The organism is Methylophaga sp. OBS4, assembly GCF_026319305.1.
In the GTDB taxonomy this organism is placed as follows: domain Bacteria; phylum Pseudomonadota; class Gammaproteobacteria; order Nitrosococcales; family Methylophagaceae; genus Methylophaga.
Genome location: NZ_JAPDMV010000012.1, coordinates 1 through 56,953 on the forward strand (window position 1 = coordinate 1; position 56,953 = coordinate 56,953).

Genomic DNA, 56,953 nt, shown 5'->3' on the forward strand with positions numbered 1-56,953 from the left:
CCCCGACTGTCACGCACCATGCGCTTGAGTCCGGGCACACCTGTCAGTACCGCATCATAGGTCAGCTCCAATCCTTCCTGACCGATATCATCAATATTGGTGAAGCCGACAATATGGGAACTCACCTCACCCGCCGGATAATAACGCTTGTATTCACGTTGCAAGGCAACACCACGAATATTCAGTTGTTTAATCTGGTCGGCAAGTTCCGGCGTAATACGACGTTTCAAATACACAAACTCACGCTGCTGGTTGTCAGCAACTTTGTGGTGAATGGTTTTCGTGCCCAGACCCAGCAGTTTGGCAAGTTGCGGCAGTTTGTCATCCGCTACATCCACATCCTGCGGATTAAGCCATACAGAATGTACCGGTGTGCTGATCGCCAGCGGCTCACCATTACGATCCAGGATCATGCCGCGATGCGCGATTACCGGCACTTTACGCAGATGACGGGCATCGCCCTGATTACGCAGAAAATCAGGGTTCAGCACTTGAATATCGGTCAAGCGCAAGCCCAGACCAACAACCATAACGATAAACATCAGACGCACCAGGTTCAGGCGCCAGAGCCCGACCTGATTAATAGTCTTATGTCTTTTACTCATGGTTTGATCACCACTGTCATATCAGCCCGGGGCACGCTCATGTTCAAACGTAGTCTGGCCTGTTGCTCAACGCGGCTGGGACTGCCCCAGGTGCTTTGCTCCAGCAACAAACGCCCCCATTCCTCATTCAACAGGTCACGTTTTTTCTCCAGTTGCTGCAACTGCACAAATTCGCTGCGGCTCAGATGTTTGCTATAAACCACGGCTACAGAGGACACCATCACCAGCGCCATCACCACCAGCAATGGCGTATCAATACGAATATGCTCAAATAGCAGCTTCAGGTTCATGCCAGCTTCTCCGCGACACGAAGCACAGCACTGCGCGCCCGGGGGTTTGCCGCCACTTCAGCTTCTGTGGCTTTGACGGCTTTACCTATGACTTTCAAACGTGGATTGAGTTGATCGACGGTGACCGGAAAATGCGAGGGCAGATCATCCCCTCTTGCCTGATCACGGAAAAACCGTTTTACAATGCGGTCTTCTAACGAATGAAAACTGATAACTACCAGCCTGCCGCCAACAGCCAAAACATCAAGCGCCTGTTCCAGTGCGGCTGTTAGTTCACCCAGTTCATCATTGATAAAAATACGAATCGCCTGAAACGTGCGTGTAGCAGGGTGTTTATGTTTTTCACGTGAAGGGCTGGCTTTATCAACCAGGTCAGCCAGTTGTTTGGTTGTGGTAATCGGATGCTCGTCACGACTTTCGACAATGGCACGGGCAATACGTTTGCTGTAACGCTCTTCACCCAAAGTTTTCAGCACATCGGCAATTTCCGCCATATCCGCCTTCGCCAGCCACTCCGCAGCACTGATCCCCGCTTCGGGGTTCATGCGCATATCCAGCGGGCCATCTTTGAGGAAACTGAAACCGCGACTGGCATCATCCAGTTGCGGCGAAGACACGCCGATATCCATCAAAATACCTGAAATATCGCCCTGCCAGAGACGGGCATGCACAGCCGTTGCCAGTTCTGAGAATGCGCAATGTTCAATTGAAAAACGGGGATCGGCGGCGGCAAGCTGTTTACCGGTAGCAATCGCTTGCGGATCGCGGTCAAGGCCCAACAAACGTCCCTGGACCGATAACAAAGCCAGAATAGCCTGACTGTGACCGCCACGGCCGAAAGTGGCATCAACATATTTGCCGTCGGCGTTGATAGACAAGGCGGCTAGAGTCTCGTTTAGCAAGACTGGCAGATGTTCCGAGTGGCTCTCAGTCATAATTCCGCCTTATATCGACAGGCTTTCTAATTCAGCCGGTAAAATCTCGTCAAAATCTTCTTCCAGACATTCATCCATGAGTTCATTCCAAGTTTGCTCATTCCAAAGTTCAAACTTGTTACCTTGACCAATCATCACCATGCTTTTATCGAGACCTGCAAACTCACGCAATTTAGCCGGCAATAAAATCCGGCCATTGCCATCCATTTCACATTCGGTGGCATAGCCGAGCAGCATTCTTTTCAGGCGACGGACTTGCGGATTCAGACTGGGGAGTGCGGAAAGTTTTTCCTCGACCAGTTCCCATTCGGGTAGGGGATAAAGCTGCAGACAGTGATCAGAATGATCGATAGTGATAACCAGACGGCCCTCGCAGCAGACGTCCAGATGCTTGCGGAACTTGGCCGGGATAGCCATCCGTCCTTTCGCATCCAGATTGAATGTTGCCACGCCTCGAAACACTTGCCATCCTCAAATAATATGATCCACAAAGATCCACTTTTCCCCACTTGTCGACACTATAGGATTGCAAATACATGAAGTCAAGCATCTAAATCAACAAATTCCTCTTTTTATGACAATGACTTAGAGCCATTTCACAAAAGTGGGAGAAAAGTTTGAGGAGGTATCAGTAAGGACTACTTTTTTATCAAAAAAGTGGCATTGGAAGTTAAAGTAAATTCTAGATAAGAACACTGCATCGCAAAAAATTCAAATGCTGACCCGCATCACAAATGTGAATATCCGGCAAAAACAATTCGGAAAAACAGGAAACAAAATAATCAATACGGCAGGTTCAGTCGGGAAACATACTTCCTCTCTCACTCAGCATGCCGGGGGCTGAATTATACCCACTTTTGAACCAAGATGAGACGCCCCACTCACTTGTTAGCATCAACACCCAAACTAGGGGTCTGCATAAGCCTGGTACGTCCAATTATATAGAATGCTTGCTGAAAACCTTTAAATATTTTTTTAATTCCTGATCTGAATTAAAAATTGTCTTATACTCCTCGATAAGAGCTAATAGTTTATGCAAGATGTTGCTGAAGAAGGCACTATCAACAAAAGCAAAAGGAACTATTTATGCGCCGATTCCTGCATGTGTTCTGTATCGCTCTTGCGTTCTGTCCGGGTCAAGCATTTGCTGCCTGGGATTTCAATATGACCAGTGGTGTAACCAATACCAGTGAAGCGGTATATGGCTTACACATGACAATATTCTATATCTGTCTGGCCATCGCTTTTGTTGTCTTTGGCGTGATGTTCTGGTCCATTTTCCATCACCGCAAATCAAAAGGTGCTGAATCAGCACAATTTCATGAAAGTACTGTTGTAGAGATAATCTGGACTATCATTCCGTTTGTCATTCTTGTTGCAATGGCCGTTCCTGCCACCCTCACACTTATCGACATGTATGACCCCGCTGAATCAGATCTTGATATCCAGGTCACCGGTCATCAATGGAAGTGGCATTACAAATACATTGGGGAAGATATCGATTTTTTCAGTGTGTTAGCTACGCCCTGGGAAGAAGTAGAGAATAAAAAGCAGAAAAGCCCGCACTATCTGCGTGAAGTTGATAATGCGCTTGTGGTACCCATCAACAAAAAAATTCGATTTTTGTTTACTTCCAATGATGTGATCCACGCCTGGTGGGTGCCTGATCTTGCCGTTAAACAAGATGCCATTCCCGGTTTCATTAATGAATCGTGGACCCGTATCAATGAGCCCGGCATTTACCGTGGGCAATGTGCCGAGCTGTGCGGTAAGCATCACGCTTTTATGCCCATTGAAGTGAAAGCAGTCACCGAGCCCGAATATCTGGCATGGCTGCAACAACAAAAAGAAGAAAAAGTGGCGGCAGGGGCTGCAGCACAAAAAGAATGGACCATGGATGATCTGATGACCACCGGTGCGACAGTCTATGAGAAAAACTGTGCGGTATGTCATCAAGCTGACGGATCAGGTGTACCCCCTGCCTTTCCGCCGCTCAATGGCAGCCCTATCGCACAAGGTGACATAGCAGAACATATAAAAATAGTAATGGACGGCAAGCCAGGCACCGCCATGGCCGCATTCGGCAAACAACTGTCTGCTGTAGATATCGCCGCTGTCATTACTTATGAACGCAATAGCTGGGATAACCAAATGGGTGACAAAGTGACGCCTGCCGAAATTCAGGCTGTCATGGATAATCAGTGATCAGAGGTCTTTCTATGTACGCACACGCAGAGACAGCACATCACGGACCGGCCAAAGGATGGACGCGCTGGATTTTCACCACCAATCATAAAGATATTGGCACTTTGTATCTTGTGTTCAGCCTGATCATGTTGTTTATCGGCGGCACGATGGCATTTGTCATCAGGGCGGAATTATTTCAGCCCGGCTTGCAACTGGTTAATCCGGGCTTCTTTAATCAGATGACAACAATGCATGGTCTGATCATGGTGTTTGGCGCTGTGATGCCTGCTTTTGTCGGCTTGGCTAACTGGCAGGTACCTTTGATGATTGGCGCACCCGATATGGCCTTGCCAAGACTGAATAACTGGAGTTTCTGGATTCTGCCTTTTGCTTTCACAATATTGCTATCAACCTTGTTTATGGATGGTGGCGCACCGGACTTTGGCTGGACTTTTTATGCGCCGCTGTCCACTACCTATGCCCCACCAAGCGTGACCTTTTTCATCTTTGCCATCCATATGATGGGTATGTCATCAATCATGGGCGCGATGAATGTCATTGTCACAATATTCAATTTGAGAGCACCGGGCATGGGTTTAATGCAACTGCCCCTGTTTTGCTGGACTTGGCTTATCACCGCATTTTTGCTCATAGCGGTAATGCCGGTATTGGCCGCGGTTGTAACAATGATGTTAATGGATATTCATTTCGGCACCAGCTTCTTCAACGCGGCTGGCGGCGGTGACCCGGTATTATTTCAGCATGTATTCTGGTTTTTTGCCCACCCTGAAGTGTATATCATGGTTTTGCCGGCCTTTGGCGTGATCTCCCAGATTATCCCAACCTTTGCCCGCAAACCGCTTTTCGGTTATCACTCCATGGTCTATGCGACGTTAGCCATTGCCATCTTGTCTTTCGTTGTCTGGGCACACCATATGTTTACCGTTGGCATGCCGCTTGGCGGTGAGCTGTTTTTCATGTACACAACCATGTTAATCGCCGTGCCTACGGGTGTGAAAGTATTCAACTGGGTCAGTACGATGTTCAAAGGCGCCATGACATTTGAAACCCCGATGCTGTTTGCCATTGCTTTTATCGTTTTATTTACCATCGGCGGGTTGTCCGGTTTGATGCTGGCCATCGCACCGGCTGACTTCCAATATCAGGATACCTATTTTGTAGTGGCACATTTCCACTATGTGCTGGTACCGGGCTCTGTGTTCGGCATCATCGCGGGAGTCTATTACTGGCTGCCCAAGTGGTGCGGCAAAATGTATGACGAAACGCTAGGGCAGGTGCATTTCTGGTTATCTTTTATCGGCGTCAATCTGACCTTTTTCCCCATGCATTTTGTCGGTCTTGCGGGCATGCCGAGACGCATTCCGGACTACGCCCTGCAGTTTGCTGATTTTAATATGATGACCAGTATCGGGGCTTTCTTGTTCGGCACCACCCAGTTGCTGTTTGTCTACAACATCATCAAGACCATTCGCAACGGCAAAAAAGCAGAACAACTGCCTTGGGAAGGCGCAAAAGGTCTTGAGTGGACAGTGCCGACACCGGCGCCTTATCACACCTTCACCACGCCACCGACGATGAGTGAGAAATGAAACTGTCTTTGAAACCCACTTCACCGGCAGGTTTAATTGCCATTGTGTTGCTGATGTTTGCATTCGGTTTCATGCTGGTGCCGCTTTATGACGTGTTTTGTGAAGTGACCGGTTTGAATGGCAAAACCAGCGGGCCGTATCAAGGGGAAGTAACAGCAACGGCTGTTGGCGACAAGAACCGAACCATAAAAGTGCAATTTGTAGCCAACCGTAATGCCAACCTGCCTTGGCATTTTTCGCCACAACAGGAGGAAATCGAACTTGCTGTCGGCGAGAGAAAACAGACCTCGTTTCAGGTAATTAACACTTACGATACTGCCGTTGTCGCCCAGGCGATACCAAGTGTATCGCCCGCACTAGCGGCAGACTATTTACATAAAATTGAATGTTTCTGTTTTCAGCAACAGCCATTGAAGCCGGGTGAAGGAAAAAGTTTTCCGCTGGTATTTTTTATCGATCCGGAACTGCCGAAAAATATCAGCAAATTAACGTTATCTTATACCTTGTTTGATATTACCAACTCACAAACTGCCGGCAGGTAAATAATGCCAGAATAGAAACCATCTTAAACAGCGAGCACAGTATCGGCAAAACTAGCAGGAGTAGCGCAAGGATGCAGCGTTTACGAAGCTAAAGATGTAATTCCGAGATGGTTTGCAGGCGAGTAAGGGGGAACAAGTAATGGAGCATTCACCACAAGCGTATTACGTCCCGGCGCAAAGCCACTGGCCCATTATTGGCGCGGTCGGATTATTTTTCACATTCGGCGGGGCCGGCTTGTTCCTGCATAGTTTACAGCAAGGCCAGCCCAGTCTGTTCGGTCAAATCATACTCTTTTCAGGCGTGTTGATTATGGCGGGCATGTTGTTTGGCTGGTTCGCCACCGTTATTGCTGAAGGCCGTAAAGGCTTATATTCACCACAACTGGATCTGTCATTTCGTTTCGGCATGTCCTGGTTTATTTTTTCTGAAGTCATGTTCTTTTTTGCCTTTTTCGGCGCTTTGTTCTATGTCCGTGTTTTTGCCGTGCCCTGGCTGGGCGGCGAAGGCGATAAAGGACTATCCAACATGCTGTGGCCGGATTTCAACGCGGCCTGGCCATTGCTGCATGCACCCGATACCGGGCAATTCACACCCATTAAGGACATCATCGATCCCTGGCATGTACCGGTGATCAATACCGTCTTGCTGGTTACATCAAGTGTGACCTTGGTTATTGCGCATAAGGCGCTTAAACAAGGTAAACGCAACATGATAAAGCTATGGCTGGGTATTACTGTCGTGCTTGGCGTGAGCTTCCTCGGTCTACAGATGACTGAATATGCCGAGGCCTATAAACATCTTGATTTAAAACTAAGTTCAGGCATTTATGGCGCCACTTTTTTTCTGCTGACCGGCTTTCATGCGGCACATGTGACGATTGGCAGTATTATTTTATTTGTTTTGCTGTACAGGGTCTTCAAGGGCCATTTCACCCAAGAAAACCACTTTGCTTTTGAAGCAGGTTCCTGGTATTGGCACTTTGTAGATGTTGTCTGGATATTGTTATTTACACTGGTTTATCTGGTTTAATAAAACCCGGTAGTGAATATATTAATTTTTTAATGGAGTCAGCATCAGAGAGGATTGTGGTGACAAATAATCGCGTTATATGGTCATGTTTTGGTTGGAAAATATCAGTACATGTAGCCTATTTTGTGTTTGTTTGCTGCGCCATGGTTTTATGTCTCTCATTAGCCTACTGGCAGTGGCAGCGTGCCCAGGCTGCGGATTTACGTTACAGCCATTACCTAAAACAATCGTCACAGCCGGCTTCCCCATTATCAGATTCGCCACAGGACTACCAAAAGGTATCGATAGCCGGCGAGATCAAAAAACTTTTTTTCCTTGATAATCAAATATATCAAGGTTCCGCCGGACGGCATGTATTGGCGGCAGTACAAACTAATCAATCCCTGCTGTTGGTCAATTTGGGCTGGCAACCCAAACAAGCCCAATTCACTTTACAGGATGAACTTCCTCAATATATTGCAGTGCAAGGTTTAATAAAAAAACCGCAGCCCGGGTTTATGTTGCAGGCTGCCGACCAGGATCCAGTCTGGCCTCAAGTTATGCAGCAGGTTCAAATACCGTTATTAAATGACTATTACGGTTACCAGCTATCCCCTTTCGTTTTACATACTGAAGCACCCGTTGCCGGTTTAATACCGGTACCTTTAACAATGGAAAATAAATATCCCATGCATTTGGGTTATGCCATTCAGTGGTTGCTGATTGCTGGTGCCTGTCTTTTCGGTTTTATCTATGTTTGTCAACGAGAGCAAAAAGAAAATGAATAAGAAAGCGTGGTTGTTTAAAGCCATTTGGCTCATCACTCTACTGCCTTTAGTCATTGCCTGGCTAATGGCCTACTCTGGTATCGGCTTGCCGCCGTCCACCAAAAATAACGGTATGTTAATGCCTGCCGGCATCCAGGTTCCGACAAACTTAACTGATATACAACAGGGCAAATGGGGGTTGTTAGTGGTCAGTGATACCTGCGATGAGCAATGTCAGCAGCAAGTCTACCGTATGCAGCAATTACACAAGTCGATGGGCCAGCACTATGACCGGCTTCAGTCAATTTGGTTATCTGCTGAGGGCCAGTCTGAAATCAACGACTTGACTGTAGATATTGACTTTACGCAAGTGCACAAAATAAATAATAACGCACTATTCCGTTGGTTTAACCAGCAGGCATTAGCCTGGCAGGATCAGAGTATCTGGTTGATTGACCCCAATGGCATATTAGTGATGCGCTTCCAGCCGGAGTTAACAGGCAAACAGATGATGGCAGACATAAACTGGCTGCTAAAAGCATCAAGAATTGGATAAAACACTGTTTCAGGCACGCAGGCAAAAAATGACTAACAAGTTATGCAAACTGGCTCTGGTAATGGCGCTGATGGTGGTGACATTGGGGGCGTTAACACGTCTGCTTGATGCCGGCTTAGGCTGCCCTGACTGGCCGGGTTGTTATGGGCAGTTAACACCACCAAACAGTGAGCAATATTCAGGGACCGCTGTGGTCGACCAGGGCAAAGCTTGGATGGAAATGACGCATCGTTATATTGCGGGTGCCTTGGGGCTGTTGATACTGATTATCGCAGTCAGAATCGAAATAAATAAAACCTTACCAGCCAATATCAGATGGCTAAGCCGCGCTTTGTTTTTACTGGTTGTTGTGCAGGGTTTGTTTGGTATGCTGACCGTGACCATGCAATTATTACCACAGATAGTGACTTTACATTTGCTGGGTGGCATGACCGTATTAGCCTTGTTGTTTTTATTAATGCTGCAGTTGCAATCCGCTAAATCTGTGTCAACCGCAAAAAACCTGAAAACATTGGCCCTGACGGTATTAATTTTGCTGAGCTGTCAGATCGCCCTGGGCGGATGGACCAGTAGTAATTATGCCGGACTGGCATGCCCCGACTTTCCTACCTGCCAAAATCAATGGCTGCCTGAGATGGCGCTGACGGAAGCCTTTAACATTACGGAAATAAGCGATCTCAATTATGAAGGTGGCCTGTTGACTGCTCAAGCAAGAGTAACAATACAAGTCGTTCACCGTTTATTCGCTTTCGTTTTGTTTGTCAGTATCCTGGCGCTGTTTTTACGCTTATGGCAGTTGCCACAAATCAGATTTCCGGCAGCCTTACTGCTGGGTTTGACTTTATTACAGCTGAGTCTCGGTATTGCCAATGCCGTGCTGTTACTGCCCTTGCCACTTGCGTTAGCACACAATACTGGCGCAGCATTGTTATTGTTAAGTATGGTTTATATTAATTACGTTTCATTTGCAAAAATGAATACAAGCGGCCATTAAACAAAATACCTACATCAATCAATGGATAAGGTGATGTGATGCAAGAGTCAATAGGTTTAATCAATCCTTCAACCAAGGCGAACTGGAAAGACTATCTGGCATTATGCAAACCTAAAGTCGTCTTGCTGATGTTGATCACGGCTTTAGTCGGCGCCTTTGTGGCGACCCCTGGCTGGCCCGATCTGTTGCAATTGAACCTAGCCTTGTTGGGGATTGGTGCTTGTGCCGCCAGTGGCGCCGCCATTAACCATATTATCGATCACCGTCTCGATGCCAAAATGGCCAGAACCAAAAATCGGCCCATCGTCAAAGGCCTCGTCACTCCTTTGCAGGCCTTATTCTTCGCATGTGTATTAGCCATCTTGGGGCTTAGCTTATTATGGTATCGCGTTAACCCCACCACTGCCTGGTTAACCCTGTTTTCCTTGATAGGTTATGCCGTCATTTACACTTGGTTTTTAAAACGGGCCACCCCACAAAATATCACCATCGGTGGCCTGGCCGGCGCCATGCCACCCCTATTGGGCTGGACAGCCGTGACCGGGCAGATAGAGCCCAATGCATTGTTATTAGTGCTCATCATATTTGTATGGACACCTCCGCATTTTTGGGCGCTGGCGCTGCATAGAAAGGATGAATATGCAAAAGCGGATATTCCCATGTTACCGGTCACACACGGTGAACAATACACCCGTATACACATAACGTTGTACAGCATGTTGCTGTTTGCGAGCACATTGCTACCGTTTGTTTCAGGGATGAGCGGTTTATTGTACTTATCAGGTGTCTTGGTGCTTAATGCGCGTCAATTTTGGCTGCTAAAGCAACTATTTGACGTCACCAACACTCATGCACCCTACCAATTATTTAAATATTCAATTCAGTATTTGTTCTGGTTATTCCTGCTGATTCTTATTGATCACACCGTAATCAGCTCCATGCTATAACGTTTCATAAGTCACTTGAACATCCTGGTAAAAGGGCATAAAGTGAAATTGAACAGCCCGATCCTTATGTTAGTTATTGATTAACAACCCAATTAAGGAGTCTGCTATGTATACACATCACCATCATCATTTCTGGGGTTTGTTTTCGGTTCCACGTGTCGAGTGGAAATCTATCAGCGAAGAAAAGGATGATCTCATTCAATTTGGCCTTGCGCGGCTGAGCATTCTGGCAGCCGTACCTGCCATATCGTTCCTTATCGGCATCACGCTGCTGGGCTGGAGTTTATCCGGTGCTGAGTATCATAAAGTGGCTGTAGCTGACGCTGTTCCAATGGCTATTACGTTTTATCTGCTCATCGGCATCTTTACCTTATTGATGGGCTATTTCACCTTTTCAATGGAAAGAGCCTTTGGAACCGAAGCCAGCTTCGGACGCTGCTTGGTATTCGTGACCTACACTGCTACACCCATGTATATGGCCGGTTTAGTTGGTTTTGTCCCTATTGTATGGCTGTGCATGATAGTGCTGATGGCGGCCGTTGCCTACAGCTTATATCTGTTATACGTCGGCATACCGATATATATGAACATACCTGAAGGCAAAGGCTTTATCGTCTCGACCTCTATTATCTCTGCCGGACTTTGCCTGCTGGTGATATTCAATGTCGCCACGGTGATTATCTGGAGCATGGTGGTCGTATAACACTGCTATTTTGTGAATTAAATAGTGCTTAAATTCAAGCTTCAGCCCGTATGTTATCGCTGCTCCGATAACATATGGGCCGAGCTTTTGGTCTAGGGCACGGATTCCAGTACTATGCGGATCTCTCCATAGGAATAGTTATCCCCCAAGGCTTCCTTGAGGACTTTAAGGCTATCACGGCCCAATCGGGCCTCAGCCTGTTTAATGTCGTCAATTTTTTCCTGTGCCACCAGATCGGTCACCGCCAGTTGCTTCTGTCTAACAAAGTGGGCCAGATGATTTTCTATGGTGCTGATGGCCAGGCCGCGACGTTGAGCGATTTCATTTATGCCCAGGCCCTGTAAATACAAATCGTAACTGGCTTGCTTGGTATCTTGCTTAACAGGCTTGGTGCCGGCAGCGGCCCGCTGCCCTATTTCTGTGTTGGCCTGGATTTGATGCTCATGGCAGTAATCCGCCACCAGTTTGAGGATAGGCTCGCCGTACTTTTCCACTGTAGCGGGACCGACTTTGTGGATTTGCAGCAAAGCTGTTTCGGTAGCCGGCAATGCATTGACAATCTGCAACAGGACCTGTTGGTGCAAAATGCGGAAATGGGCAACCTCTTCCGTCTGTGCCTGCCGGGCCCGCCACTCTTTGAGTCTTTGGAACAGCTCTGGGTGTTGCAGGCCGGACATGGACAGTTCGTCGGCCCGTTTTTTAACTTGTGGCTTGGTTTGATTGTCGATTTGCGCCCGCGCAATGGCGTTGAGGTAATTGCCGGTAACAAAGCCATCAGTGCAACTGGCCAAGGCAGCCTGCTTGACCGCCAGCAATTGCTGTAGCGAATCCAGCGCATTGTTAAGTTGTTTTTTTATCGTTTTGTTGTCCGTTTCGAAAGCAAATGCTGTTAGCCACGGGATCAGACCGGCCTGAAGTTTTTCGCTAAAATAGCTACTGGCTTTCTGCACCCGCGCCTGGATCCGGGCATCTTCCTGCGGTTCTGGATCCGGCTGGAACAAGGACTGTAGCTGGCATGAAAATTTATCCGCTACAGCGATTACATCCTTAAATGTTTGTTCACTGATCCCGGCCAGGTTTTCCATGTCAACTCCCTGAATAAGATGCCGGTGTTCAATCAGTAACCCGGCCAATTTTTTCAAGCTATGGCCCAAAGCTTGGTAATCGAAGCACTCGAGCAACAGCCGTTGTTGATAACTGACTTTTGCCTGCAGCAAGTTCTGTTTATCGGGCGGATTTTGCTGGTTGTGCATTACAAACTGCGTGACCATGTCATCAGTCAACACTGCGTCGGCGGTTAAAGGGGAAGACAGCACCATACCCTCAAGGCTTTTACAGCGGCTCAACGCCACATAGATCTGACCATGGGAAAAAGCCGCCTGGCCGTCAATAATGGCCCGCTCAAAGGTCAGGCCCTGGCTTTTATGAATAGTAATAGCCCAGGCCGGACGCAAGGGCACCTGGCTAAAGCTGCCCACCACCTGCTCGGTAATCTGTTGGCTATCAGGCTCCAGGCTGTATTTGATATTTTCCCAGGTGACCGGACCCACCAGAATATCTTCTCTATCTCCCGGGCAGTGTACCCGGATCTTTTCCTGATCCAGCTCGGTGATGATCCCCGTCTTGCCGTTAAAGTAGCGTTTTTCGCCAGCGCCGTCGTTACGCACAAACATCACTTGCGCCCCCTGTTTCAGGAGCAACTGTTCGGCGGTCGGGTAACTGTGCTCGGGGTAATCCCCTTCAATGCGGGCCTGATAGGAAAAAGCTTTGGACTTTAAGGTGGCCAACTGACGGTTATTAATGCTGTCGGCACTGCGGTTGTGAGTGGTAAGGGTGATATATTTCTCGTCCTCTACGGGCTGAAAGTCAGGCTGGTAGCGGGCGTTCAATAAGCCTAATGTGGTTTGATCCAGCTGGTTGTCGCGGACCCGGTTCAGCAACCCAATAAACTGCGGGTCGGACTGGCGGTAAACCTGTTGCAACTCAATGGTCACCCATGTCGTTTGTTGCAGCGCCCTGCTGCTGAAAAAATAACAGGAGTCGTACCAGGGCTGCAGCAGAGTCCAATCATCTTCTTTCACCACGGGAGCAAGCTGATGCAAATCGCCAATCATCAGCAACTGCACGCCACCAAAAGGCAGGTCGCGGCGCCGATAGCGGCGCAGCACGGCATCGACATGATCCAGCAGATCGGCCCGCACCATACTGATTTCATCGATTACCAGCAGATTCAGGCTTCTGATAATATTGATCTTTTCTTTGCTGAGACGGTGCTGCTGGAGCATGTCGCTACTGGGCACATAAGGGCCAAACGGCAACTGAAAAAACGAATGTAACGTTACTCCACCAGCGTTGATGGCGGCTACACCGGTAGGGGCGGTGATCATCATCCGCTTAGGACTGTGTTCTTTAAGGTGGTGCAGAAAGGTGGTTTTGCCGGTGCCGGCCTTGCCGGTCAGAAAAAGGTGCTGGCCGGTATATTGGATAAAATCCTGCGCCAGCTGCAATTCCGGGTTGGGGTGTTCCTGGGTGGCCGTATTCATAGCTGTCATCCTTGTTCAGCATGTATGGGCAAACACAACGATAGCATGTAAGTGTCGTTTACAACACTTCGATCACGGGGACCATACCCAATCAACTTCAAAATGGTAGTGTCAGAGCCATTTTGAAGTTGATTGGGTATATTGATAAACAATAACATCTACATCGGGTTCAGTTTTTAAAATGGAAGCCCCATTATAAAAAACACCTTCCCTTTCCCCATATTGTTATCACATGCGATAAAGAAAAATAAAAACGAGATGACCGATAAGCCGGGTTCTGTCGTGGACAATCATTCATCTGGGACAGATGTCACCATCTGCCTCAAGCAACCTACCCAGGAACAGTGCGGGTCGCACATGTCTGCCGAAGCAAACGTTCCTCTATTTGGTCTTGCTCCAAGTGGGGTTTACCATGCCACTTCTGTTACCAGAAGCGCGGTGCGCTCTTACCGCACCCTTTCACCCTTACCCGGTTCCGAAGAATCGGGCGGTTTACTTTCTGTTGCACTGGCCGTAGGCTCGCGCCTCCCAGGAATTACCTGGCACCTTACCCTGTGGAGCCCGGACTTTCCTCACCTGTTATGATTAACAGGCGCGATTGTCTGGTCATCTCCCCACTATTCTACCCAAGCCTGATTATTTCTGCTGGAGTTTCAATGCAAGCTGGTAAGCCTGATTTTTACCCATGCCAGTCAATGCCGCTGCCATCGCTGCTGATTTTTTGACAGGTAACTCAGCCAGTAACAGTTCAAGCACCCGTTGCAACTCCTGCTCATCGACTGCCGCCGCTGTACTGGCTCCCTCCACCAACACCACACATTCACCGCGTTGCTGATTATCATCCTGGTTGACCCAGTCTCTCAGTTCTGCCAGCGGCCGGGTCTCAATTGTTTCGTGGATTTTAGTTAATTCACGTGCAAGGCAGGCTTTGCGCTCTGCCCCGAAAATATCACTTAGATCACTGAGCGTGTCGGATAAACGCCGCGGACTATCATAAAAAATCAAGGTGCGTGTTTCATTGGTCAGTTGCTGCAGAAACTGTCTCCGTGCAGATGCTTTCGCCGGTAAAAAGCCTTCAAAAGCAAAACGATCTGAAGCCAGACCGGAGGCTGACAACGCAGCAATCAAAGCACAACTGCCGGGTACCGGCACTACCTTGATGCCCTGTTGCCTGACCAGACTCACCAATCGATAACCCGGATCACTGATAAGTGGTGTGCCGGCATCACTTATCAAGGCAACGGAGTCACCTGACAAAAGGCGTTGCAGCAACATTTCACTACGTTGTTGTTCATTGTGTTCATGCAAAGACACAGTAGGTGTTTTGATCGCATAATGCTGCAACAAATATTTGCTATGCCGGGTATCTTCCGCCGCAATAACATCAACCTGTTGCAATACTTCAACGGCACGATAAGAGAAATCAGACAGATTACCGATTGGCGTAGCGACAATGAACAGCTGACCTTGTTGTGAAACAGTCACCATTTCTCCCTATTAAAAATTGCTGGTTGTGGTCGTAATATACGCGAACAGGTAAGATGATGCCTCCAATGATAAATTTACAGACTTCAGATATGAGCTCAAAGCGCTTCTTGCTGTTACCGGCTATTATTCTCCTGTTGCTTACCGCTTGTCAGCCTATTCAGGACCCCCTCACCCGGCCAGACCGCACAGAAATCGAAACGGTACCCGCTGAACAAGCGGGAGACTTCCAGCAGGCTGCGCAACAGTACCTGGAACTGGCGAATAAGAACAAAGGCGAAAAGCAGGCGCTGTATTATTTACGTGCAGCCAAACTGTTCTGGCAGCTCGAGCAAGCAGACGAGAGCAAACAGGCTCTGGCAAAAGTCGATAACAGCATTTTGGCAAAAGCTTATAAGTTTGATGCTGCCATTCTGAGTGCTCATATCGCTGTCTATGGAAAACAAGGTGAGGCCGCCCTTAAAGCACTGGCAGATATCGACGAAAAAGCCCTGTCTGCAGCCAACAGGCAACAGTTGTTCGAGGTCAGAATACAAGCGTACGCCTTAACTGAAAACTGGCTGGAAAAAGCTTATACCCATCTGCAACTGAATCGCATACTAGCCGATCCTGAAGCTATTTCAAAAAACCGGAAGGCCCTGTGGCAGACATTGATGCGGATGACACCGCAAGTACTGGATTTATTTAATCCCGGTGTACCGCCTGCAGAAGATAGTGGCTGGTTTGCATTAGCTTATGCTATCAAGGCCTACCAGGCTAATCCGGAAGCCTTGGAAGTCGCACTGGAAGACTGGCGTCGCAGTTATCCTAACCACCCGGCCGATCCGGCTTTATATGAGAAAGTGTTAAGCAGCGGAATCCGCTTGCCACAGCAAATCGGCGATATTGCGGTTTTACTGCCCGCCTCAGGGCCTTATGTTGAGGCGGCAAAAGCCATTAAGGAAGGTATCATCGCGGCACATTACGCCAGTGGTTCATCCAGCCGGCTGCATTTTCTGGATATTGACATCGATAACGTGACCGGACGCAGTAACGTGGTCCAGCAGTATCAACAGGCTCTGGCTCGCAATGCCAGCATTGTCATCGGCCCATTACAAAAACAATCTGTAGACGAACTCAGTACTACCAGTGATTTACCGATTCCCGTATTAGCTTTGAACCGAATCGATAACCGGCTCAGTCGCCCCAACCTGTTTCAGTTTGGTTTAGCGCCGGAGGATGATGCCATTGCCTCGGCTAATTACGCTAGTGAAAAAGGTTATCAACGCGCCGTTATTCTGGCGCCACGCAGTGATTGGGGCGACAGGGTCGCAACCGCATTTGCCCAGCATTGGCAACAAAACGGCGGCAGTCTGCTTTATCGTGCTACGTACAACGAGCAAGACAATGATTTTACCAGTACGTTGATTCCGCTGATGGGGCTGGATGACAGTAAACAGCGATACCAGGCCCTCAAAAGTACCGTGGGTCGTTCCATGGATTTTGAACCCCGGCGGCGGCAGGATATTGACTTTATATTTCTGGTAGCAAGGCCCCTGAAGGCACGACAACTGGTGCCACAGTTGAAATTTCATCGTTCCGGTCAATTACCGATTATCGCCACATCGCATGCTTATACAGGACAGCCCGATGCGCAGCAGGATATCGATCTGAATGAATTGATTATTACTGATATTCCCTGGATGTTTGCGGACATGGCCAGCCAGGATCCCGCTTATCGTGCATTACAACAACAGGCTTCCAGGAACTTCGGCAGCCTGCTCAGACTATATGCCATGGGAGCCGATGCCTATCGCCTGATTCCGGAGCTGAATGTACTGAGTCGTGATCCTGCAATGCATTATGATGGCGCAACCGGTCAATTATCGATTAATGCGCTGGGACAAATTGAACGTGACATGCCCTGGGCCAGATTCAATCAAGGCCAATTAGAGCGCATCGAATAAACAGGCCCTAGCTAGCTATGTCAGCCAGGGAGCAAGGCAAACAGGTAGAACAGCAGGTCTGCAGGTTCCTGCAAAAACAAGGGATGCAACTCATCACACGGAATTATCATAGCCGGGGTGGTGAAATAGATCTGATTATGCAGGACAGGCAGACGCTGGTTTTTATTGAAGTTCGGTTTCGCAAAAGCCGGACATTCGGCTCGGCACTGGAAAGTGTAAATAAAATCAAACAGTCGCGGATTATCCACACCGCCGAGCACTACCTGCAGCGTCATCCAGTGTCTCAAGATGCCTGCCGGTTCGATGTCGTTGCAGTTAGTCCCACAGCGTCGGGACATTATGATTTCCAATGGATAAAAGATGCCTTTCAGAATCATTAAAGACTGGCCATCTTATAAACAAGTATCACGGGTATAATTGACGGGCCTGAGCCCACCAGAATTTGAAGGATTCTATTTATGTCTAAAATGAAAAAATTTGCTTGTCTGCTTTTGCCGCTACTGTTACTCCAGGGCTGCGCCGCAGCAGTGGTATCAGGGGCAGCGACAGGGGCCGGCGTCGCTTATGACCGCCGTTCTACCGGCACGGTCATTGATGATCAGGGTATTGAGTTCAAAGCCGCTTACGCTTTGTTTAATAACAAGGAAATCTACGACCAGAGCCATATCAATGTAACCAGCTACAATGGTATTGTCCTCATCACCGGTGAAACACCGAGTGAATCACTGAAACAGAAAGTAACCGCTGAGATTAAAAAACTCGGCAAAGTCCGCCGTATCCATAACGAACTGGCTATCGCCGCTCCCAGCGCTTTACCCTCTCGCAGCAGTGATGCCTGGATCACTTCCAAAATCAAGGCCAAAATGACCACAGATGAACAGAGCGACCCGTTCCATGTCAAAGTCGTTACTGAGCGTGGTGTGGTTTACCTGATGGGGTTGGTCAGCCATGCGGAAGCCGACAGGGCAGTCAGCATCGTTAAAAACTCCGCCGGCGTGCAACGTGTCGTCAAAATCTTTGAATACACCGACTGATTGAATAACTACCGGGCTCCTGGCATACAGGAGTCCGCCATTTCAAAATGGTTTCACCACCGCCAGCATCACCACGGCCAGCAAGATCACCACTGGCAATTCATTAAACCAGCGATAAAACCGATGACTGCGCTGATTATTATCGGTAGCAAAGCGTTTCAGCATGCGTCCGCACATGCCGTGATAGACAAATAACAGCAATACCAGTGTCAACTTCGCATGCAACCAGTGCATGGTGGCAATCTGTTCCAGAGAATAGAAACTCAACAACCAGATGCCAAATACCAATGTCAGAATCGCGCTAGGTGTCATGATGCCACGGTAAAGCTTGCGTTCCATAATTTTAAAACGGGCGTTGCCCGCCTCATCCTCACACATGGCGTGATAGACAAACAGTCTGGGCAGGTAGAATAAAGCCGAAAACCAGGTGACGACAAAAATAATATGAAACGCTTTTACCCATAGCATGTTGCTTTACTCCCTGATACAAAACAGTTATACCGAAACAACCTGGAAAAACATGGGCTCCCCGCAGAGCGGGGACGATAAGCTACCTTCTTCTTTGTTATAACATCTTGCAAACATAACTATTGCCGCGCTGTTATACCGCGAATAAGGCAGCTTCTTGTCTCACTGATATCGTGCATTTCCAGGTTGTTTCGGTATAGTATCAAAGCATAATGCAAGGGAGTGGTTGAAATGACAGATTCACAGAGTCAGGAAAGGCGTCGCTTCAGTCGGATTCCGTTTGAGGCAATCGCACATATTAACACCGATGACGGTGATCTCTACCTCAACTGTCATGTGCTGGATGTATCACTTCAAGGGTTGTTAATCTCCAAGCCCGGTCAGTGGCAAAGCAAACTTGGCCAGCCATGCCGTGTTGATTTATTACTGGATCAGGGACAAATCGTTATTGAGATGCTTGCTAGCGTCGCCCATATTGATGAACATAGTATCGGCTTTGAGTGTGAACAGATCGACCTGGACAGCATCACTCACCTGAAACGTCTGGTTGAACTCAATCTGGGGAACGATGCACTGCTGCATCGGGAGTTGTCAGCTTTGCTGACACAGGATTAAATCTGAACTGCCGCATCTCTCAGCGCTTCAATCACTTCACTTAAATGACGGACCGGAATGATTTTCATGCCTTTCAAAGGTTTTCTCGGCGCATTAGCAGCAGGCACGATCGCATGACTGAAACCATGTTTGCCAGCATCACGAATCCGTTCTTCTCCAGCCTGAACCGGTCTGATTTCTCCGGTCAGCCCGACTTCACCGAATAACACCCAGTCACGCGGCAATGCACGGTTTCTCAGACTGGAAATAATCGCCGCCAGCACCGCCAGATCCGCACCGGTTTCGCTCAATTTCACTCCGCCCACTACGTTGATAAATACGTCCTGATCATGGCAGGTAATACCGCCATGGCGATGTAAGATGGCCAACAACATCGCCAGCCGATTTTGTTCCAGCCCCACGGTCACCCGGCGTGGATTGCCCAATGGACTACTGTCCACCAACGCCTGCACCTCGACCAGCATGGGGCGACTACCTTCTCTGATTACCGTGACCACGCTGCCGGGAACCGCCTCTTCACCACGAGAAAGGAAAATTGCTGACGGATTGCTCACTTCTTTCAGCCCCAATTCCGTCATACCGAACACACCCAGTTCATTCACCGCACCAAAGCGATTTTTCACTGCGCGCAGAATACGGAAACGAGTCGACGTATCACCTTCAAAATAGAGCACGGTATCCACCATGTGCTCTAATACTCGCGGTCCGGCCAGCGCCCCCTGCTTGGTAACATGGCCTACCAGAATCATCGTGGTGCCGCTGGATTTGGCAAAACGCACCAGCTGCGCCGCACTTTCGCGCACCTGCGCCACCGTGCCCGGCGCCGATTGCAGCAGTTCGGTAAAAACGGTCTGTATGGAATCAATCACCATTACCTGAGGCCGACGCTGGCGTGCGGTTGCCACCATCTGTTCAGCATGGGTTTCAGCCAGCAATTCCAACGGTGCCTGTTCCAGTTGCAGTCTTTCAGCACGCAGACGGATTTGCTGCAAAGATTCTTCGCCGCTGATGTATAGCGGTTTAATGCCGCTGCTGTCGGCCATGGTCGCCATCGCTTGTAACAGCAATGTCGACTTACCAATCCCCGGATCGCCGCCAATCAAAACAACAGAACCGGTCACCAGCCCCCCGCCCAGCACGCGATCTAACTCCGGCAAACCTGTTGTCCAGCGTATCGCCTGTTCGGAGGTCACCTCACTGAGCGCCTGAATCTCATTTTTCTGCTCACCGGCGTAGCCGCTGTGACGGCTGATAACGGCTTGCGCGCTTGAAGCTGCTTGCACTTCTTCTGTCAGGCTGTTCCAGGCACCACAATCACTGCACCGCCCCGCCCATTGAGGGGTTTGCGCACCGCACTCCTTGCAGACATAAACGCGTTTTACTTTAGCCATTGATAGATACACCAGCCTTTGCAAAGGGAATAACTATTTGGCGGCAGGCTGCGCCTTGTTCTGACGGCTCATACGAGGCCCTGATAAGCGCTTTTTCAAGTATCACGGCTATACTCCCTCTGTACGCGCTTACAGATCACGGTAACCAGTTCATAAGGTATGGTCTGTGCCAGTTGTGCCAGCTGTTCAACTGGCAGGGATTCACTGCCCCACAACAGTACCTCATCACCGACAGCGACGTTATCAAAGTCGTTCAAATCAATACAGATGGTATCCATTGAAACGCGGCCAATGACATTGGCAAGACGACCATTGATCAAAACCGGTGCTTTATTGGATAAATGCCGGCTGTAGCCGTCGCCATATCCAATACTGGCTGCGCCGATTTTTGTTGGTTCTGATGCAGTCCAGTCACCACCATAACCGACCTGTTCGCCTACCTGCAGATCATAAATGGCTATCAATTTCGTTTTAAGCTGCATTACCGGTTTTAATCCCAGCGCAACAGCAAAACGATTTTCAAACGGTGAAATGCCATACAACATCAGGCCGGGACGCACCCATTCCAGATGCGACTCAGGCAAAGAAACTACGGCAGCCGAATTGGATAAACATACCGGCAAACCGGTTTGCTGTTTCAGTGACAACATATGCGTGAGTTGAGCCTGGTTACGTTTATCGCCGACCAGATCGGAATTGGCAAAATGACTCATCAGGCCGATTTCACCTTGCACATTATCACAAGCTGCAAGTGCCTCCAGCGCGACCAAAGCCCGTTCCGGCCGTATTCCCAGCCGGTGCATACCGCTGTCAATCATCAGCCAGTTAAACTGTAACGGTTTCGGCAAGGTAATGGTTTGCAGCAGATCAACCTGAGACTGAAGGTGGATCAGCGGTGATAAATCATGCTCGGCTGCCGCTATAAAATCCTCAGCGGTATTAACGCCTTCCAGCAATACTATCGGATGAGTAACGCCATATTGCCTAAGCTGAATGCCTTCGGACAGTCTGGCAACGGCAAAAGCATCACTGCCCTGCAAAGCCGCGGCAACCTCTCGCACACCATGGCCGTAGGCATCGGCTTTAATAACTGACATGACTTTACTATCAGGTGCATAAGCCCTGACTTGAGACAGGTTATGGCGTAACGCCGCCACATCAATGTATGCGACTGGAAAATCCAAAATTATGGCCCGTCGTAACCGATTCCATCCCGACTGTCATAGCCGACTTGGTCGTCATAGTAACTGGGTGCGAAGTTCTCAAACCGGGTGTATTTACCCTGGAAGGTCAGCGCCACGGTACCGATAGGACCATTACGCTGTTTACCGATAATAATCTCGGCTTTGCCCTTATCTGGCGAGTCTTCGTTATAGACTTCGTCACGGTAAATAAACACAATCAAGTCAGCATCCTGCTCGATCGCACCAGACTCACGTAAATCGGACATGACCGGACGTTTGTTGGGCCGTTGTTCCAGGCTGCGGTTCAGCTGCGACAACGCAATCACCGGCACTTCAAGTTCTTTGGCCAGTGCTTTCAAAGAACGGGAAATTTCTGATATTTCAGTGGCCCGGTTTTCGCTGGCCTTACCGCTGCCTTGCATCAATTGCAGATAGTCGATCACAATAAGGCTCAAACCATGTTCACGTTTAAGGCGACGAGCGCGGGCACGCAGTTCAGTAGGCGTTAAGGCGGGCGTATCATCAATAAATAAGGGGGCTTCGTTAAGTAAAGCAATGGCAGATGTCAGGCGTGGCCAGTCATCATCATTAAGACGGCCGGTGCGCAGGCGGTGCTGATCAATACGTCCCAGCGATGACAACATACGCATCGCCAGAGAATCAGCAGGCATTTCCATACTGAACACGGCAACCGGCTTTTTACTGTAAATCGCACCATTTTCAGCAAGGTTCATCGCGAAAGTGGTTTTACCCATTGAAGGACGTCCCGCGACAATAATCAAATCGGCTGGTTGCAAACCCGAAGTCTGATCATCAAAATCCACAAATCCAGTCGGCAAACCGGTAATCGAGCTGTCCTGCTCAAACAAGGTATCAATGCGATCAACGACCTTGCTCAATACATCCTTCACCTGAATAAAACCGCCACCTCGTTTGGCGCCTTTTTCGGCAATTTCGAACACATGGCGCTCAGCCAGATCCAACATTTCTTCTTTGGTCATGCCTTCCGGTTTGAAGGCCATATTGGAAATGCTGTTACCGACTTTAATCAACTGACGCAGGATGGAACGTTCGCGGACAATGTCCGCATAAGCGGCGATGTTGGCAGCACTGGGCGTATTACGCGCCAGCATGCCCAGATAGGCCAGTTCACCAACCTGATCCAATTCCCCGCGCTTGTCATGCCACTCAGCCAGTGTAATGACATCAACCGGCTGGGATAGCTCCATTAACTGGGCAATAGCACGGAAAATCAGTTGATGATCGTGACGATAAAAATCCTGCTCGACCAGTACATCAGCCACTTGTTCCCAGGCCGCATTATCGAGCATTAAACCGCCGAGCACAGATTGCTCAGCTTCGACAGAATGAGGTGGGACCTTCAGAGCCTCTGTGGCGGTATCCTTAAACGATTCTGGATAACTTATTTCTTCCACAGTGTCACCTAACCTCTATCAGACAACAAACAGACAGCCCATAACAAGGTTACGAGCATAGCAGAAAACACAAAAGGAGGCTGTCCGAGAACGGACCAGCCTCCAAAGAGGTGGACTAAGCCACCTCTGAGCTTTATTTATGCGTCTTCTTGTGCTTTTGCAATAGCTTCCGCTTCTTCCCGGGCCGCGTCTCTGGCCTTTCTGGCTTCATCGGCGGCTGCTTTCGCTTGCAGCTCTGCTTCTGAACTAACCGTTACTTTAACCACGACAACAACATCAGCATGCAATTGAATATCAATGTTGTATTCGCCAGTGTGACGCAGCGGACCAGTAGGCAGGCGCACTTCGTTACGGTCAACATCAGCACCGGCTGCATTCAATGCATCAGCGATATCTGCCGCGGTGATTGAACCGAAAAGTTTACCTTCAACACCGGCGTTAGCCATGATGTTCAGCTCACCAGCAGCTTCCAGTTTAGACTTACGGCTTTCAGCTTCAGCCAGCACTTTAGCAGCAGCAGCTTCCAGTTCTGCACGGCGTGCTTCAAACTTCTCTCTGTTTTGCTTGTTAGCTGGCAATGCTTTACCGGTTGGGACCAGATAATTACGGCCAAAACCCGATTTTACATTGACTTCATCGCCTAGATTACCAAGCTTTTGAACTTTCTCTAGCAAAATTACTTGCATCGTTCTACCCTCGTTCGCAGTCTCCGGACTGCTTATTCAAATACCCGCATTACTCCGTCTGGGAGCGTTTGCGAAAATTAAACCACTGATCCAAAACACCCAAAGTTGCCAGCATCATTACCATCTGCGGCAGCATAATCACCAGTAACACATACATCGTCACCAACCAGGCCTTGCTTTTTTGCCTCAGGTTGACGATGGCATGTACTATCGCCAGCCCCTGAATCGAAAATGCCACCAAAACAACTGGCAGAAAATCAACCAACAAGCTCAATGATGCGCTGATTGGTGTCAGCGCCAGCCCCATCAGCACAGCAGTCACCATCGCTGCCGGCTTGCCCAGGTTCAGTTGCCTGAACTCAGCAGCAAAGGCGCCCTGCTCATAAAGTGCTGCCTGCCAGGCTCGACCGATAATCAATCCCAGTATGGCATTAAAACTAATACCAGCCGCAATCAGCCCCGTCATCATATTTGACAGGCTGGCTGTCAAATCCTGGGTTTGAGACTGATCCAGCTGCCAGCCAGGCTGCTCGCTAACCGTTTGCATAAACGGTTCAATCATTTGCTGCCACCACATGGCAGGGTCAGGTAGCAAAAGATGCATCAGCACCACCACCACTAACCCCAGGCCGACGGCTGCCAGAATGCCGATAGCAAACGACCGGGTATAACCTAAAGCCAGTGAGACCAGGAAAACAGGTAACCAGCTGGATAACAGGATTAACCCCGCCACCCATAACTGACCGAGCAATAACCCGGCAACCAGTGCAAAGATAACCAATGTGGCAATCACCACTTTGGCCCCTTCGCGCGGGCCCATTTTCAATGTAGTCAGGGCAATTACACCACTGGCAAAATAGTTCAGTGGCGGTAACATCATGGCAGCTACTGACAGCAACGCTGTCGTAACTGCCGCCTGCCACCGGCCCTGCATGGCAAAATCTGCAATTCCTCGCAGCATGATAGGTAAATTACTGTTGATTCAGGTGTTTAAATCAACTGAATTACTTGTGCATGTCGCAGTATGGCAACAAAGCCAGGAAACGCGCACGTTTTACACAAGTAGACAGCTGACGTTGGTAACGCGCTTTAGTACCTGTGATACGGCTCGGTACAATTTTTCCTGTTTCAGTGATGTAATTTTTCAGCAAATTTACATCTTTATAATCGATTTGCTTAATGCCTTCAGCGGTAAAGCGACAAAATTTTCTACGTCTAAAAAAACGTGCCATTGTGATATCTCCTAAATTGCTAAAGCAGCATTAAGCTGATTTTTTCTCTTCATCTTTCTGCATCATGGGTGAAGGCTCAGTCACAGCTTCTTCCATGTTGACAACCAGATGACGGATAACAGCATCGTTGAAACGGAATGCAGTAGTGACTTCGTTGAGTTGCTCAACGCCGCACTCTACATTCATCAGGACATAGTGTGCTTTGTGCACTTTATTGATAGGATAAGCCAGTTGGCGACGACCCCAGTCTTCCAGACGGTGTACTGTACCGCCTGCACTGGTCAACGTTTGAGTGTAACGTTCGATCATGCCAGGCACTTGTTCACTCTGATCAGGGTGGACCAGAAACACAATTTCGTAATGTCTCATTAAGAGCTCCTCACGGTTTAATCAGCTTTATGGTTATGCCATAAAGCAAGGAGTTTTACCCGAGTTTCAGGCAATCAGTCATTTTACTTGATTTTAACAATACGTCACAAGTGGCGTTGTCGAAAAGCCTCAAACAGACATACCCCTGCCGCCACAGAAACATTGAGACTTTCAGCCTCACCCTGCATGGGAATATAAATAACCTGATCGCAGTTTTCTCGCGTCAGGCGACGAATACCCTTGCCTTCGGCACCAAGCACAACAGCCATAGCTCCCTTCATATCAGCCTGAAACAGACTGGTTTCCGAATCTCCGGAAGTACCCACCAGCCAGATACCACGCTGTTGCAGATCACGCATCAGTCTGGATAAATTCGTAACCTGCGCAAAAGGCACCCGCTCGGCAGCGCCACTGGAAATTTTAATGGCCGTAGCCGTCAACCCTGAGGCTCTGTCTTTGGGCGCCACCACCGCATGCACTCCCGCCGCTTCTGCGGTGCGCAGACAGGCGCCGAGATTATGCGGATCCTGCACACCATCCAGAATCAGCAGAAAAGCGGGCTCGTTCAACTCATCCAGCAGCGCCAGTAAACCTTTTTCATCCAGGCTTTCCAGTGGTTTACAGCGCGCCACGCAGCCTTGATGCTGTACTTCTGGCACCATATTATCCAGCGTTTCACGCTCTGCCTTATGTACCACTACCCCTTGCTGCTCAGCAGCGTGAAGTAACGCTTCGACACGCTTGTCCTGGCGGTCAGCTGCCAGCCAGATTTCCTTGATTCTAGAGACAGATACATCCAGAGCGGCCTGCACAGCGTGCAGGCCAAATATGAGATCCGGACTGATGGGGGTGTGACTTGCCGTTTTTAATGATTTACGGCGCTTGATAGGCTTCAGATTCCTGTCCTTCTACAACGGGTTTAACGTAGATTTCTACGCGACGGTTGAGTTGCCGACCCGCTTCAGTCTCATTGGTCGCACGTGGTTCCGTTTCCCCCCGCCCCATAGCATAAAGCCGATCAGAGACAACGCCGCGAGACAGGAAAAAATCAACTACTGACTGAGCGCGACGCTCGGAAAGTCGCATATTGTAGCTTTCTGAACCGACACTGTCAGTGTGTCCTACCACATGAATAATGGTGTTGGGGTAACGTTGCAGAATATCTGCGACTTTACTCAGTGTTGGCGTAAAAGCTGATTTCAGCGCAGCGCTGTCAAAATCGAATGAGACTTCGTTGGAAATATCAATTTTTAACGTTTCATTTTCCAGCTGCTGAATTTCCAGCTCATGGCGAGCCTGCTCATCAGCAAGCGCAGCTTCCATTTCCTGCTGTTGCTTGTCCATATAGTGACCAACGCCACCTCCGGCCAACGCACCAACGGCCGCCCCCGCCAGAACACCACCTGCGCCATCATCGACGGCATAACCCAGCAATGCTCCTGCAGCAGCGCCTACAGCAGCCCCAGTTTTGGCTTTCTGATTAGGGTCATCTGTTGCGCAGCCGCTCAACGCGGTGGCAACCACAGCGACCAAGACTAGTTTTTTCATCATTCATTCTCCTTGGTTTAAGTCTCATTCTAGACCGTAGTCAGGATGCTGACTATACTGGGTTTTCAAGATGAAAACTGAGACCCGTATTCATGAATCCGCAATTTATTCCCATCAACATCGCTGTACTGACAATTTCTGATTCACGCACTTTTGACAATGACACATCCGGAAAAGTGCTGGAAGATAAAGCTATTGCGGATGGCCATCATGTCGTGCACCGGCAAATCGTAGCAGATGATATATATCAGATCCGCGCCATTGTTTCCAAGTGGATTGCGGCCCCTGATGTGCAGGCAGTAGTCACAACCGGCGGAACCGGCCTGACTGGCCGGGATGGCACACCTGAAGCAGTGAAAGTGCTGTTTGATAAAGAAATAGAAGGGTTCGGGGAATTATTCCGCTCACTTTCCTATCAGGTTATCAAAACCTCAACAGTGCAATCCCGCGCTATCGCCGGCGTTGCAAACGGCACGTTTATTTTCTGTCTGCCCGGCTCTTCCGGTGCCTGCCGTACCGGCTGGGATGATATCTTGCATGATCAGCTCGATATCCGCCACAAACCCTGCAATTTTGTCGATTTAATGCCCAGATTACTGGAAAAATAATGCAACTGATTTTATTCACCACCGCAGGCTGTCATTTATGTGAATTGGCTTTTGAATTATTGCAAGATGTCGGCCAATCACAGCCAATCGATATCAAAACCGTAGAAATCGGCGATGATGATGATTTAGTTGCTCAATATGGTGTGTTGATACCCGTTGTCCGCTTTCCTGATGGTGATGAATTGAACTGGCCTTTTTCAGATCAGGATATTGTCATAAAAATCAACAACATGGCGTAATTGAAGGCCTTGCCCAGGGAAATGATTTCTCCACCGCAATGGTCGAAATTGTAAACAGGCTTTAAGGAACTTCATGGCGCAATACTAACCCTAAGTTAGGTAACACTGATTCCGGAGGTCGGTATGCATACTATGCCAACACTCGCCTTGATTTTTCTGCTATCACTGACAACCACTGTCTTTGCGTCTGATTTTCCGCCTATTCCCGGGAAAAGGTATGATATTGGCGGTTATCGGGTTCATATGAACTGTGTGGGTGACGGCCAACCGACTGTTATCATCGATACCGGACTCGGTGATGACTCTTCCGATTGGGTAGCGGTCCAGCAGCAAGCTTCTTTACAGAATCAAACCTGTGTCTATGACCGCCCCGGATATGGTTGGAGTGATATCGGTCCGCAACCAAGAAGCAGCATGCGTATTGCCTACGAATTGGAACAATTACTTGAAGCAGCCCATATTCCACCGCCATATATTTTGGTCGGTCATTCTTTTGGCGGCTACAACATCCGGCTTTACGCTTCTCTCCACCCCGACAAGGTGGCAGGTATGGTTTTAGTTGATGCCTCACACGAGCAGCAATACAACCGTCTGCATATCAATCTGCCTACACGCTTCACCCGCAAAAACAATATCATGATATTGCCACAGTCAGCAGGGTCAGGGCCGATGAGTAAATCCCCCATACTGAAAGAGCGCGCTAACAACGCCGCACGTGCCGAGATCTCATCTTTGCACCAAAGCTCGCTGCAGGTGTCACGCCATTCTGGTCTGCCTGTCATACCGTTGATTGTCATCAGTCGAGGTCAGGCAGAATGGCACGGCCATGCTGATGCAGAAAATAGGGAAAAAATATGGATAGAACTGCAACAGGATCTATGGAAACTGTCGCCTATCAGCCAGCATATTTTTGCCCACGATAGCGGGCACGATATTCACCTGGAACAACCCGAGGTTGTTGTCAACGCCATCTCCGATGTTGTGCAGCTCAGTCGTGTTATGAATTAACAGGCAAACTGGATACCGAAACAACCTGGAAGTGCACGATATCAGCGAGACCAGGAAGCCACCTTGTTCTGACTGTTTACATGGGCTCTGATACGCGCATTTCCAGGTTGTTTCGGTATATACTGTGTTCCTTTTATAAAGACACAGCTCATGACCATTTTGTTTGTTGACAGCCCTGAACACCTCACAGATTTGTGTGAGCAGCTTGCTCAGAGCGACTGGCTCGCTGTGGACACCGAATTTCATCGGGAAAAGACCTACTACCCGCAACTCTGCCTGATTCAAGTAGCCAACGATGAAATTATTGCTTGCATCGATCCGCTGAAAATCGATGATCTGACCCCCCTGCTCGATTTGTTTTACCGCCCGGATATGACGCTGGTATTCCATGCTGCACGGCAGGATCTGGAATTGCTCTACATGCTTCGCGACACCCTTCCTCAGCATGTTTTTGATACTCAACTCGCTGCAACCGTTCTGGGTTATGGCGAGCAGATCGGTTATGGCAATCTAGTCAAACAATGTTTGGATGTTGAACTCGATAAAGCCCATGCACGCACTGACTGGCGCCATAGACCGCTATCATCTGATCAAATTGAATATGCCGCCGATGATGTGCGTTACCTGCGAGCACTGTTCCACCAGCTCAAGCAGCGCCTGCAGGAATCAGGGCGTAGCCACTGGCTCAAAGAGGATTTTGCCAGTCTTTCCGCTATCGAAACCTATCAACCCGATCCTGATAACAGCTGGCACAGAATTAAAGGTGCAGGCCGACTCAAAGGGCTGCAATTAGCGATTTTGCAGCAGCTCAGCGCCTGGCGTGAGCATAAAGCCATACAACAGGATAGGCCAAGGCGCTGGATCATTAAAGATGAAGTCATGCTGGATCTGGCCCGTTTTGCTCCGCAATCAATTGAATCCATGAGTAAAATCCGCGGCTTTGAAAAACGTGATGTGGATCGACATGGTGAAGCATTAATATCGGTCATCAATGCGGCCAAAACCCTGCCGCAAGAAAAATGGCCGGTTCTCAGCAGACCAACCCCGTTGACCAATCAGCAGGAAGCGTTGGTCGATGCCCTGATGGCATTACTGAGAAAATTTTGTGATGAACAATCCATCACCCCGGTTGCCGTCGCCAGCCGCAAAGACATTGAAGCCATGGTACGGGGTAATGATATCCCTCTGATTCACGGCTGGCGCAATGAAATTGTCGGCCACAAGTTGAGCGAATTTCTCAATGGAGAACTCAGTATTAAAGCCACTCCCCAACAATTAGAAGTTCAATAGAGGTATCAAATATGTCAGCCCTGATTTGCGGTTCCTTTGCCTTTGACAGCATTATGGTGTTTCCCGACCAATTCAAAAACCATATTCTGCCGGACAAAGTACATATGTTGAACGTGGCCTTTCTCGTCCCCGACATGCGCAGAGAATTCGGCGGCTGTGCCGGCAATATCGCCTATAACCTCAAACTGCTGGGCGATGAACCAATGCCGATGGGCACGGTCGGTACCGACTTTGACAGCTACGCCGAATGGATGGACAAACACGGAATAAATCGCAAGCATATTCATGTCAAACAAGACCACTACACCGCCCAGGCGTTTATCACCACCGATATGGATGACAACCAGATCACCGCCTTCCACCCCGGTGCAATGAATCTGGCCCATGAAATTCATATCAATGAAGCCGAAAATGTCAAACTCGCCATTGTGGCGCCGGATGGCCGCGACGGCATGATTCAGCATGCCCAGCAATTACATGATGCCGGTATTCCCTTTATTTTCGATCCCGGTCAAGGCTTGCCCATGTTTAACGGTGACGACCTGATGACTTTTGCCAAACAAGCGACTTATATCGCATTAAATGATTATGAAGCGCAGCTGTTTCAGGATCGCACCGGCCTGTCACCTTATGAAATCGCCAGCCATGTCGAAGCCTTGATCATCACCCGTGGCAGTAAAGGCTCACATATTTATACCGGCGGTAAGCGTATCGATATCCCCTGCGCCAAGGCAGAAAGAGTCGTCGACCCAACCGGCTGTGGCGATGCCTACCGTGCCGGGCTGATACATGGCATTATGCATGGCAAAGACTGGGAAGAAACCGGGCGCATCGCCTCTTTGATGGGCGCTATCAAAATTGAACAGCATGGTACTCAGAACCATCTTTTTACTGCCAATGCCTTTACAGAGAGATACCAAAATAACTTTGGACCTAGTCTATAGGCATACAAAAAAGCCTCAGCACATTTGCTGAGGCTTTTTCATAAGTTGAACAACGTTGCCCAAAAAAAGATGCTTCTAACTGCAAGTCCCTGATAAAGCCACAGTAGTATTTTCGGTAACATTCGAACCGGAATAAGTGATTGTACCCTGACAACCGCTAGCCCCATTCACTTTGACAGAGATGGTGATCTCACCAGTCCAAGGGCTGGTCATGCCACAGCTAAACTCATTACCCGTTAACAACGTACAGTTCTGATCATCGCCTGTCATACTGATCTTAGGCCACCCATTAGCGAGAGAGTTGTTGCCATTGGGGAACGAGAATCCGTACGTACCTGATACCGCGATTTCCCCTCCTGGCGGCCCCACCACAACCTGAACCGGATCAGACACGTTGACATTGGAAGCATCCGTAATCTGTGTCAAACCGTTATTGTTATCACTGATTGTAGCTGTGACGGGAATTTCCGCCATAGCACTGTCTTCAATTGCAGCGATAAACCCACGACTATAAGTACCGTAATAATTAGCGTCAGGATCAGCTATTGTTGCAACAGGTTCATCCGTCACAGTCACTTTTGTCTCGTTAGCAGAATCCCAATTCGACAACAAAGTTAAATTAATTTCGGCAAATGGAATTTTATTGGCCCTGTCCGTATTGCTGTCATCTGAAACATAAGTTAAATATTCACTGGAGAGTGAGGTTCCATCGTCAGAATATACCTCATCAATGTAAACCCCTCTGGACTGCAGCTGGTGACGCCCCCCCTCTGATGTTGAAATATCAGTGCTGTCATCTGGTTTTGATGCTGTCGTAGTCCCTGTCACCTCATCTAACACAAAGTTCTTAACATAAGTGCTATAAGTAGTTTGCAGCGCTTCACCATCAGCAAGGTCAGACCTGAGCATTGTCGTATTGTCATAGAGCTGCCAGTCTTGAAAAACCCTTAAAATGCCATCAACCAGTTTTAACCGGCATGACTCTACATAAGTATCCCCCAATGCCTGAGAAGCAACCGTGCCATCAGCTTTGTAATGGACATGATTACCGCCTGTTGTTCCGGGAACATAAGTCGGTTTTGTCGCATCGTCTACATCATGATGATCCCGGCAACAAGTCGTGCACAGTTCATCTGCCGCATTGGCATTGTTTACCTGAACAGCGGTTTGTTTAGAAACCAAATCACCACCATAATCAAATCGGGTGTTATCACTTTGATCCCATCTCACATGTGCTGCAGTTCTTGCCGTGGCATTGACAGAACTAAACTGGCAGTTACAGTCTACTGTTACATATTCCTCTAGAGTGTCAGCTATAAAATCAATCGGAAGATCACCTTGATACTCTGAATATGTGACCACCTCGAAACTAACGATAGTATTGGCATCCTGGCCGGTTTTGACCGCATCCGGCAGTGGTTTGCTGGTTTGTCTATATTTCCCGCCGCCCGTGTCGACTTGGATATTGATAACATCTGGCGCCGCTTCGGGGGTATATGCTACTAATGGTGGTACCCCGCCTTCTTTGGAGTTATCTGATAATGCCGTCAAGGCCGGGGCATAGCTATCAACGACGGTTCCCAGAGAAACTTCCTGTTGGCTGCCGGTTTCATCATCCCAACGAACAACGACGGTTACATATTTGAAATCAGCCGCCTCTCCTGCAGGAAGTGTGCTGGAGGCCTCAGATGCTGCAGCGGGATAATAATAATCTGTTACATTCCATGACAGATTGAATTCATAATTCTGAAAGGTAATATCGCCCGTGACCAAATCATCACGGCTAAAACCGGTTGAATCATCAGTGCCCGCCGCTGCGCCACCTTTATTATCTTCAAGCCAGGCAAACGATTGCTGTGTATCTAAAAGCCCCGCCGACCATACATCAGCAGCATCCACAACGCCATCACCATTCGTATCGACTTGTTTGACCTGTATAAAACTTTTCAGATCATCAATCTTCATTTGTGCTAGTGAGACAGCCACAGCTCGCTGATTTGCATCGCTACTGTTTCTGATTAACGTGCCCTGGAGTTTGGATATACCCAAAATGCCCACAGCCAGCATCAGAAGAGCGACCATCACTTCAATCAGGCTGAAGCCTTTATTTCTCTTATTTGTTTTCATCGCTATGTCTCCTCGCTGACTATTGCAGGAAGTCATGCCAGCTGTACTTCATTCTGGCTATGCCTGTGTTGATTGAATCCTCGGTAAGATTCTGAAATACTGACTCATCATAGACCTGTGAGTAGGTACCGTTGGTCAGATCACTCTCAATATCAGATATAGCCGAGCCATGAATTACCGGACCACCATTAAGCACAAAATTGCTCAGGCCAACAACAATCCCCCAGAATTCAGCTCCAGCATTGACTCTTATATCGCCTTCAACCACAAGGATGATAGGTTTATCCCGGCTGCCAACATTAATGTTGCTGCCTATATCACAATCGCCTTCAACCCAAACTAACGCCGAATCAGTCAAACCGGCAAAATCTGAGACGATATTGTCACAGTTTGGTAACAGCAAGCCTTCCGCCTCGGCCCTGGCTTTGACTTCTGCTTTAAGATTTGCCACATAACCGGCCTCGTCCTCCAGTGCTGTGTCACCGAATACATAGGCAAAAGGCGAGCTTGGGAACTCATCCGGCGGATACAACACAATATCACTGTTCACATTGGTCGAATTACTGAGTTCATCACCGCAGGAACAGCCACCCCAGGCAGCGCCCGTTTCACCATCGCCTTTGGTATCCATACATACACTGCCGCCATCCCTGAATTGGTCATGGTCGCAGGTTTTCCAGTTCGCTCCGGAAGTGTTGGTATCGGTCGACGCCCAGACTGAAACAGCTACACCGGCCCCCCCACCATTTGGATTAGGCACAATATTAAAGTTACCGCTGAGGTCTCCGGAAGGAATCATCAAGGGGGGCAGCTCACCGGGAGTAATCAAACTTGTTTTTGCATAATTGACTTGGGCGATGGCAGAACCAGTATCGTCATCAGATGTCCCGACGCCCATCGCAATCGTATTGTCAGCTGTTTTTATCAAAAATGCCTGGGCAAAATCCAGGTTTGTTGCCGCATCAAGTTCCGGAACAGCAGAAACGATCTGACCACTGACCAGCGACCCCAGAACCATTACCGCGCCAGTAACATTACATGGAAACTTAGTTTCATTGCCTGTGCAGTCCAGCCAGCCATCAGCGGCATTACCGTCATGAAGTGATGGATTTGCTCTTAAATAAGCAGCAGCCTGATCCAGGCCCGCCTCAGCATGAGAAAAAGCCTGTTTATGACGATACTGGTTGCCGGAAATACGTTGATCTTGCAAACCTACCTTGGTAGCGAACATGACCACCAATGTGACAGCAATTAACAGGATTACAGAAACGACCAGAACAACAGCACCTTGCTGCTTTTTAACCAATGGATTATGTTTAATTTTCATGACTGTTCCCTCTCGCAGGTTATGTACCGTCATTCCTGATACGAACGGTCTCTGTAAATGTTCTCGTAGCAGTACCTGGGTTAAGGTCTCTCTCGCCCGTCACCGAAATATCAAGCTGGTTGACTAGCACGCCGCCACCGGAGGCGGTATTAGTGAGTTGTATATCAAAGGCAGTAATATTAATTTCATCGGAGGTCAGAGGCTGCCAGGTTCCACTACTGCAATCTGCCGTTGTTATATTATTAGCCCAACGAATAGCATTTGAATTTAATTGAAATCCAAACCTTTCATTCCCATCGCGTATTCCATCACTATCCTCATCATATGAATAGCGAATACAGCCTGCGCTAACCGCTAAATCATCCATAAAAGTAGCAGCATCAGGATCTGCCGAATATCCCGCCCTTTTCAACTCATCTGACATAAAGCCGATAACAGCTCTCAATTCCTGATTAAGTTGAATCATTTTTATATTTTCGCTACTGGATTTAACGTTACTGATAAAGATAGTCAGGATTGTACCTGTCACAAGTAATGCCAATACCAGCGCTATCATGAGTTCGATGAGCGTCAGACCTGATTGTTTTAGAGATTTATCCATAAAAAACTATTCCGCTCTGATCAAACCAACGGGATTCACGCTGACTTGTTTGGTTTTATTTCCGGTAGTGAAGGTAAATGTCACGGTTGGTATCGGGGCACCCAATGTATCCAAGGGCTGCCCCCGTCTAGGTTCAAATGTCAGCGTATCTTCCGCGCTGTCTGATGAAAATGTCACATTCGTATATTCAGTATTATCAGTGACTTTTTGCATGCCGCTCACAGTGCATGTAGATGGAGTGGTGCAGTCACAATCCGCACCCTCATCATCAACACCAAAACACCAAGCGTTGGTATCAAATTGAAATTGGACTGATTGGTTTTGTTTGATTGCTTCAGAACGAGCATACTGAAGCATGGCATAGAAATTGTCAGTAGCCCCTTGCAACCGTCTTCCATCGAGGATGGATTTGAAAGATGGCAACGCAAGTGCTGTAATCACACCCAGGACAGCAATAATCACCATGAGCTCGATTAATGTAAATCCTCGGCTATTTAGCTTTAACATTATTCACCTGCCTGTTTTGCCGTATCACTGATTATAGTACCTGTTTATAAAATGTGTTAACGATTACAGTGTATTTAGTATCAATTTTGTTAACAAGTCGTTATTTTACTGGATGACTAATGCAAATTTTTAGGCTATGTTGATTACCTCGGCCAGAAATACGAGACTTTGATAATGAAAATCAAACCAAATAAAGGTTTCACATTAATAGAACTCATGATTGTGGTTGTGGTTGTGGGTGTCTTGGCTGCAATCGCACTTCCTGCATACCAGGAATATGCCAAGCGGGCCCGAAGAGCTGATGCGAAAACCAGCCTTTTAGAAGTGCAATTAGCCCAAGAGAAATACCGGGCAAATAATCCTACCTTCACGACTGACTTAACTGACCTTGGCTATGCGGGCGCGAGCAATCAACCGTCTAAAGAGGGTTATTACATCATCGACCTTCCGGCAGCAGCCAGTGCAGCCGCTTACACTATCACCGCAGCAATTAATAATAATTCGGCTCAGGCCGGCGATGAATGTGGCACTTTCACGATCACCGTCAATAACTCGGGCGAGAATTATACGGCGGATGGTGACGATTCTGACTGTTGGAACAGATAATTAGCTACAAACCAGGTTATCGCCGGATGAGTCCTCCTCAATACCATCGCCATTGCTGTCTTCGGAAGTTCTGACTCTGGCGGTTTTACTCACAATTACCGCACGGGCAAAACGTTCATCACCATCATCAGGACAAAGTTTAAAAGTGCCATTATGAGAGCTGGTCAGGCCGCTAGTTCGAAACCGAATGTAGTTGTCTGAACCAAATGCCGACCAACTCAGTAAATAATTATTGCCCAGTTGGCCTGAAGTGATAACAATCTCATCTGCGTCCCTAGCCCCATCAGCATTTTTATCACTAAAAACTATCCAGCCATCCGACCAGTTGCCGCCACAATTTTGTTTATCGGCGCTTTTACAGATGGTGACGACTTGGTTTCGTTTTATTGCTTCGCTTCTTGCCAGGTAGATCAACACAACCAGGGTATTGACCTCCCCTGTCACATGTTGACTGCGAAGCATAGTTGAAAACGAAGGCGCGGCGACAGCCGCCAGAATAGCCGTAATGGCCACAACGATCAGCAATTCGATGAGCGTCAATCCATGACTGTTCATTTCGAATATCCTTATTCAAAATCAAGTCGTTTAAATCTGCCACAGAACCTCCGCAATGGCAAATAGTTGGCCTAGCTCCCATGTGAATAAGCGTAGCCGGGGGGCTCAGCTATCATTTCCACCCCGTCGAGAAATATCCAGTGACCTCCGGGTCGAAAATGACTGGTCTTCATGCCTGTTTTATGGCATTTCCTTGTACAATCAACTCGGCAATATAACAAAGACTTGCAGGACAATCGCCGCATAGATTCCGGCCAGCACATCATCAAGCATAATGCCCAGACCGCCATGCAACTTTCTGTCTGCAAGTGAAATCGGCCAGGGCTTCCAGATATCAAATAATCGGAACAATACAAAGCCGATCACCATCCATTGCCAGCCCGCAGGTGCCGCTGTCATGGTCACCAGATAACCGACAATTTCGTCCCAGACCACCGCGGATGGATCATCACTGCCCAACCAGTCCGCCGCCTGCTGACAAATCCAGATACCGGCGATAAAAGCCAAAACAGTCAGCAAAAGATAAACCGGCAGCGACAGATCTTTCATCAACCAGAATAAAGGTAACGCCGCCAATGTGCCGAAAGTCCCCGGCGCGAGGGGTGCCAGGCCACTGCCAAAACCATACGCCAGAAAACAGGCAGGTCGCCTCAATAAGGCCTTAAAGCTAACTTCAGGCCGAGAAGTGGTCATATCCTGTCCTTAGATTTTCCAATGCGATTTCCTGCAGATCTTTTCCTATCAATTTCAGTCCCGGCTCATCAGTGATTTCGCCAATACAGGTGATATTGTCACAACTGGCATCCAACTGGCCGGCTAAAGTTCGTGGCACAGTAAAGCACAGCTCATAATCATCACCCGAACTCAATGCCAATTGATGCGCTGTTGATGAATCCAGTTTAGTTAGTGCCGGAGACAATGGTAGACGGTCAAGCTGAACAATCGCACCTTTATGACTTTTGTCGAGAATATGGCCCAGATCGGCCAACAGGCCGTCTGAGATATCGATAGCGGCATGAGCAATACCCAGCAATTTCGGTGAAATATCTATTCTCGGCGTTGGCCGCTCCAGGCGCTGTTGCAGGTATTGCCAGTCCCGCTCATCTAAAACATCCTGTTGCCAGTTCTGCAAGCGTGTTTGCAACGCGGCACCGGCATCACCCAAAGTACCTGTTACATAAATCAAATCACCTACTTGAGCAGTGTCACGTCGTAAAACATGTGTTTTATCAACCAGGCCATGCACTTGAATGCTGATGGTCAGTGGTCCACGGGTGGTATCGCCGCCCACCAGCTGAATCTGGTGTTGTAATGCCAGCTCAGCCAAGCCACGGGCAAAGCTTTCAAGCCAGTCTTCGTTAACTTCCGGTAAAGTCAAAGCCAGAGTAAACCAGACAGGTTTAGCCCCCATCGCAGCCAAGTCACTCAATCCGACCGCCAGGCTTTTATAGCCCAGACTAATCGGATCGACATCGGCAAAAAAATGAACGCCCTCTACCAGGGTATCGATAGAAACGGCAATATTTTTATCCGGCGGGCAGGCAAGCACAGCACAATCATCGCCAATACCCACCACAACGTCATCACGCGAAACAGTGAGTTTGGCAAAATATTGTTCAATCAGAGAAAATTCGGATAGGGCCAAGCCTGACTCCCTTCAAGTTTCACGAACAACTTGTCTCCTGCATGGCCAGCGCCTGCTGATACATAAAATAATTGTTCGCTAATCCAGGTTCTTTAATTCCGAGATGCCTCCACTGCGGTCGGCACGACACCACTACTGACTCACGAGCGGTGTCACCCTGAAGGTAGCCGAAGGGTCTCTCGCACTATTACTTTTTCGCTCGTGCCGCTTTGGCAGCCTGATATTCATGAGGACGCAATTTAGCCCCCATCTTATCCAGCACACCGTTGACGTATTTATGGCCCTGCTCGCCACCGAAAGACTTAGCCAGTTCCACCGCTTCATTCAGAACAACGCGGTAAGGAATTTCCGGCAGATGCATAAATTCAAACACTGCCAGTCTCAACACCGAGATTTCCACCGGGTCAACCGCAGCCAAATCACGATCAACGGCTTCAGCCAGCGCCGCATCAATCGCTTCACGATGTTCCGTGGTGCCTTGAATCAGCGTAGTAAAATATTTTATGTCGATTTTGTCAGTATATTCAGCGGTGACAAATTCGAGCGCATCCTTTTCAGGAGCCTCATCATTAACCACTGCCTGATACAGCGCCTGAACAGCTGCCCGACGGGCCTTGGTGCGTGGTAATCCTCCGGCCATTTATTTACCAGCCTCGATGACTCGTAATACATTGACCATTTCAATCACCCCCATCGCCGCTTCAGCGCCTTTATTACCCGCTTTGGTGCCTGCGCGTTCAATAGCCTGTTCAATCGTATCAACGGTCAACACTCCAAATGAAACCGGCATATCCAGTTGCAAAGCCAACTGTCCCAGACCTTTGGAACATTCACCGGCCACATATTCAAAATGAGGCGTGCCACCGCGGATCACTGCGCCTAGAGCAATAATCGCGTCATATTTCCCGGTACGTCCCATACGCTGCACTGCCAAAGGAATTTCAACGGCTCCGGGCACACGGGCTAAGTCGATATCAGCCTCGCTGGCACCGTGGCGCACCAGACAGTCGATAGCACCGGAAATCAGATTATCCACCACAAAGTCGTTAAAACGACCGGCTACGATACCCACTCGCAGTCCTTTGGCAGAAAAATCACCAGAAAATGTCGTGACATTACTCATTATTTTTAAAGATCCATAAACATTTGATTAAAAGACATTGTACTAAGTTTGCTCTGATATTACCTAACGCCTGATCACAGCCAGCGTTTAGGCACACCCTGTTGTTTGTTTTTGGCAAACGGCAACCCTTCCGGATCGGCCTGAATCGTCACCCATTCATAAGGTTCGCGGTCAATTCGCACCGCCGTTAGAGTTTCACCCCATACCGCGCCACTGTCGAGTGAAAACACATTGCCATACTGCCCTACGCCCAGCGTCGACCAATGACCAAACACAATCCGGTCATCGGCACTGGCACGATTTGGCATTTCAAACCAGGGTTTTTGATGGAGAGGTTTGTTTTCCGGTGCCCCTTTGAACTTGAGCGCAAGACGGCCATCCTCATGACAATAACGCAGGCGCGTAAAGCAGTTGGTGATAAAACGCAGGCGATCCCAGCCGGTCAGCTCAGTTGACCAGCGTTTAGGTTTATTGCCGTACATATGCTCAAAAAAATCACGCCAGTTATCACTTTTGATAATGGCTTCAACTTCTGCGGCATAACTCAGTGCTTCGGAAATTGACCACTCCGGCGGCAGACCTGCATGCACCATGCTGAAATTCAATACGGGGTCATGATAAAAAAGCCGCTGTTGCCGCAGCCAGCCCACCAGTTCGTCACAATCAGGTGCCTTTAGCACCGACTCGATGGTATCCATATGATGCTGGAATTCAACCACACCCGCCGCATTAGCAAGCAGATGCAAATCATGGTTACCCAGCACCGGCACGCAACTGTCTCCCAGCTGTTTGGCCAGTCTTAATACATCAACGGAATTGGGCCCGCGGTTAACCAAATCGCCTGCCAGCCAGATTTGATCAGCAGCCGGATCGAACTGTATCCGATCCAGCATCTTGATCAATTCGTCATAACAACCCTGTACATCGCCAATCGCGTAGACTGCCATGACGTCCCCTGTACTCAGCGCCGACGATAGAGTGGTTCTGGTCTCAGCACGGTTGCCTGATAACTTTCACTGAAAGCATCGAAGGCAGTCAGCGCATTGGTCAATCGGTTGGGGTTGGCGAGCTCAAAACTGTTGATGCCGCATTGCGACATATAGAACAGCTGATCATGCAACACATCACCCTGGGCGCGAATTTCAGCCTTGAAGTTATATCGCTCACGCAACAAACGCGCGTAGGAGTAGCAGCGGCCATCAGTGAAAACAGGAAACAGCAACACAATCAGCGAAAAATGCGCCAAATCCGGTATAACCTCTTCCAGCGGATCGTCGCCGCTCAAACGCAGGCCCAAGCCACCCTCATGGTGAACCAGCGTTTCATGTTGCTCCTGCCAGCGTGACAGCGAGACAGTGATATTACCGGCAACCAGCTCCGCTTCATCATCCAGATGCAGCCAGTTATCCTCGACAATTTCACGATCTTTAATTATCTGCATATACACGCTCCTTGAATGGGTCAATGCCGACCCGACGAACGGTGGCCAGGAAAGATTCATCTTCAAATCGAAGTTCAACATAGGTATCTATCAACTGAGACACGGTATCAACCACTTCCTCTTGAGGAATAGCTTTACCCAGCCGTTCACCCAGTGAAGCATCAGCTTCAGAGCTGCCGCCCAGCGTGAACTGATACCACTCTTCGCCTTTCTTATCGACACCGAGAATGCCGATATGACCGACACTCTGATGAGCACAACCGTTCATACAACCGGAGAATTTGATTTTGATATCGCCCAGATCGTAAAGATAATCCAGATCATCAAAACGATCGGCAATCGCTTTCGATATGGGAATTGATTTGGCATTAGCCAGGCCGCAGTAATCCAGGCCCGGACAGCAAATAATATCGGTCAGCGTATTGATATTCGGCGTCGCCAGATTGTCTGCCTGCAGCCGCAGCCACAAAGCATAGAGATCGGCCTGTTTCACATCGGTATACACCAGATTCTGCGTATGGGTGGAGCGTACTTCGCCCATGCTGAATTCATCTGCCAGATCAGCGATTACATCCAGTTGTTCTGCGGTCACATCACCCGGCGCAATACCCGGTGCTTTCAATGACACGTAAGCCACGCGGTAACCGGCTTGTTTATGAGCCACGGTGTTATGTTTGACCCAACGGGCAAAAGCTTCATCTTCGGCCAGCATATGATCAAAGCTCTCGTCTTTGGCGGCATCTGCTTCGTATGCAGGCTCAGTGAAATACTGCTTGACCCGATCAATTTCTTTCTGGTCCAGTTGCAGCTGCTCGCGGATTTGCACCCATTCGGCTTCCACCAGTTCGCGAATATGATTGATACCATGTTCACGTACGGTAATTTTGATACGGGCTTTGAACTTGTTGTCGCGGCGGCCGAGACGGTTATAAACACGCAGAATCGCTTCCAGATAGGACAGCAGATCTTTTTTCTCAAGGAAAGAACGAATTCGCTGGCCGATAACCGGGGTACGGCCCAAACCACCGCCTACCAGTACTTCAAATCCGATTTCACCTTCGTGGTTTTTCACCAGATGCAGACCGATATCGTGCAGTTGTGTAGCAGCACGATCTTCTTGTCCGCCAATCACAGCAATCTTGAACTTACGCGGCAGATACGCAAACTCGGGATGAAAGGTTGACCATTGACGGATAATCTCTGCCCATGGGCGTGGATCTTCAATTTCATCCGCATTCACGCCTGCCAGCTGATCCGATGTGGTGTTACGAATACAGTTACCGCTGCTTTGAATCGCGTGCATTTGCACTGTTGCCAGTTCAGCCAGAATCTCCGGCACATCTTCCAGCTTAGGCCAATTCATCTGAAAATTCTGACGCGTGGTAAAGTGGACATATCCCTTGTCAAAACGGCGGGACACCTCTGCGATTTTACGTACTTGTTTCGACGACATCAGGCCGTAAGGGATGGCAATACGTAACATCGGTGCATGAAGCTGGATATACAGTCCATTCATCAAACGCAGGGGACGGAACTGCTCTTCAGTCAGCTCACCTGCTAAAAAGCGACGAGTCTGATCACGGAACTGCGCAACCCGCTGATCAACCATCGTTTGATCATACTTATCGTATTGATACATTTATGCTCTCTAAACTCTATAAAACCGGACCGGTTATTATAACCGTGGCGGCATATAACAGGAAATTATAAATAGCTATATCAATATTCCCGGTTTATCTATACCCGTGATACCTGAACGCCATGAGCAGTCGTCGACAAACAGTGTTTTTCTGCGCAATTAAACGCTACAAGTGAATTTTGCGCGGTCATTTATGTTCAAAAAGGCTATAAGCGTTGTTTACAAGCAAACGACTTCATTACTCATTGATGGACTTTTTTCAAAGAACAACAAAGGCGAAAACGAAACATCAACAACGCCTGAATATGACAAAATGACATGATGAACAAACAACAGCTGATTGCAGCATTACAAGCTATTTTGCCGGAAGACATCATACTTCACACCGAAGAGTCTCAGCGTCCTTTCGAATGTGACGGTCTGTCCGCTTATCGCCAGTTGCCTATGATCACGGTGTTACCCGACACCATAACGCAAGTACAAGCCGTGGTGAAACTGTGTAATCAACAGCAGATTCCGTTGGTGGCGCGGGGGGCCGGCACCGGTCTGTCAGGCGGAGCCTTACCGCATGAAAATGGGGTATTGCTCAGCTTGGCCAAATTCAATCGGATCCTCAGCATCGATACCAATAACCGCAGTGCCCGAGTACAACCGGGCGTGCGCAATCTCGCCATATCTGAGGCCGTAGCGCCTTATGGCTATTATTATGCACCGGATCCCTCCTCACAAATTGCCTGCACCATCGGCGGCAATGTCGCCGAAAACGCCGGCGGCGTGCACTGTCTGAAATACGGCCTTACGGTACACAATATTCTGGAAATCAAAATCATCACCACTGATGGTGAACTGCTCACTATCGGCAGTCAGGCCTACGACAGCGCAGGTTATGATTTACTGGCCCTGATGACCGGATCCGAAGGTTTGCTCGGTATTATTGTTGAGGTCACGGTCAAACTGCTGCCGCAACCAGAACGCAAACAGGTCATCATGGCCGCATTTGATGATATCGCCAAGGCAGGGGCAGCCGTCGGTAACATTATTGCCGCCGGTATCATTCCGGCCGGACTGGAAATGATGGACAAACTAGCCATCCAGGCTGCTGAGGCCTTTATCCATGCCGGTTATCCGCTGGATGCGGAAGCGATTTTATTATGCGAAATTGATGGTACCAACGAGGAAGTTTCAGAGCGTATCATGCAGGTTCATCATGTGCTGGAACAATGTGATTCCATTAGTTTTGCAACGGCAGAAAATGAAACTCAGCGCCAGCAATTCTGGGCCGGACGCAAATCAGCTTTTCCAGCCGTGGGCCGTATCTCGCCTGATTATTATTGCATGGACGGCACGATACCTCGCCGATACTTGCCTGCTGTGCTGACCAAAATCAAGCAACTGTCTAAAGAGTTTGATTTGCCGGTTGCTAATGTATTTCATGCCGGTGACGGCAATCTGCATCCTTTGATTCTCTATGATGCCAACAAACCGGGCGAGTTGGATAAAACCGAACTGTTCGGTGCCAAGATCCTGGAACTGTGCATAGAAGTGGGCGGCACTATCACCGGCGAACACGGCGTCGGTATGGAAAAAATCAATCAGATGTGTACCCAGTTTGCTGCCAATGAACTGGCCCAGTTTCATGCCATCAAAGCTGCGTTCGATCCGCAGGGGATTCTGAATCCAGGCAAAGCAGTGCCGACCCTGCATCGCTGCGCTGAACTGGGTGCCATGCATGTTCACCAGGGCCAGTTACCGCATCCCGAAATCGAGCGTTTCTAATGACTGATCTGACCTTACAATTGCAACAATCTGTTGTTGATGCGATTAAATGCCAAACCGCATTGCTTATTACCGGCGGTGGCAGCAAAAAATTTCTGGGTCGACATATCCAAGGGCAGATACTGCCGGTCAGTGAACACAGCGGTATTATCAGTTACCAACCAACAGAGCTGGTGCTCACAGCCCGAGCCGGTACGCCACTAAGCGAAATTGAAGCGGCTTTGGCCGAGGCCGGGCAGATCCTGCCTTTTGAACCGCCGCATTTTGCAGACAACGCTACGCTGGGCGGCACCATTGCAGCGGGTCTGTCAGGCTCAATTCGTCCATTTACCGGCAGTGCTCGGGATTATGTATTGGGCTGTAAAATCATCAATGGCCGCGGCGAGATCCTGCAATTTGGAGGGCAGGTGATGAAAAATGTCGCCGGTTACGATGTCTCCAGATTAATGGTTGGCGCCATGGGTACGTTGGGTCTATTGCTGGAAATCAGTATTAAAGTGCTGCCGGATTTTCCCGCTCGCAGTTTTTTGTCTCAACCCAGAGAAGCCGATGATGCGTTGCGGTTGATGCAGACCCTGTCTTCACAAAACCTGCCGCTGACCGGCCTCGCTTATGATGGTGAGGAAGTGCATATCCGACTGGCCGGTGCTTCCGCCTCCGTCTCGGCGGCACGTAAGAAACTGGGTGGCGAGCAACATGAAGCGGATAGATTCTGGTCAGTACTGAAAGAGCAGACTCATCATTTTTTTGATGGTGACAGTCCTTTATGGCGCCTGTCATTGCCACCCGCGACGCCTCAACTGAATCTGACGGGTAAACAGATGATTGACTGGAGCGGTGGTCTGAGATGGATCAAAACCATGGAATCTGCCGAGCGCATGTTCAAACTGGCTCAGCAACAAGGCGGGCATGCTCAGCTGTTTCGTGGCGGTGACCCCTTGCAGGAAAGAAGCCAGCCTTTAACCCCGGCTATGCTGACTATTCATCAAAGACTCAAAGCCAGCTTTGATCCCCATGATATTTTTAATCCCGGACGACTTTTTAAGGCCATTTAACCCACTATGCAAACCAAGCTCACAGCCGAATTAGCCAAGACCCGCCAGGGTCAGGAAGCCGACGCTATCCTGCGTAGCTGCGTGCACTGTGGTTTTTGTACGGCTACGTGTCCGACCTATCAGTTGCTGGGGGATGAACGTGATGGTCCGCGAGGTCGGATCTATCTGATTAAACAGGTTCTTGAAGGCGCGGAACCTACCCGTGAAACACAACTGCATCTGGATCGCTGCCTGACCTGCCGCGCTTGTGAGACGACCTGCCCTTCCGGCGTACAGTACGGGCGGCTGGCTGATATCGGCCGCGAACATATCGAAGAAAAAGTCTCGCGTCCTTTTTCTGAAACCCTGCTGCGTAAGATCTTGTTACATACCGTGCCTTACCCTAAACGTATCGGCACCTTAATCAAGGCGGGTAACCTGTTTCGTCCACTACTGCCTGCCGCGCTGAAAGACAAACTGGCACCAGTTACCAAAGCCGGTCCATGGCCGACTGCAAAACATCAGCGAAGCATGCTGGTTTTAGCCGGCTGTGTTCAGTCTGTCAGTACGCCATCAACCAATCAGGCCGCGGCAACCGTGCTCGACCGGCTGGGCATCACGCTGCTGCAAGCACCTGAAGCTGGCTGTTGCGGAGCGCTGAGTCATCATTTGTCTGCCGCAGAGCAAACACGGCAACATATCAAACAGAATATTGATGCCTGGTGGCCGTACATTGAACAAGGCGCGGAAGCGATTATTATTACCGCCAGCGGCTGCGGCACCATGGTCAAAGAATATGGGCATCTGCTCAGAGATGATGCCGAATATGCCGACAAAGCAGCACGGGTTTCTGCATTGGCAAAAGATATTGTTGAAGTCATGCAGGCCGAGATTGCGGATGGCAACTGGTCGAATCTGGGTCATAGCCAGAGCATCGCCTTTCAATGTCCGTGCACCTTGCAGCATGGTCAACAGCTGGCCGGACAGGTCGAAAACCTGTTGCAGCGCGTGGGCTTTGTGTTGACGCCGGTGCAGGATGCCCACCTGTGCTGTGGTTCGGCCGGCACCTATTCCATCCTGCAGCCCAAACTGTCACAGCAGTTACGAGCCAATAAACTGAAAGCCCTTCATGCCGGCAAGCCCGAACGTATTGTCAGTGCCAATATTGGTTGCCAGATGCATCTGAGTGAAGCTGATGATCCCATTGTGCACTGGATAGAATTGATCGCAGAGAAATTGCCTGATGCTTAGCCGACGCCAAAAGCAGCGCTTCTGGCTGCTGATTGCTTTTATCATCCTGACTTATGCCGCCAGCCAATATCAGCCTGAGCAAAAAACCGCGCCGGTCAATAACACCACTTCTGAAATAGTTGATCTGTTTCAGGCCAAACGCAGTGATATCCAGGTTGAAGTATCCGGCCGGGTTATTCAGCTGTTACCTGATGACAACGACGGCAGCCGCCATCAGCGTTTTATTATTGAACTGACTGCTGGTCATACGTTGTTGATCGCCCATAATATCGATCTGGCACCACGCATCGACACACTGAAAGTCGGGGATGAGGTCAGTATTTTTGGTGAGTATGAATGGAATAACAAAGGCGGTGTGGTGCACTGGACCCATCATGATCCCGATAATCGCCATCCGCATGGCTGGATTCGACATCAAGATCAGCTTTATCAGTAAATGACTGTAAAAAAACCGCTCAGCTACAGCTTTCCCCCTATTGCCGCCAGCAATGCCAGAGTACTGATTCTGGGTTCAATGCCCGGTGTCGCCTCGCTCAGACAGCAGCAATATTATGCCCATCCCCGCAATGCGTTCTGGCCGATCATGGCCTCACTTTTTGCTTTCAATCCGCAATGGGATTATCAAACACGATGTGCGTATCTGACCGAACAACACATCGCGGTGTGGGATGTATTAAAAGCCTGTTATCGTCCCGGCAGTCTGGATCAACATATCGAAACCGATTCAATACAAGCTAACGATTTCAATACCTTTCTTACCAAGCATAATCAGATTGAGCATATTTTCTTTAATGGCATGAAAGCCGAGCAGGTATTCAAACATCATGTATTGCCGACACTCAACGAGCCGTTGCAGTCATTACCGCGATTACGATTGCCATCAACCAGCCCGGCGCATGCGGCGATGAACCAGGCCGACAAATTGCTCCGCTGGCAACAAGCAATCCTGAATACACTGAATCAGTTGTGAACATTACCTTGTCCAAGGTCCGGCACGATCAAGCCGGTTCTCTGCGCTGCAGTTCGTGATCAAATTCAACAATACAATCTTTGCCAGCATGTTTTGCAGCATATAACGCATGGTCGGCCTGCCGGATCAGCTGATCCAGTAGCTTTTGTTCGGTTTCATCGCTGATGGACAGACCGATGCTGATTGTATATTCAATCGTGTGGCCTGAATAGGCAACGGCTGTATGTTTGGCCAACAACCTGACTTTATCCAGAATATGGCTCGCTCCTGCCAGATCGGTATCAGGCAAAGCCAATGCAAACTCTTCTCCGCCAATCCGACCCACCAAATCACTTTTACGAACATTTTCTCTCAAGATCCTGGCAAATGACTTCAAAACCTCATCACCCGCTGCGTGGCCGTAGCCATCATTGATTTTTTTGAAGTTATCGATATCAATATAGGCGAGAGACAATGACTTTTGATTACGCCGCATCAGGGCATGTAATTTTTCACAAGCGGATAAAAATGCCCTTCTGGTCATGATATCGGTCAACATATCGTAGCTGGCCAATCGTCTCATTTCATTTTCCAGATGATGCAGGTTGAGTGTCACACCGATCACATACCACATCACAATAGGACAAACGACTGAAGGTACGATAAAAGAGACAAACAGCGGCGGAAAATCCAGCTCCAGCTGAAACACCAACGTCCATAAAAATGACGTCATCAACACGGAAGACAGAGCGGCGATCAGGGTGATGATAATAACGATCCTGACATGGCCTATTTTGGCCATTCTCTGCCGCATTAGCTTGAAGTCTAATGCCTCCTTGGAACGGATGAATTGCAGCAGATTATTACGTTTGTTAACTGTTTCTTCGCTTTCCATTCCAGTTCCACTACCTGCATTCACCTCTTAATCACGTGATGCAGCGGTTAATTATCCATGTCCGCATGGCATATGGTTTCAATCGAAAACACTTCGAAATAAAAAGTAAAGTTGTTTCGACACCCGGTTAATCTGTTTTTGCTTCAATCTCCCGCCGTTGACGTTCAGCCGAGTCCAGTATTTGCTGTTCAACCTCTCTGGCTTTATCCATCGTTTTCAACTGCTCATCCCAGACTGTTTTTTCCGGTGGTTCCTGATCCGAACAGGCTGCTGTGACCAATAACAGCATTATCATTAACAACCATTTGTTCATAAGCGCGGCCCCATAAATAAAAAGGCAGAGGACAAAATCCCCTGCTTTCAGTGTAACTGAGCTTAGTTAATAGCGGTCAATGCAGATTTCACTCTTTCTGCATAATCCGGATCAGCCAAGCCAAATTGTGCCAGCATACGCTGCTGAATCGACTCATTGGCTTGGCTCAGGCCACCGGCGATACTATCTGCCAACTGGTTCTTTTGATCTTCATTCATCAGACGGAATAACGCACCCGCTTGCGAGTAATGATCTTCATCAGTCGTGTCATATCGATCCTGCCAGGCATCGGCTTCAAGCGGCATCGGCGGTTCGGCCACCCGTGGCACCGGCGCCGGTGCGCCATCGTTAATCCGGTCATTCGGATAATAATTGGCCCCGTTACTCTGGTGATGATTGCCACCAGCCGGACACAATCCCGCCATCGCCCCGTCACGCTGATAATGATTGACCGGGCACTTCGCCGCATTGACTGGCAGCTGATTGAAATTAACCCCAATGCGGTAACGGTGCGCGTCCTGATAAGCGAGCAAACGTCCCTGCAACATCTTATCCGGAGACGCGCCAATACCCGGCACCAGATTACTCGGTGCAAATGCCGCCTGCTCGGTTTCAGCAAAGTAGTTTTGCACATTTCGGTTCAATTCAAGCTGACCGACTTCAATCAGCGGAAAATCCTTATGTGGCCAGACCTTGGTCAAATCGAACGGGTTGATCTTATAGTCCCGCGCCTCTTGTTCGGTCATGATCTGTACTTTGGCCGTCCAGCTTGGATAATCGCCATTATCAATCGCGCTCACCAGATCTTCCTGAGCGCCATAGGGCGGTGCCATGGCCGCTTCTTCATTGCTCAGGTTTTTAATGCCCTGATTACTCTTGAAGTGCCATTTGAACCAGACCCGTTCACCGTCCTTGTTCCAGAAACTATAAGTATGCGAACTGAACCCGTGCATATGACGGTATGAAGCAGGAATCCCCCGATCCGACATTAAAATGGTCATCTGGTGCAACGACTGGGGATGGTTGGCCCAGAACTCAAACGCTGCGGCCGGATCCGGGGTATTGGTCCGCGGATTTTTCTTTTGCGAGTGGATAAAGTCCGGGAATTTGATCGGATCGCGCAGGAAAAACACCGGCGTATTGTTGCCGACCATATCGTAATTTCCTTCCCGGCTATAAAACTTCACGGCAAAACCACGCGGATCCCGGGCAAAATCATGCGAATCCTGGCCGCCTCCTACCGTGGAGAATCTTACAAATACTTCCGTCTGCTGGCCTTCTTGCTGAAAGAAATCGGCAATGGTGTAATCGCTCAGTTTTTTGGTGACAGTAAATGTACCGTAAGCCCCGGTACCACGTGCATGGACCACGCGTTCAGGAATTCGCTCGCGGTTGAAGTGAGCTAGTTTTTCAAAGGTGTAGTGATTGTCATAAGTCAATGATCCTCGTGGTCCGGCTGTAATGCTGTTGTTATCATCTGCGACCGGTGCGCCGGCCGATGTTGTTAATGTTGTTTTACTCATTTTTTACTCCCTGATGGAATGCGTAAGGGCCTGTCTTGCACGTCATCAATACTAAAAAAGGCTTTATGATTTGTACAATTGATTGTTCAATAAAAAATGAGTGGGAAAACAGATTGATATCAGCGGAGTCGTCCTACAGGCAGATACACGATAGAAAAATTGGGCTGGAAGAAAAGAGAAAAGAACAGATAAAAAGGGCAATCCGCATAGAAACGGATTGCCCATAAAGTTTTATTTGAGTAATTGACTTAAATCTTTGGCATCCCAGTGCGGGAAATGTTTACGAATCAGCGCATTAAGTTCCAGCTCAAACGCAGAGAACTCGCCTTCAGCAACAATCTGATGATTCGAGGCAACAGCATCGGTAATCATACCGGCGCCAATAGTCACATTAGTCAGGCGATCAATAACGATGAAAGCACCCGTGGTGCGATTACGTTTGTAGCTATCAAACACCACCGGTTTATTAAGTGAAAATTCACACAAACCGATTTCATTCAAATGCAACTCACTGGCCTGATTGTGCTCGAGTGTGTTGACGTCGATTTGATAATCAATTTTGGTCAACATCCCGGTACTGTCACTGACGCCGACCTTGACACTGTATTGTTTGCCGGCAACCAGGGGTTGTTCGGTCATCCACACCACCATGGCATTGAACTGGCTGGACACATGCGGTTGATGGTTGCGGTGCACGATCATATCGCCACGGCTGACATCAATCTCATCTTCCAGTGTCACAGTAATAGCTTCACCCGGCACCGCATGATCCAGATCACCATCATAAGTAACCAGGGCTTTAACCCGGCTTTCTTTACCGGAAGGCAACACGGTGATCTCATCACCCGGTTTCAGAATGCCGGCGGCCAACGTGCCGCAGTAGCCACGGAAATTGAGGTTGGGACGATTCACAAACTGCACCGGAAAACGCATATCGTTGAAGTTGGGATCATTGGCAATCTCAATGTTCTCCAGCAGATCCATCATCGTTTGCCCCTGATACCAGGGCATATTCTCGCTTTTGTTGACGACGTTATCGCCAATTAAAGCTGACATCGGCACAAATTGAATATCTTCAATTTCCAGCTCACGGGCAAATTCGCTGTAGTCTTTACGAATCTCGTTAAAGACCTCTTCGCTGTAATCCATCAAGTCCATTTTGTTGATGGCCACCACGACATGTTTGAGGCCCAGCAGCGATGCGATAAAGCTGTGACGCCGGGTTTGCGTCTGTACACCGTGGCGGGCGTCAATCAAAATGACCGCCAGCTGACAAGTCGAAGCGCCGGTGGCCATATTACGGGTGTACTGCTCATGGCCAGGAGTATCAGCAATGATGAACTTACGTTTGGTGGTGGAAAAATAACGGTAAGCCACATCGATAGTGATGCCCTGCTCACGCTCGGCCTGCAGACCGTCCACCAGCAAAGCCAGATCGACCTGATCGCCGGTGGTGCCGGATTTCACACTGTCGCGGGTCACCGCTTCCAGCTGATCTTCATAGATCATTTTGGAATCATGCAGCAGGCGACCAATCAGCGTGCTTTTGCCATCGTCGACATTACCGCAAGTCAGAAAACGCAGCAGTTCTTTGTCTTCATGCTGCTTCAGATAGGCTTCTATATCTGTTGCAATCAAGCTATCTGATTGATATGAACTGTCAGTACTCATCTAGAAGTAGCCCTCTTGTTTTTTCTTCTCCATTGAGCCCGCTTGATCGTGGTCAATAGCACGGCCTTGGCGTTCCGAGGTCGTCGTTAATAACATTTCCTGAATGATTTCCGGCAAGGTGTCCGCATCGGATTTGACTGCGCCGGTCAACGGGTAACACCCCAAGGTTCTGAAGCGCACTTTTTCCATTCTGGGTTCTTGTCCCTCTGGAATACGCATACGGTCATCATCAACCATAATGGTCAAGCCGTTATAGTCGACAACCGGACGTTCTGCTGCGTAATAAAGCGGGACAATCGGAATTTGTTCCAGATAGATGTATTGCCAGATATCGAGCTCGGTCCAGTTAGACAATGGGAAAACACGGATGCTTTCGCCCTTGTTGACCTTGCTGTTGTATATGTTCCAGAGTTCCGGACGCTGTGCTTTGGGATCCCAGCGGTGATTTTTATCACGAAAAGAATACACCCGCTCCTTGGCACGGGATTTTTCCTCGTCACGACGGGCCCCGCCAAAGGCGGCATCAAAGCTATATTTATCCAGTGCCTGTTTCAGCGCATCGGTTTTCATGATGTCGGTGTAGCGCGGATGATCGAACGGGTTTATACCGGCCTCTTTGCCTTCCTGGTTGGTATGCACTATCAGTTCTAGTCCCAGCTCCTTGACACGATCATCACGGAATTTGATCATTTCCTTGAACTTCCAGGTGGTATCAATATGCATCAACGGAAATGGCGGTTTACCGGGCGCGAACGCTTTCATCGCCAGATGCAGCATCACTGCCGAGTCTTTACCGATAGAGTACAGCATCACCGGGTTTTCAAACTCGGCGGCCACCTCGCGCATGATATGGATGCTTTCTGCCTCCAGCTGCTTGAGATGTGTTAATTTTTTTTCAGTCATGTTATTTCTCTAGTCATCTGATTTGACATGTAAGCCACATTCTTTGTTTTCGGGGTCTTCCCACCACCAGCGACCGGCACGGATATCCTCACCCTTGGTGATAGCGCGGGTACAAGGCGCACAGCCAATGCTGGCATAACCTTTATCATGCAACTTATTATAAGGCACATCGAATGCGCGAATATAAGCCCAGACATCGCCATTGGACCAATCGCTCAACGGGCTGAATTTCTGCAGGCCGTGATCTTCATCCCACTCGGAAACCGGCAACTCAGCACGGGTAACCGATTGTGAACGACGCATCCCGGTCAGCCAGGCTTTTTTACCGGTCAAAGCCCGGTTCAAAGGTGCTACTTTACGAATGCCACAGCAGCGTTTTCTCATTTCCACACTGTCGTAAAAGGCATTGGGACCATTGATGGTGACAAACGCTTCTATTTCAGCTGCATCAGGAAAATAAATCTGTATATCTTTTTCATAATGCGTTTTAAGCTGCTGCATCAAATCATAGGTTTCTTCGGGCAGACGGCCGGTATCCAGCGTAAAAATCTCGATTTCCGGTGCAAATTTGCAGATAAGATCCATCAGCACCATATCCTCGGCACCAAAGCTGGATGCCAGCGTCGCAGGTGAATAATCAGCTGCAATCTCAGCTAATACAGATTTCACGGCGTCAATTTTGACGGCTAATGTTTCGCCCAATTTTTCGCTTAGTTCTTTCATAACCTTCTTTTCACTTTGATTGTGGTGGTCAGCACATCCTCTGATGTGATCTCACACTGCTGGCCGTCCTGGCGCAGACTTTTAAGTACTTCGATGACGGCGTCTCCGTTATTCACCACCAGCTCGATATCCTCTTCAAGCTCAATCTGCCTGATAGCTTCCCTGGCTTTGATGTAATGCATCGGGCAACCATATAAAGTCAGATCTATTGGACTAATTAAAACAGACATTTTATTCCTACCAGCACCAGAATCACGGCCAGCAAAGGACGCATGATCTGATCCGAGATCTTCACACCAAGAAAACTGCCGATAGCGATGCCCGGCAAAGACCCTATCAATAAATATAATAACAATGACCAGTCCACCGTGCCCACAGCCGAATGCCCCAGACCGGCTATCGCCGTCAGCGGAACTGCGTGCGCAATGTCCGTCGCGACGATCTCAACCCCTTTCATCCGCGGATATAAAAACAGCAAAACCACAGCGCCCAGCGCACCTGCGCCGACCGAAGACAAGGTCACCATTACTCCAAGACAAGCGCCGGTAATCACCGTCATCATCGCTTTATGTTGCTCGTCCTGGCGCATGCGGTACAAAGCATTCACTACCGGATGCCCTTCCTGCGCTCGCATCAGACGACCAATCCAGCCTTTCAATAACAAGGCGCTCGACGTCAGGATCAAGGCAACACCCAACGCCTTGGTGATCAGATCATTATGCTGGCCTTCATGCATACCGGTAGCACTGATAAGCCACAACGTGGCGAGAGTTGCCGGCAGGCTGCCTGCGGCCAACCGCATCACCACAGGCCATTTAACGACACCATGCCGCCAATAAGCCCAGATCCCGCCTGTTTTGGTAATCGCGGCAAACAGCAAATCGGTACCAACGGCAATGGCAGGCTGGATAGAAAAAACAAAGATCAGGATTGGCGTCATCAAAGACCCGCCGCCCACTCCGGTCATGCCGACCATAATGCCGACAAACAATCCTGCGCCTATAAATCCCCATTCCATGCTGAGTGAATACCCTGATATACGAAAGGCTGACAATTTTACCAAAGCATAATATTCTATCAATGAATATTATTAACTATCGTTATAACTTAAAGATATATAGCTATGAAAATACAACAACTGAAATATGTTCGGGAGATTGCAAGACGTGGCTTAAGTATCTCTGCTGCCGCCAACGCCTTGCATGCCTCGCAGCCGGGTGTCAGCAATCAGGTCCACCAGCTTGAGGAAGAACTGGGCCTGCAGATTTTCGAACGTCACGGCAAACGCCTGACAGCGATTACACCGGTGGGCGAATCCGTGATCGCCATGGCCGAGCGGGTTTTACAGGATGTGGATAATATCCGTCAGCTGGCAGCGGACAGCCGTAGTGATCAGACCGGCACCTTATCCATCGGCACCACGCACACCCAGGCTCGTTATGCGTTACCCAATGCCATCAAAACCTTTTCTGAACATTATCCCAACGTGCATTTGAACATGGTTCAAGGAACACCACCGGAAGTGGCTGAAATGGCCGCGACCAGCAAAGTCGATATTGCCATTGCGACAGAGGGACTGTCGCAGTTCGAATCGCTGGCGATTCTGCCCTGTTACCAATGGAACCGCTGTATCGTGGTGCCGCCGGGACATCCTTTACTCTTAGCTGGCAAACTGAGTCTGGAAGCCATTGCCGAATATCCGATTCTGACTTATGTCATGGGCTTCACCGGCCGCGCTCAGCAGGATCAGTCTTTCACAGAGCGGGGCTTGCATCCCAATGTGGTGTTTACCGCTACCGATGCTGATGTGATTAAAACCTATGTCGCACTGGAACTCGGTATCGGCATTATTGCCAGCATGGCGTTTGACCCGGACAAAGATGCGCCGCTGCAAGCCATTGATGCCAGCCATCTATTCAAACCGAGCACGACGCATATGGGCATTCGCAAAGGCAGTTATCTGCGGGGTTATATGTATGCGTTTATCGAGTTCTTCGCCGGTCATCTGGACAAACAAACCGTAAAAGCAGCGATTGAACTATAGGATTTATTCACATTGTTCGCAGCAAGAAAAGCTGCTAGTTTTATCCGCGCTGTCAAACCAGCGATAACAACAAAATAACTGAAATATTAGGATAATCTATGAAGCATTTAATCAAAGGGCTGATCTTGAGCCTGTTTCTGTTGCCGAGTCTGGCGTTTTCTCATGGTGCTCCGCGACTGCAAGTGGAAGAAAGTATTACCATCAATGCCGAGCCGGCTGCTGTCTGGAGCGCTGTCAAAGATTTCGACAGCCTGCACAAATGGCTGCCGCCCATTAAAGCAACCGAAGCTCAAGGCGGTAACGAAAAAGGCGCAACCCGCGTACTGACGCTGGAAAGCGGCGCAACCATTACCGAAGAGCTGAAAAAGTTTGAAGAAGATAAAATGAGCTTCATGTATCAAATCACCGAAATGAGCACAGTCGGCGAAGTCACCGACGATCACGGTGATAGCCATGCCATCCCGGCTGTTCCGGTCAGCAAATACAAAGCCTGGATCACGGTTGAAGCGGCAGGCGGCGGCGCCAAAGTCACCTGGCTGGGTAAATTCTTCCGTGCCTATCAAGGCAAGCATCATCCGCCAAAAGAGTTGGATGATAATACCGCCAAGACCGCCATCAGCGGCATTTATAAAGCCGGTCTGGAAAACCTGAAATCGCAGCTCGAAAAATAAGCCGGGCCGATCCCATCAAAAGGCGCTTTCGGGCGCCTTTTTTATTACCCGGACTGCAATATAATGTCCGCTTTTTACAAACCAGAAATCAGCTATGTCTATTAACGATGCTATCTCACACTCATGTGACTTACTGCAACAGCTCTCCACTCACCCGCAGATCCGCGACCATGCCGATCTGCAAACCATCATCAGTCAACTTGCCAGTGAATTGGGACAAATTCAATCACAGGCCGGAACGGAGTCGGCCCCGGCTTCGAATGTGGCCCAACTCGACACTCAATCGGGCTGTTATCAATTTGAAAATAGTTCCGGCTATTTCTGCCCCAAGTGTTACGAACAGCACAACCAGCGTGTCGCCACCCAACGCCTGAATAAAAAATTGCGCGTCTGTCCAACTTGCCACGCCAGTATCCGGCCTTTGTCCTGAGTCGATTTAGAAGCTGGCATATAGTTCA

Annotated in this window: 61 protein-coding genes, 1 other RNA gene and 2 pseudogenes; 27 read left to right on the forward strand and 37 right to left on the reverse strand. The window is 48.9% G+C overall.

What is annotated here, in order from left to right:
* The 4 genes and pseudogenes from OMP95_RS05020 to mraZ all read right to left on the reverse strand — a co-directional run.
* A pseudogene (locus OMP95_RS05020) lies at positions 1–605 on the reverse strand (penicillin-binding protein 2); the annotation flags it as partial.
* On the reverse strand, positions 602–895 hold the full coding sequence (gene ftsL, locus OMP95_RS05025; protein WP_266326599.1) for a cell division protein FtsL: 294 nt from the start codon (positions 893–895) through the stop codon (positions 602–604). The pseudogene OMP95_RS05020 and the gene ftsL, both read right to left, overlap by 4 nt.
* Positions 892–1,830 (reverse strand): 16S rRNA (cytosine(1402)-N(4))-methyltransferase RsmH, encoded by a 939-nt coding sequence (gene rsmH / locus OMP95_RS05030; protein ID WP_266326601.1) that lies wholly within the window; start codon positions 1,828–1,830, stop codon positions 892–894. The genes ftsL and rsmH overlap by 4 nt, the downstream gene beginning before the upstream one ends.
* A gap of 9 nt (positions 1,831–1,839) precedes the next feature.
* On the reverse strand, positions 1,840–2,280 hold the full coding sequence (gene mraZ / locus OMP95_RS05035) for a division/cell wall cluster transcriptional repressor MraZ (RefSeq protein WP_266326603.1): 441 nt from the start codon (positions 2,278–2,280) through the stop codon (positions 1,840–1,842).
* A gap of 636 nt (positions 2,281–2,916) precedes the next feature.
* Here mraZ and coxB point away from each other — a divergent pair.
* The 9 genes from coxB to OMP95_RS05080 all read left to right on the forward strand — a co-directional run bounded on the left by coxB (position 2,917) and on the right by OMP95_RS05080 (position 11,145).
* Positions 2,917–4,035: a cytochrome c oxidase subunit II gene (gene coxB, locus OMP95_RS05040; RefSeq protein ID WP_266326605.1), complete on the forward strand. Its 1,119-nt coding sequence runs from the start codon at positions 2,917–2,919 to the stop codon at positions 4,033–4,035.
* Between the two features lie 14 nt (positions 4,036–4,049).
* Entirely contained in the window at positions 4,050–5,627 is a 1,578-nt protein-coding gene (gene ctaD, locus OMP95_RS05045; RefSeq protein WP_266326607.1) for a cytochrome c oxidase subunit I, read from the forward strand.
* Positions 5,624–6,169: a cytochrome c oxidase assembly protein gene (locus OMP95_RS05050; RefSeq protein WP_266326609.1), complete on the forward strand. Its 546-nt coding sequence runs from the start codon at positions 5,624–5,626 to the stop codon at positions 6,167–6,169. The genes ctaD and OMP95_RS05050 overlap by 4 nt, the downstream gene beginning before the upstream one ends.
* 139 nt (positions 6,170–6,308) lie before the next feature.
* Positions 6,309–7,199 carry a cytochrome c oxidase subunit 3 gene (locus tag OMP95_RS05055; RefSeq protein WP_266326611.1) on the forward strand — a complete coding sequence of 297 codons (891 nt, stop codon included), beginning with the start codon at positions 6,309–6,311 and terminating at the stop codon, positions 7,197–7,199.
* Positions 7,142–7,966: an SURF1 family protein gene (locus OMP95_RS05060; RefSeq protein ID WP_266326613.1), complete on the forward strand. Its 825-nt coding sequence runs from the start codon at positions 7,142–7,144 to the stop codon at positions 7,964–7,966. Before OMP95_RS05055 ends, OMP95_RS05060 begins: the two co-directional genes overlap by 58 nt.
* Positions 7,959–8,501 (forward strand): hypothetical protein, encoded by a 543-nt coding sequence (locus tag OMP95_RS05065; RefSeq protein WP_266326615.1) that lies wholly within the window; start codon positions 7,959–7,961, stop codon positions 8,499–8,501. Before OMP95_RS05060 ends, OMP95_RS05065 begins: the two co-directional genes overlap by 8 nt.
* A gap of 28 nt (positions 8,502–8,529) precedes the next feature.
* The gene (locus OMP95_RS05070; RefSeq protein ID WP_266326617.1) at positions 8,530–9,495 is read left to right on the forward strand and encodes a COX15/CtaA family protein; all 966 of its coding nucleotides are present in this window, start codon (positions 8,530–8,532) and stop codon (positions 9,493–9,495) included.
* A gap of 38 nt (positions 9,496–9,533) precedes the next feature.
* Positions 9,534–10,442, forward strand: coding sequence for a heme o synthase (cyoE, locus tag OMP95_RS05075; RefSeq protein WP_266326619.1), 909 nt, complete (start codon positions 9,534–9,536; stop codon positions 10,440–10,442).
* Positions 10,443–10,548: 106 nt separating this feature from the next.
* Positions 10,549–11,145 (forward strand): Yip1 family protein, encoded by a 597-nt coding sequence (locus OMP95_RS05080; protein WP_266326621.1) that lies wholly within the window; start codon positions 10,549–10,551, stop codon positions 11,143–11,145.
* A gap of 92 nt (positions 11,146–11,237) precedes the next feature.
* Here OMP95_RS05080 and OMP95_RS05085 read toward each other — a convergent pair whose 3' ends face one another.
* From OMP95_RS05085 to rsmI, 3 genes are all read right to left on the reverse strand, one after another.
* A complete protein-coding gene (locus tag OMP95_RS05085) occupies positions 11,238–13,688 on the reverse strand; it encodes a helix-turn-helix domain-containing protein (RefSeq protein WP_266326623.1) in 2,451 nt (816 codons plus the stop codon).
* Between the two features lie 250 nt (positions 13,689–13,938).
* Positions 13,939–14,302, reverse strand: an RNA gene (gene rnpB, locus OMP95_RS05090) — RNase P RNA component class A.
* Positions 14,303–14,324: 22 nt separating this feature from the next.
* Entirely contained in the window at positions 14,325–15,176 is an 852-nt protein-coding gene (gene rsmI, locus OMP95_RS05095; RefSeq protein WP_266326625.1) for a 16S rRNA (cytidine(1402)-2'-O)-methyltransferase, read from the reverse strand.
* An 89-nt stretch (positions 15,177–15,265) separates the two neighbouring features.
* Between rsmI and OMP95_RS05100 the strand changes: the two genes are divergently transcribed.
* The 3 genes from OMP95_RS05100 (at position 15,266) to OMP95_RS05110 (ending at position 18,153) form a co-directional block, all read left to right on the forward strand.
* Complete coding sequence (locus OMP95_RS05100; protein WP_266326627.1) at positions 15,266–17,119, forward strand: penicillin-binding protein activator; 1,854 nt, start codon at positions 15,266–15,268, stop codon at positions 17,117–17,119.
* Positions 17,120–17,136: 17 nt separating this feature from the next.
* The gene (locus tag OMP95_RS05105; RefSeq protein WP_266326629.1) at positions 17,137–17,499 is read left to right on the forward strand and encodes a YraN family protein; all 363 of its coding nucleotides are present in this window, start codon (positions 17,137–17,139) and stop codon (positions 17,497–17,499) included.
* Positions 17,500–17,577: 78 nt separating this feature from the next.
* Positions 17,578–18,153 carry a BON domain-containing protein gene (locus OMP95_RS05110; protein ID WP_266326631.1) on the forward strand — a complete coding sequence of 192 codons (576 nt, stop codon included), beginning with the start codon at positions 17,578–17,580 and terminating at the stop codon, positions 18,151–18,153.
* A 42-nt stretch (positions 18,154–18,195) separates the two neighbouring features.
* On the opposite strand, the gene hemJ is transcribed toward OMP95_RS05110, so the two are convergent.
* Positions 18,196–18,621, reverse strand: a complete 426-nt coding sequence (gene hemJ / locus OMP95_RS05115) for a protoporphyrinogen oxidase HemJ (protein ID WP_266326633.1) — start codon at positions 18,619–18,621, stop codon at positions 18,196–18,198.
* Between the two features lie 231 nt (positions 18,622–18,852).
* Here hemJ and OMP95_RS05120 point away from each other — a divergent pair, with 231 nt between their 5' ends.
* Complete coding sequence (locus OMP95_RS05120) at positions 18,853–19,236, forward strand: PilZ domain-containing protein (protein WP_266326635.1); 384 nt, start codon at positions 18,853–18,855, stop codon at positions 19,234–19,236.
* Here OMP95_RS05120 and radA read toward each other — a convergent pair.
* The 9 genes and pseudogenes from radA to OMP95_RS05165 all read right to left on the reverse strand — a co-directional run bounded on the left by radA (position 19,233) and on the right by OMP95_RS05165 (position 27,085).
* Entirely contained in the window at positions 19,233–20,627 is a 1,395-nt protein-coding gene (gene radA, locus OMP95_RS05125) for a DNA repair protein RadA (RefSeq protein ID WP_266326637.1), read from the reverse strand. The two genes, OMP95_RS05120 and radA, sit on opposite strands and share 4 nt — an antisense overlap.
* 95 nt (positions 20,628–20,722) lie before the next feature.
* A complete protein-coding gene (gene alr / locus OMP95_RS05130) occupies positions 20,723–21,811 on the reverse strand; it encodes an alanine racemase (RefSeq protein WP_266326639.1) in 1,089 nt (362 codons plus the stop codon).
* 2 nt (positions 21,812–21,813) lie between these two features.
* Positions 21,814–23,247, reverse strand: coding sequence for a replicative DNA helicase (gene dnaB, locus OMP95_RS05135; protein ID WP_266326641.1), 1,434 nt, complete (start codon positions 23,245–23,247; stop codon positions 21,814–21,816).
* 248 nt (positions 23,248–23,495) lie between these two features.
* Positions 23,496–23,933, reverse strand: a pseudogene (gene rplI / locus OMP95_RS05140) (50S ribosomal protein L9); the annotation flags it as partial.
* Between the two features lie 49 nt (positions 23,934–23,982).
* On the reverse strand, positions 23,983–24,894 hold the full coding sequence (locus tag OMP95_RS05145; protein WP_266326643.1) for a DUF2232 domain-containing protein: 912 nt from the start codon (positions 24,892–24,894) through the stop codon (positions 23,983–23,985).
* Positions 24,895–24,937: 43 nt separating this feature from the next.
* Positions 24,938–25,165 (reverse strand): 30S ribosomal protein S18, encoded by a 228-nt coding sequence (gene rpsR, locus OMP95_RS05150; RefSeq protein ID WP_007146026.1) that lies wholly within the window; start codon positions 25,163–25,165, stop codon positions 24,938–24,940.
* Positions 25,166–25,195: 30 nt separating this feature from the next.
* On the reverse strand, positions 25,196–25,534 hold the full coding sequence (gene rpsF / locus OMP95_RS05155) for a 30S ribosomal protein S6 (RefSeq protein ID WP_266326645.1): 339 nt from the start codon (positions 25,532–25,534) through the stop codon (positions 25,196–25,198).
* A gap of 104 nt (positions 25,535–25,638) precedes the next feature.
* Positions 25,639–26,379 carry a 23S rRNA (guanosine(2251)-2'-O)-methyltransferase RlmB gene (gene rlmB / locus OMP95_RS05160; RefSeq protein WP_266326747.1) on the reverse strand — a complete coding sequence of 247 codons (741 nt, stop codon included), beginning with the start codon at positions 26,377–26,379 and terminating at the stop codon, positions 25,639–25,641.
* 28 nt (positions 26,380–26,407) lie between these two features.
* On the reverse strand, positions 26,408–27,085 hold the full coding sequence (locus OMP95_RS05165) for an OmpA family protein (RefSeq protein ID WP_266326647.1): 678 nt from the start codon (positions 27,083–27,085) through the stop codon (positions 26,408–26,410).
* Between the two features lie 89 nt (positions 27,086–27,174).
* On the opposite strand from OMP95_RS05165, the gene moaB reads away from it, so the two are divergent.
* The 5 genes from moaB (at position 27,175) to OMP95_RS05190 (ending at position 31,171) form a co-directional block, all read left to right on the forward strand.
* On the forward strand, positions 27,175–27,690 hold the full coding sequence (gene moaB, locus OMP95_RS05170; protein WP_266326649.1) for a molybdenum cofactor biosynthesis protein B: 516 nt from the start codon (positions 27,175–27,177) through the stop codon (positions 27,688–27,690).
* Positions 27,690–27,929: a glutaredoxin family protein gene (locus OMP95_RS05175; RefSeq protein ID WP_266326651.1), complete on the forward strand. Its 240-nt coding sequence runs from the start codon at positions 27,690–27,692 to the stop codon at positions 27,927–27,929. The genes moaB and OMP95_RS05175 overlap by 1 nt, the downstream gene beginning before the upstream one ends.
* A gap of 123 nt (positions 27,930–28,052) precedes the next feature.
* Complete coding sequence (locus OMP95_RS05180; RefSeq protein ID WP_266326653.1) at positions 28,053–28,937, forward strand: alpha/beta fold hydrolase; 885 nt, start codon at positions 28,053–28,055, stop codon at positions 28,935–28,937.
* Positions 28,938–29,087: 150 nt separating this feature from the next.
* A complete protein-coding gene (gene rnd / locus OMP95_RS05185; protein WP_266326655.1) occupies positions 29,088–30,227 on the forward strand; it encodes a ribonuclease D in 1,140 nt (379 codons plus the stop codon).
* A gap of 11 nt (positions 30,228–30,238) precedes the next feature.
* Positions 30,239–31,171 (forward strand): carbohydrate kinase family protein, encoded by a 933-nt coding sequence (locus tag OMP95_RS05190; protein WP_266326657.1) that lies wholly within the window; start codon positions 30,239–30,241, stop codon positions 31,169–31,171.
* A gap of 75 nt (positions 31,172–31,246) precedes the next feature.
* Here OMP95_RS05190 and OMP95_RS05195 read toward each other — a convergent pair whose 3' ends face one another.
* From OMP95_RS05195 to OMP95_RS05210, 4 genes are read right to left on the reverse strand one after another with little or no spacing between them, the layout of a single operon-like run.
* Positions 31,247–33,298, reverse strand: coding sequence for a prepilin-type N-terminal cleavage/methylation domain-containing protein (locus OMP95_RS05195; RefSeq protein ID WP_266326659.1), 2,052 nt, complete (start codon positions 33,296–33,298; stop codon positions 31,247–31,249).
* A 19-nt stretch (positions 33,299–33,317) separates the two neighbouring features.
* Positions 33,318–34,625, reverse strand: a complete 1,308-nt coding sequence (locus OMP95_RS05200) for a pilus assembly PilX N-terminal domain-containing protein (RefSeq protein WP_266326661.1) — start codon at positions 34,623–34,625, stop codon at positions 33,318–33,320.
* Positions 34,626–34,644: 19 nt separating this feature from the next.
* Positions 34,645–35,226, reverse strand: coding sequence for a PilW family protein (locus OMP95_RS05205; RefSeq protein WP_266326663.1), 582 nt, complete (start codon positions 35,224–35,226; stop codon positions 34,645–34,647).
* A 6-nt stretch (positions 35,227–35,232) separates the two neighbouring features.
* The gene (locus OMP95_RS05210) at positions 35,233–35,733 is read right to left on the reverse strand and encodes a GspH/FimT family pseudopilin (protein WP_266326665.1); all 501 of its coding nucleotides are present in this window, start codon (positions 35,731–35,733) and stop codon (positions 35,233–35,235) included.
* A 174-nt stretch (positions 35,734–35,907) separates the two neighbouring features.
* Between OMP95_RS05210 and OMP95_RS05220 the strand changes: the two genes are divergently transcribed.
* Positions 35,908–36,339: a type IV pilin protein gene (locus tag OMP95_RS05220; protein ID WP_323135109.1), complete on the forward strand. Its 432-nt coding sequence runs from the start codon at positions 35,908–35,910 to the stop codon at positions 36,337–36,339.
* Here OMP95_RS05220 and OMP95_RS05225 read toward each other — a convergent pair whose 3' ends face one another.
* The 8 genes from OMP95_RS05225 to OMP95_RS05265 form a co-directional block, all read right to left on the reverse strand.
* Positions 36,340–36,894: a Tfp pilus assembly protein FimT/FimU gene (locus tag OMP95_RS05225; RefSeq protein WP_323135110.1), complete on the reverse strand. Its 555-nt coding sequence runs from the start codon at positions 36,892–36,894 to the stop codon at positions 36,340–36,342.
* Positions 36,895–37,095: 201 nt separating this feature from the next.
* Entirely contained in the window at positions 37,096–37,587 is a 492-nt protein-coding gene (locus OMP95_RS05235; RefSeq protein ID WP_266326667.1) for a phosphatidylglycerophosphatase A, read from the reverse strand.
* Complete coding sequence (thiL, locus tag OMP95_RS05240) at positions 37,568–38,539, reverse strand: thiamine-phosphate kinase (protein ID WP_266326669.1); 972 nt, start codon at positions 38,537–38,539, stop codon at positions 37,568–37,570. The genes OMP95_RS05235 and thiL overlap by 20 nt, the downstream gene beginning before the upstream one ends.
* Positions 38,540–38,726: 187 nt before the next feature.
* Positions 38,727–39,179 carry a transcription antitermination factor NusB gene (gene nusB, locus OMP95_RS05245; RefSeq protein ID WP_266326671.1) on the reverse strand — a complete coding sequence of 151 codons (453 nt, stop codon included), beginning with the start codon at positions 39,177–39,179 and terminating at the stop codon, positions 38,727–38,729.
* Positions 39,180–39,662 (reverse strand): 6,7-dimethyl-8-ribityllumazine synthase, encoded by a 483-nt coding sequence (gene ribE / locus OMP95_RS05250; protein WP_266326673.1) that lies wholly within the window; start codon positions 39,660–39,662, stop codon positions 39,180–39,182.
* A 74-nt stretch (positions 39,663–39,736) separates the two neighbouring features.
* Positions 39,737–40,609 (reverse strand): symmetrical bis(5'-nucleosyl)-tetraphosphatase, encoded by an 873-nt coding sequence (locus OMP95_RS05255; protein ID WP_266326675.1) that lies wholly within the window; start codon positions 40,607–40,609, stop codon positions 39,737–39,739.
* Between the two features lie 14 nt (positions 40,610–40,623).
* Positions 40,624–41,103: a DUF934 domain-containing protein gene (locus tag OMP95_RS05260; RefSeq protein ID WP_266326677.1), complete on the reverse strand. Its 480-nt coding sequence runs from the start codon at positions 41,101–41,103 to the stop codon at positions 40,624–40,626.
* The gene (locus OMP95_RS05265; RefSeq protein ID WP_266326679.1) at positions 41,090–42,742 is read right to left on the reverse strand and encodes a nitrite/sulfite reductase; all 1,653 of its coding nucleotides are present in this window, start codon (positions 42,740–42,742) and stop codon (positions 41,090–41,092) included. Before OMP95_RS05265 ends, OMP95_RS05260 begins: the two co-directional genes overlap by 14 nt.
* Before the next feature lie 318 nt (positions 42,743–43,060).
* Between OMP95_RS05265 and OMP95_RS05270 the strand changes: the two genes are divergently transcribed.
* The 5 genes from OMP95_RS05270 to OMP95_RS05290 are packed head-to-tail and all read left to right on the forward strand — an operon-like array spanning position 43,061 to position 47,773.
* Positions 43,061–44,518, forward strand: coding sequence for an FAD-linked oxidase C-terminal domain-containing protein (locus tag OMP95_RS05270; RefSeq protein WP_266326681.1), 1,458 nt, complete (start codon positions 43,061–43,063; stop codon positions 44,516–44,518).
* A complete protein-coding gene (glcE, locus tag OMP95_RS05275; protein ID WP_266326683.1) occupies positions 44,518–45,573 on the forward strand; it encodes a glycolate oxidase subunit GlcE in 1,056 nt (351 codons plus the stop codon). Before OMP95_RS05270 ends, glcE begins: the two co-directional genes overlap by 1 nt.
* 6 nt (positions 45,574–45,579) lie before the next feature.
* The gene (gene glcF / locus OMP95_RS05280; protein ID WP_266326685.1) at positions 45,580–46,803 is read left to right on the forward strand and encodes a glycolate oxidase subunit GlcF; all 1,224 of its coding nucleotides are present in this window, start codon (positions 45,580–45,582) and stop codon (positions 46,801–46,803) included.
* Positions 46,796–47,239: a DUF3465 domain-containing protein gene (locus tag OMP95_RS05285; RefSeq protein WP_266326687.1), complete on the forward strand. Its 444-nt coding sequence runs from the start codon at positions 46,796–46,798 to the stop codon at positions 47,237–47,239. The genes glcF and OMP95_RS05285 overlap by 8 nt, the downstream gene beginning before the upstream one ends.
* Positions 47,240–47,773 (forward strand): DNA-deoxyinosine glycosylase, encoded by a 534-nt coding sequence (locus tag OMP95_RS05290; protein WP_266326689.1) that lies wholly within the window; start codon positions 47,240–47,242, stop codon positions 47,771–47,773.
* Between the two features lie 28 nt (positions 47,774–47,801).
* Here OMP95_RS05290 and OMP95_RS05295 read toward each other — a convergent pair whose 3' ends face one another.
* The 8 genes from OMP95_RS05295 to OMP95_RS05330 form a co-directional block, all read right to left on the reverse strand.
* A complete protein-coding gene (locus OMP95_RS05295; protein WP_266326691.1) occupies positions 47,802–48,647 on the reverse strand; it encodes a GGDEF domain-containing protein in 846 nt (281 codons plus the stop codon).
* A 127-nt stretch (positions 48,648–48,774) separates the two neighbouring features.
* Positions 48,775–48,960, reverse strand: coding sequence for a hypothetical protein (locus OMP95_RS05300; protein ID WP_266326693.1), 186 nt, complete (start codon positions 48,958–48,960; stop codon positions 48,775–48,777).
* 62 nt (positions 48,961–49,022) lie between these two features.
* Positions 49,023–50,483: a catalase gene (locus OMP95_RS05305; protein ID WP_266326695.1), complete on the reverse strand. Its 1,461-nt coding sequence runs from the start codon at positions 50,481–50,483 to the stop codon at positions 49,023–49,025.
* Positions 50,484–50,714: 231 nt separating this feature from the next.
* A complete protein-coding gene (gene cysN, locus OMP95_RS05310; protein WP_266326697.1) occupies positions 50,715–52,154 on the reverse strand; it encodes a sulfate adenylyltransferase subunit CysN in 1,440 nt (479 codons plus the stop codon).
* Entirely contained in the window at positions 52,155–53,057 is a 903-nt protein-coding gene (gene cysD / locus OMP95_RS05315; RefSeq protein ID WP_266326699.1) for a sulfate adenylyltransferase subunit CysD, read from the reverse strand.
* Positions 53,058–53,066: 9 nt separating this feature from the next.
* A complete protein-coding gene (locus OMP95_RS05320; RefSeq protein WP_266326701.1) occupies positions 53,067–53,780 on the reverse strand; it encodes a phosphoadenylyl-sulfate reductase in 714 nt (237 codons plus the stop codon).
* On the reverse strand, positions 53,777–54,010 hold the full coding sequence (locus tag OMP95_RS05325; RefSeq protein ID WP_266326703.1) for a sulfurtransferase TusA family protein: 234 nt from the start codon (positions 54,008–54,010) through the stop codon (positions 53,777–53,779). Before OMP95_RS05325 ends, OMP95_RS05320 begins: the two co-directional genes overlap by 4 nt.
* Positions 53,998–54,798: a sulfite exporter TauE/SafE family protein gene (locus tag OMP95_RS05330; RefSeq protein ID WP_266326705.1), complete on the reverse strand. Its 801-nt coding sequence runs from the start codon at positions 54,796–54,798 to the stop codon at positions 53,998–54,000. Before OMP95_RS05330 ends, OMP95_RS05325 begins: the two co-directional genes overlap by 13 nt.
* A 105-nt stretch (positions 54,799–54,903) precedes the next feature.
* Between OMP95_RS05330 and cysB the strand changes: the two genes are divergently transcribed.
* The 3 genes from cysB to OMP95_RS05345 all read left to right on the forward strand — a co-directional run bounded on the left by cysB (position 54,904) and on the right by OMP95_RS05345 (position 56,925).
* Positions 54,904–55,824 carry an HTH-type transcriptional regulator CysB gene (gene cysB / locus OMP95_RS05335; protein ID WP_266326707.1) on the forward strand — a complete coding sequence of 307 codons (921 nt, stop codon included), beginning with the start codon at positions 54,904–54,906 and terminating at the stop codon, positions 55,822–55,824.
* Between the two features lie 98 nt (positions 55,825–55,922).
* A complete protein-coding gene (locus tag OMP95_RS05340) occupies positions 55,923–56,495 on the forward strand; it encodes an SRPBCC family protein (protein ID WP_266326709.1) in 573 nt (190 codons plus the stop codon).
* A 94-nt stretch (positions 56,496–56,589) separates the two neighbouring features.
* Positions 56,590–56,925 carry a hypothetical protein gene (locus OMP95_RS05345; protein WP_266326711.1) on the forward strand — a complete coding sequence of 112 codons (336 nt, stop codon included), beginning with the start codon at positions 56,590–56,592 and terminating at the stop codon, positions 56,923–56,925.
* Positions 56,926–56,953: the final 28 nt, after the last annotated feature.

Excerpts from the sequence above, each read along its gene's own strand:
- ftsL (WP_266326599.1), bottom strand. The coding sequence starts at position 895 with ATGAACCTGAAGCTGCTATTTGAGCATATTCGTATTGATACGCCATTG.
- rsmH (WP_266326601.1), bottom strand. The coding sequence starts at position 1,830 with ATGACTGAGAGCCACTCGGAACATCTGCCAGTCTTGCTAAACGAGACT.
- coxB (WP_266326605.1), top strand. The coding sequence starts at position 2,917 with ATGCGCCGATTCCTGCATGTGTTCTGTATCGCTCTTGCGTTCTGTCCG.
- ctaD (WP_266326607.1), top strand. The coding sequence starts at position 4,050 with ATGTACGCACACGCAGAGACAGCACATCACGGACCGGCCAAAGGATGG.
- OMP95_RS05050 (WP_266326609.1), top strand. The coding sequence starts at position 5,624 with ATGAAACTGTCTTTGAAACCCACTTCACCGGCAGGTTTAATTGCCATT.
- OMP95_RS05055 (WP_266326611.1), top strand. The coding sequence starts at position 6,309 with ATGGAGCATTCACCACAAGCGTATTACGTCCCGGCGCAAAGCCACTGG.
- OMP95_RS05065 (WP_266326615.1), top strand. The coding sequence starts at position 7,959 with ATGAATAAGAAAGCGTGGTTGTTTAAAGCCATTTGGCTCATCACTCTA.
- OMP95_RS05070 (WP_266326617.1), top strand. The coding sequence starts at position 8,530 with ATGACTAACAAGTTATGCAAACTGGCTCTGGTAATGGCGCTGATGGTG.
- cyoE (WP_266326619.1), top strand. The coding sequence starts at position 9,534 with ATGCAAGAGTCAATAGGTTTAATCAATCCTTCAACCAAGGCGAACTGG.
- OMP95_RS05080 (WP_266326621.1), top strand. The coding sequence starts at position 10,549 with ATGTATACACATCACCATCATCATTTCTGGGGTTTGTTTTCGGTTCCA.
- OMP95_RS05085 (WP_266326623.1), bottom strand. The coding sequence starts at position 13,688 with ATGAATACGGCCACCCAGGAACACCCCAACCCGGAATTGCAGCTGGCG.
- rsmI (WP_266326625.1), bottom strand. The coding sequence starts at position 15,176 with ATGGTGACTGTTTCACAACAAGGTCAGCTGTTCATTGTCGCTACGCCA.
- OMP95_RS05100 (WP_266326627.1), top strand. The coding sequence starts at position 15,266 with ATGAGCTCAAAGCGCTTCTTGCTGTTACCGGCTATTATTCTCCTGTTG.
- OMP95_RS05105 (WP_266326629.1), top strand. The coding sequence starts at position 17,137 with ATGTCAGCCAGGGAGCAAGGCAAACAGGTAGAACAGCAGGTCTGCAGG.
- OMP95_RS05110 (WP_266326631.1), top strand. The coding sequence starts at position 17,578 with ATGTCTAAAATGAAAAAATTTGCTTGTCTGCTTTTGCCGCTACTGTTA.
- hemJ (WP_266326633.1), bottom strand. The coding sequence starts at position 18,621 with ATGCTATGGGTAAAAGCGTTTCATATTATTTTTGTCGTCACCTGGTTT.
- OMP95_RS05120 (WP_266326635.1), top strand. The coding sequence starts at position 18,853 with ATGACAGATTCACAGAGTCAGGAAAGGCGTCGCTTCAGTCGGATTCCG.
- radA (WP_266326637.1), bottom strand. The coding sequence starts at position 20,627 with ATGGCTAAAGTAAAACGCGTTTATGTCTGCAAGGAGTGCGGTGCGCAA.
- OMP95_RS05145 (WP_266326643.1), bottom strand. The coding sequence starts at position 24,894 with ATGCTGCGAGGAATTGCAGATTTTGCCATGCAGGGCCGGTGGCAGGCG.
- rpsR (WP_007146026.1), bottom strand. The coding sequence starts at position 25,165 with ATGGCACGTTTTTTTAGACGTAGAAAATTTTGTCGCTTTACCGCTGAA.
- rpsF (WP_266326645.1), bottom strand. The coding sequence starts at position 25,534 with ATGAGACATTACGAAATTGTGTTTCTGGTCCACCCTGATCAGAGTGAA.
- OMP95_RS05165 (WP_266326647.1), bottom strand. The coding sequence starts at position 27,085 with ATGATGAAAAAACTAGTCTTGGTCGCTGTGGTTGCCACCGCGTTGAGC.
- moaB (WP_266326649.1), top strand. The coding sequence starts at position 27,175 with ATGAATCCGCAATTTATTCCCATCAACATCGCTGTACTGACAATTTCT.
- OMP95_RS05175 (WP_266326651.1), top strand. The coding sequence starts at position 27,690 with ATGCAACTGATTTTATTCACCACCGCAGGCTGTCATTTATGTGAATTG.
- OMP95_RS05180 (WP_266326653.1), top strand. The coding sequence starts at position 28,053 with ATGCATACTATGCCAACACTCGCCTTGATTTTTCTGCTATCACTGACA.
- rnd (WP_266326655.1), top strand. The coding sequence starts at position 29,088 with ATGACCATTTTGTTTGTTGACAGCCCTGAACACCTCACAGATTTGTGT.
- OMP95_RS05190 (WP_266326657.1), top strand. The coding sequence starts at position 30,239 with ATGTCAGCCCTGATTTGCGGTTCCTTTGCCTTTGACAGCATTATGGTG.
- OMP95_RS05195 (WP_266326659.1), bottom strand. The coding sequence starts at position 33,298 with ATGAAAACAAATAAGAGAAATAAAGGCTTCAGCCTGATTGAAGTGATG.
- OMP95_RS05200 (WP_266326661.1), bottom strand. The coding sequence starts at position 34,625 with ATGAAAATTAAACATAATCCATTGGTTAAAAAGCAGCAAGGTGCTGTT.
- OMP95_RS05205 (WP_266326663.1), bottom strand. The coding sequence starts at position 35,226 with ATGGATAAATCTCTAAAACAATCAGGTCTGACGCTCATCGAACTCATG.
- OMP95_RS05210 (WP_266326665.1), bottom strand. The coding sequence starts at position 35,733 with ATGTTAAAGCTAAATAGCCGAGGATTTACATTAATCGAGCTCATGGTG.
- OMP95_RS05220 (WP_323135109.1), top strand. The coding sequence starts at position 35,908 with ATGAAAATCAAACCAAATAAAGGTTTCACATTAATAGAACTCATGATT.
- OMP95_RS05225 (WP_323135110.1), bottom strand. The coding sequence starts at position 36,894 with ATGAACAGTCATGGATTGACGCTCATCGAATTGCTGATCGTTGTGGCC.
- OMP95_RS05235 (WP_266326667.1), bottom strand. The coding sequence starts at position 37,587 with ATGACCACTTCTCGGCCTGAAGTTAGCTTTAAGGCCTTATTGAGGCGA.
- nusB (WP_266326671.1), bottom strand. The coding sequence starts at position 39,179 with ATGGCCGGAGGATTACCACGCACCAAGGCCCGTCGGGCAGCTGTTCAG.
- ribE (WP_266326673.1), bottom strand. The coding sequence starts at position 39,662 with ATGAGTAATGTCACGACATTTTCTGGTGATTTTTCTGCCAAAGGACTG.
- OMP95_RS05255 (WP_266326675.1), bottom strand. The coding sequence starts at position 40,609 with ATGGCAGTCTACGCGATTGGCGATGTACAGGGTTGTTATGACGAATTG.
- OMP95_RS05260 (WP_266326677.1), bottom strand. The coding sequence starts at position 41,103 with ATGCAGATAATTAAAGATCGTGAAATTGTCGAGGATAACTGGCTGCAT.
- OMP95_RS05265 (WP_266326679.1), bottom strand. The coding sequence starts at position 42,742 with ATGTATCAATACGATAAGTATGATCAAACGATGGTTGATCAGCGGGTT.
- OMP95_RS05270 (WP_266326681.1), top strand. The coding sequence starts at position 43,061 with ATGATGAACAAACAACAGCTGATTGCAGCATTACAAGCTATTTTGCCG.
- glcE (WP_266326683.1), top strand. The coding sequence starts at position 44,518 with ATGACTGATCTGACCTTACAATTGCAACAATCTGTTGTTGATGCGATT.
- glcF (WP_266326685.1), top strand. The coding sequence starts at position 45,580 with ATGCAAACCAAGCTCACAGCCGAATTAGCCAAGACCCGCCAGGGTCAG.
- OMP95_RS05285 (WP_266326687.1), top strand. The coding sequence starts at position 46,796 with ATGCTTAGCCGACGCCAAAAGCAGCGCTTCTGGCTGCTGATTGCTTTT.
- OMP95_RS05290 (WP_266326689.1), top strand. The coding sequence starts at position 47,240 with ATGACTGTAAAAAAACCGCTCAGCTACAGCTTTCCCCCTATTGCCGCC.
- OMP95_RS05295 (WP_266326691.1), bottom strand. The coding sequence starts at position 48,647 with ATGGAAAGCGAAGAAACAGTTAACAAACGTAATAATCTGCTGCAATTC.
- OMP95_RS05300 (WP_266326693.1), bottom strand. The coding sequence starts at position 48,960 with ATGAACAAATGGTTGTTAATGATAATGCTGTTATTGGTCACAGCAGCC.
- OMP95_RS05305 (WP_266326695.1), bottom strand. The coding sequence starts at position 50,483 with ATGAGTAAAACAACATTAACAACATCGGCCGGCGCACCGGTCGCAGAT.
- cysN (WP_266326697.1), bottom strand. The coding sequence starts at position 52,154 with ATGAGTACTGACAGTTCATATCAATCAGATAGCTTGATTGCAACAGAT.
- cysD (WP_266326699.1), bottom strand. The coding sequence starts at position 53,057 with ATGACTGAAAAAAAATTAACACATCTCAAGCAGCTGGAGGCAGAAAGC.
- OMP95_RS05320 (WP_266326701.1), bottom strand. The coding sequence starts at position 53,780 with ATGAAAGAACTAAGCGAAAAATTGGGCGAAACATTAGCCGTCAAAATT.
- OMP95_RS05325 (WP_266326703.1), bottom strand. The coding sequence starts at position 54,010 with ATGTCTGTTTTAATTAGTCCAATAGATCTGACTTTATATGGTTGCCCG.
- OMP95_RS05330 (WP_266326705.1), bottom strand. The coding sequence starts at position 54,798 with ATGGAATGGGGATTTATAGGCGCAGGATTGTTTGTCGGCATTATGGTC.
- cysB (WP_266326707.1), top strand. The coding sequence starts at position 54,904 with ATGAAAATACAACAACTGAAATATGTTCGGGAGATTGCAAGACGTGGC.
- OMP95_RS05340 (WP_266326709.1), top strand. The coding sequence starts at position 55,923 with ATGAAGCATTTAATCAAAGGGCTGATCTTGAGCCTGTTTCTGTTGCCG.
- OMP95_RS05345 (WP_266326711.1), top strand. The coding sequence starts at position 56,590 with ATGTCTATTAACGATGCTATCTCACACTCATGTGACTTACTGCAACAG.